Annotated in this window: 52 protein-coding genes and 9 tRNA genes; 38 read left to right on the top strand and 23 right to left on the bottom strand. The window is 46.3% G+C overall.

What is annotated here, in order from left to right:
- Positions 1-70: 70 nt before the first annotated feature.
- The 12 genes from ybeD to leuS form a co-directional block, all read right to left on the bottom strand.
- Positions 71-337 carry a DUF493 family protein YbeD gene (gene ybeD, locus NE536_RS11065; RefSeq protein WP_006082758.1) on the bottom strand — a complete coding sequence of 89 codons (267 nt, stop codon included), beginning with the start codon at positions 335-337 and terminating at the stop codon, positions 71-73.
- A 121-nt stretch (positions 338-458) separates the two neighbouring features.
- Positions 459-1,634, bottom strand: a complete 1,176-nt coding sequence (locus NE536_RS11060; protein WP_012089944.1) for a serine hydrolase — start codon at positions 1,632-1,634, stop codon at positions 459-461.
- Between the two features lie 141 nt (positions 1,635-1,775).
- Positions 1,776-2,609: a septal ring lytic transglycosylase RlpA family protein gene (locus tag NE536_RS11055; protein ID WP_261272708.1), complete on the bottom strand. Its 834-nt coding sequence runs from the start codon at positions 2,607-2,609 to the stop codon at positions 1,776-1,778.
- A complete protein-coding gene (mltB, locus tag NE536_RS11050) occupies positions 2,593-3,663 on the bottom strand; it encodes a lytic murein transglycosylase B (protein WP_220590934.1) in 1,071 nt (356 codons plus the stop codon). The genes NE536_RS11055 and mltB overlap by 17 nt, the downstream gene beginning before the upstream one ends.
- A 16-nt stretch (positions 3,664-3,679) precedes the next feature.
- Positions 3,680-4,786, bottom strand: coding sequence for a rod shape-determining protein RodA (rodA, locus tag NE536_RS11045; RefSeq protein WP_261272707.1), 1,107 nt, complete (start codon positions 4,784-4,786; stop codon positions 3,680-3,682).
- Entirely contained in the window at positions 4,783-6,639 is a 1,857-nt protein-coding gene (gene mrdA, locus NE536_RS11040; protein ID WP_106651372.1) for a penicillin-binding protein 2, read from the bottom strand. Before mrdA ends, rodA begins: the two co-directional genes overlap by 4 nt.
- Before the next feature lie 61 nt (positions 6,640-6,700).
- The gene (rlmH, locus tag NE536_RS11035; RefSeq protein WP_006082752.1) at positions 6,701-7,171 is read right to left on the bottom strand and encodes a 23S rRNA (pseudouridine(1915)-N(3))-methyltransferase RlmH; all 471 of its coding nucleotides are present in this window, start codon (positions 7,169-7,171) and stop codon (positions 6,701-6,703) included.
- Positions 7,171-7,500 (bottom strand): ribosome silencing factor, encoded by a 330-nt coding sequence (rsfS, locus tag NE536_RS11030; protein ID WP_106651371.1) that lies wholly within the window; start codon positions 7,498-7,500, stop codon positions 7,171-7,173. Before rsfS ends, rlmH begins: the two co-directional genes overlap by 1 nt.
- A gap of 107 nt (positions 7,501-7,607) precedes the next feature.
- Positions 7,608-8,255, bottom strand: a complete 648-nt coding sequence (nadD, locus tag NE536_RS11025) for a nicotinate-nucleotide adenylyltransferase (protein ID WP_261272706.1) — start codon at positions 8,253-8,255, stop codon at positions 7,608-7,610.
- A 24-nt stretch (positions 8,256-8,279) separates the two neighbouring features.
- Positions 8,280-9,311 (bottom strand): DNA polymerase III subunit delta, encoded by a 1,032-nt coding sequence (gene holA / locus NE536_RS11020; protein WP_261272705.1) that lies wholly within the window; start codon positions 9,309-9,311, stop codon positions 8,280-8,282.
- 53 nt (positions 9,312-9,364) lie between these two features.
- Positions 9,365-9,859, bottom strand: coding sequence for an LPS-assembly lipoprotein LptE (locus tag NE536_RS11015; protein ID WP_006086960.1), 495 nt, complete (start codon positions 9,857-9,859; stop codon positions 9,365-9,367).
- A 169-nt stretch (positions 9,860-10,028) separates the two neighbouring features.
- Positions 10,029-12,608 (bottom strand): leucine--tRNA ligase, encoded by a 2,580-nt coding sequence (gene leuS / locus NE536_RS11010; protein WP_261272704.1) that lies wholly within the window; start codon positions 12,606-12,608, stop codon positions 10,029-10,031.
- 121 nt (positions 12,609-12,729) lie between these two features.
- Here leuS and NE536_RS11005 point away from each other — a divergent pair, with 121 nt between their 5' ends.
- Positions 12,730-13,230: a zinc ribbon-containing protein gene (locus tag NE536_RS11005; protein WP_028761474.1), complete on the top strand. Its 501-nt coding sequence runs from the start codon at positions 12,730-12,732 to the stop codon at positions 13,228-13,230.
- 103 nt (positions 13,231-13,333) lie between these two features.
- Here the strand turns inward: NE536_RS11005 and NE536_RS11000 are convergent, their stop codons facing one another.
- The 8 genes from NE536_RS11000 to NE536_RS10965 all read right to left on the bottom strand — a co-directional run bounded on the left by NE536_RS11000 (position 13,334) and on the right by NE536_RS10965 (position 20,838).
- Entirely contained in the window at positions 13,334-13,993 is a 660-nt protein-coding gene (locus tag NE536_RS11000; RefSeq protein ID WP_261272703.1) for a class I SAM-dependent methyltransferase, read from the bottom strand.
- Between the two features lie 186 nt (positions 13,994-14,179).
- Entirely contained in the window at positions 14,180-14,683 is a 504-nt protein-coding gene (locus NE536_RS10995; RefSeq protein WP_261272702.1) for a pilus assembly FimT family protein, read from the bottom strand.
- A gap of 10 nt (positions 14,684-14,693) precedes the next feature.
- On the bottom strand, positions 14,694-16,268 hold the full coding sequence (gene lnt, locus NE536_RS10990; protein ID WP_261272701.1) for an apolipoprotein N-acyltransferase: 1,575 nt from the start codon (positions 16,266-16,268) through the stop codon (positions 14,694-14,696).
- Positions 16,269-16,274: 6 nt separating this feature from the next.
- A complete protein-coding gene (gene corC / locus NE536_RS10985) occupies positions 16,275-17,150 on the bottom strand; it encodes a CNNM family magnesium/cobalt transport protein CorC (protein ID WP_006082742.1) in 876 nt (291 codons plus the stop codon).
- A gap of 40 nt (positions 17,151-17,190) precedes the next feature.
- Positions 17,191-17,652 carry an rRNA maturation RNase YbeY gene (gene ybeY, locus NE536_RS10980; protein WP_107948754.1) on the bottom strand — a complete coding sequence of 154 codons (462 nt, stop codon included), beginning with the start codon at positions 17,650-17,652 and terminating at the stop codon, positions 17,191-17,193.
- On the bottom strand, positions 17,642-18,688 hold the full coding sequence (locus NE536_RS10975; RefSeq protein ID WP_006082740.1) for a PhoH family protein: 1,047 nt from the start codon (positions 18,686-18,688) through the stop codon (positions 17,642-17,644). Before NE536_RS10975 ends, ybeY begins: the two co-directional genes overlap by 11 nt.
- 214 nt (positions 18,689-18,902) lie before the next feature.
- Positions 18,903-20,327: a tRNA (N6-isopentenyl adenosine(37)-C2)-methylthiotransferase MiaB gene (gene miaB / locus NE536_RS10970; protein WP_261272700.1), complete on the bottom strand. Its 1,425-nt coding sequence runs from the start codon at positions 20,325-20,327 to the stop codon at positions 18,903-18,905.
- Positions 20,328-20,412: 85 nt separating this feature from the next.
- Positions 20,413-20,838 carry a hypothetical protein gene (locus NE536_RS10965; protein ID WP_261272699.1) on the bottom strand — a complete coding sequence of 142 codons (426 nt, stop codon included), beginning with the start codon at positions 20,836-20,838 and terminating at the stop codon, positions 20,413-20,415.
- Between the two features lie 406 nt (positions 20,839-21,244).
- Between NE536_RS10965 and NE536_RS10960 the strand changes: the two genes are divergently transcribed.
- The 10 genes from NE536_RS10960 (at position 21,245) to NE536_RS10915 (ending at position 25,536) form a co-directional block, all read left to right on the top strand.
- Positions 21,245-22,522, top strand: coding sequence for an FAD-dependent monooxygenase (locus tag NE536_RS10960; protein WP_261272698.1), 1,278 nt, complete (start codon positions 21,245-21,247; stop codon positions 22,520-22,522).
- Between the two features lie 152 nt (positions 22,523-22,674).
- Positions 22,675-23,262, top strand: a complete 588-nt coding sequence (gene pth, locus NE536_RS10955) for an aminoacyl-tRNA hydrolase (RefSeq protein WP_261272697.1) — start codon at positions 22,675-22,677, stop codon at positions 23,260-23,262.
- 129 nt (positions 23,263-23,391) lie between these two features.
- The gene (gene ychF, locus NE536_RS10950) at positions 23,392-24,483 is read left to right on the top strand and encodes a redox-regulated ATPase YchF (RefSeq protein WP_106651360.1); all 1,092 of its coding nucleotides are present in this window, start codon (positions 23,392-23,394) and stop codon (positions 24,481-24,483) included.
- A 208-nt stretch (positions 24,484-24,691) separates the two neighbouring features.
- Positions 24,692-24,768 (top strand) — tRNA-Met (locus tag NE536_RS10945).
- A gap of 95 nt (positions 24,769-24,863) precedes the next feature.
- Positions 24,864-24,948 (top strand) — tRNA-Leu (locus tag NE536_RS10940).
- A gap of 60 nt (positions 24,949-25,008) precedes the next feature.
- Positions 25,009-25,083, top strand: a tRNA-Gln gene (locus NE536_RS10935).
- A gap of 24 nt (positions 25,084-25,107) precedes the next feature.
- Positions 25,108-25,182 (top strand) — tRNA-Gln (locus NE536_RS10930).
- A gap of 1 nt (position 25,183) precedes the next feature.
- Positions 25,184-25,260 (top strand) — tRNA-Met (locus tag NE536_RS10925).
- 75 nt (positions 25,261-25,335) lie between these two features.
- Positions 25,336-25,420: transfer RNA gene (locus NE536_RS10920), tRNA-Leu, on the top strand.
- Positions 25,421-25,461: 41 nt separating this feature from the next.
- Positions 25,462-25,536: transfer RNA gene (locus NE536_RS10915), tRNA-Gln, on the top strand.
- A gap of 496 nt (positions 25,537-26,032) precedes the next feature.
- Here NE536_RS10915 and NE536_RS10910 read toward each other — a convergent pair.
- Positions 26,033-26,722: a hypothetical protein gene (locus NE536_RS10910; RefSeq protein ID WP_261272742.1), complete on the bottom strand. Its 690-nt coding sequence runs from the start codon at positions 26,720-26,722 to the stop codon at positions 26,033-26,035.
- Between the two features lie 471 nt (positions 26,723-27,193).
- Here NE536_RS10910 and NE536_RS10905 point away from each other — a divergent pair, with 471 nt between their 5' ends.
- From NE536_RS10905 to secF, 7 genes are all read left to right on the top strand, one after another.
- Complete coding sequence (locus NE536_RS10905) at positions 27,194-27,790, top strand: PepSY-associated TM helix domain-containing protein (RefSeq protein ID WP_261272696.1); 597 nt, start codon at positions 27,194-27,196, stop codon at positions 27,788-27,790.
- A gap of 16 nt (positions 27,791-27,806) precedes the next feature.
- Positions 27,807-28,319, top strand: coding sequence for a DUF2271 domain-containing protein (locus NE536_RS10900; protein ID WP_261272695.1), 513 nt, complete (start codon positions 27,807-27,809; stop codon positions 28,317-28,319).
- A gap of 54 nt (positions 28,320-28,373) precedes the next feature.
- Positions 28,374-29,192, top strand: coding sequence for a DUF4198 domain-containing protein (locus NE536_RS10895; RefSeq protein ID WP_261272694.1), 819 nt, complete (start codon positions 28,374-28,376; stop codon positions 29,190-29,192).
- A 367-nt stretch (positions 29,193-29,559) separates the two neighbouring features.
- Positions 29,560-30,036 (top strand): transcription elongation factor GreA, encoded by a 477-nt coding sequence (gene greA, locus NE536_RS10890; protein WP_006082729.1) that lies wholly within the window; start codon positions 29,560-29,562, stop codon positions 30,034-30,036.
- A 431-nt stretch (positions 30,037-30,467) separates the two neighbouring features.
- Positions 30,468-31,076 (top strand): hypothetical protein, encoded by a 609-nt coding sequence (locus NE536_RS10885; protein WP_261272741.1) that lies wholly within the window; start codon positions 30,468-30,470, stop codon positions 31,074-31,076.
- Between the two features lie 227 nt (positions 31,077-31,303).
- The gene (gene secD, locus NE536_RS10880; protein ID WP_261272693.1) at positions 31,304-33,118 is read left to right on the top strand and encodes a protein translocase subunit SecD; all 1,815 of its coding nucleotides are present in this window, start codon (positions 31,304-31,306) and stop codon (positions 33,116-33,118) included.
- Between the two features lie 2 nt (positions 33,119-33,120).
- The gene (secF, locus tag NE536_RS10875) at positions 33,121-34,023 is read left to right on the top strand and encodes a protein translocase subunit SecF (protein ID WP_259483290.1); all 903 of its coding nucleotides are present in this window, start codon (positions 33,121-33,123) and stop codon (positions 34,021-34,023) included.
- An 83-nt stretch (positions 34,024-34,106) separates the two neighbouring features.
- Here secF and yhbY read toward each other — a convergent pair whose 3' ends face one another.
- Complete coding sequence (yhbY, locus tag NE536_RS10870) at positions 34,107-34,406, bottom strand: ribosome assembly RNA-binding protein YhbY (RefSeq protein WP_006082725.1); 300 nt, start codon at positions 34,404-34,406, stop codon at positions 34,107-34,109.
- A 90-nt stretch (positions 34,407-34,496) separates the two neighbouring features.
- On the opposite strand from yhbY, the gene rlmE reads away from it, so the two are divergent.
- The 14 genes from rlmE (at position 34,497) to rpsO (ending at position 47,884) form a co-directional block, all read left to right on the top strand.
- Positions 34,497-35,126, top strand: coding sequence for a 23S rRNA (uridine(2552)-2'-O)-methyltransferase RlmE (gene rlmE / locus NE536_RS10865; protein WP_006082724.1), 630 nt, complete (start codon positions 34,497-34,499; stop codon positions 35,124-35,126).
- 29 nt (positions 35,127-35,155) lie between these two features.
- Positions 35,156-37,129, top strand: coding sequence for an ATP-dependent zinc metalloprotease FtsH (ftsH, locus tag NE536_RS10860; protein WP_261272692.1), 1,974 nt, complete (start codon positions 35,156-35,158; stop codon positions 37,127-37,129).
- A gap of 209 nt (positions 37,130-37,338) precedes the next feature.
- Positions 37,339-38,172 carry a dihydropteroate synthase gene (gene folP / locus NE536_RS10855; protein WP_261272691.1) on the top strand — a complete coding sequence of 278 codons (834 nt, stop codon included), beginning with the start codon at positions 37,339-37,341 and terminating at the stop codon, positions 38,170-38,172.
- 80 nt (positions 38,173-38,252) lie between these two features.
- The gene (gene glmM, locus NE536_RS10850; protein WP_106651350.1) at positions 38,253-39,590 is read left to right on the top strand and encodes a phosphoglucosamine mutase; all 1,338 of its coding nucleotides are present in this window, start codon (positions 38,253-38,255) and stop codon (positions 39,588-39,590) included.
- 194 nt (positions 39,591-39,784) lie between these two features.
- Positions 39,785-40,567, top strand: coding sequence for a triose-phosphate isomerase (gene tpiA, locus NE536_RS10845; RefSeq protein ID WP_006082720.1), 783 nt, complete (start codon positions 39,785-39,787; stop codon positions 40,565-40,567).
- Position 40,568: 1 nt separating this feature from the next.
- The gene (secG, locus tag NE536_RS10840) at positions 40,569-40,904 is read left to right on the top strand and encodes a preprotein translocase subunit SecG (RefSeq protein ID WP_006082719.1); all 336 of its coding nucleotides are present in this window, start codon (positions 40,569-40,571) and stop codon (positions 40,902-40,904) included.
- Between the two features lie 11 nt (positions 40,905-40,915).
- Positions 40,916-41,002 (top strand) — tRNA-Leu (locus NE536_RS10835).
- Between the two features lie 82 nt (positions 41,003-41,084).
- Positions 41,085-41,161 (top strand) — tRNA-Met (locus tag NE536_RS10830).
- A gap of 173 nt (positions 41,162-41,334) precedes the next feature.
- On the top strand, positions 41,335-41,790 hold the full coding sequence (rimP, locus tag NE536_RS10825; RefSeq protein ID WP_006082718.1) for a ribosome maturation factor RimP: 456 nt from the start codon (positions 41,335-41,337) through the stop codon (positions 41,788-41,790).
- Between the two features lie 29 nt (positions 41,791-41,819).
- Positions 41,820-43,319: a transcription termination factor NusA gene (gene nusA / locus NE536_RS10820; RefSeq protein WP_220590918.1), complete on the top strand. Its 1,500-nt coding sequence runs from the start codon at positions 41,820-41,822 to the stop codon at positions 43,317-43,319.
- A gap of 25 nt (positions 43,320-43,344) precedes the next feature.
- Positions 43,345-45,984 (top strand): translation initiation factor IF-2, encoded by a 2,640-nt coding sequence (gene infB, locus NE536_RS10815; RefSeq protein WP_220590917.1) that lies wholly within the window; start codon positions 43,345-43,347, stop codon positions 45,982-45,984.
- A gap of 57 nt (positions 45,985-46,041) precedes the next feature.
- Positions 46,042-46,500: a 30S ribosome-binding factor RbfA gene (gene rbfA, locus NE536_RS10810; RefSeq protein ID WP_261272690.1), complete on the top strand. Its 459-nt coding sequence runs from the start codon at positions 46,042-46,044 to the stop codon at positions 46,498-46,500.
- Positions 46,500-47,465, top strand: coding sequence for a tRNA pseudouridine(55) synthase TruB (truB, locus tag NE536_RS10805; RefSeq protein ID WP_261272689.1), 966 nt, complete (start codon positions 46,500-46,502; stop codon positions 47,463-47,465). The genes rbfA and truB overlap by 1 nt, the downstream gene beginning before the upstream one ends.
- Positions 47,466-47,614: 149 nt before the next feature.
- Complete coding sequence (gene rpsO / locus NE536_RS10800) at positions 47,615-47,884, top strand: 30S ribosomal protein S15 (protein WP_106651344.1); 270 nt, start codon at positions 47,615-47,617, stop codon at positions 47,882-47,884.
- A 167-nt stretch (positions 47,885-48,051) separates the two neighbouring features.
- Here rpsO and NE536_RS10795 read toward each other — a convergent pair whose 3' ends face one another.
- Positions 48,052-50,106, bottom strand: a complete 2,055-nt coding sequence (locus tag NE536_RS10795; RefSeq protein ID WP_261272688.1) for a putative bifunctional diguanylate cyclase/phosphodiesterase — start codon at positions 50,104-50,106, stop codon at positions 48,052-48,054.
- 195 nt (positions 50,107-50,301) lie between these two features.
- On the opposite strand from NE536_RS10795, the gene pnp reads away from it, so the two are divergent.
- The 6 genes from pnp to NE536_RS10765 form a co-directional block, all read left to right on the top strand.
- Positions 50,302-52,404 carry a polyribonucleotide nucleotidyltransferase gene (gene pnp, locus NE536_RS10790; protein ID WP_261272687.1) on the top strand — a complete coding sequence of 701 codons (2,103 nt, stop codon included), beginning with the start codon at positions 50,302-50,304 and terminating at the stop codon, positions 52,402-52,404.
- A gap of 192 nt (positions 52,405-52,596) precedes the next feature.
- The gene (gene nlpI, locus NE536_RS10785; RefSeq protein ID WP_220775720.1) at positions 52,597-53,499 is read left to right on the top strand and encodes a lipoprotein NlpI; all 903 of its coding nucleotides are present in this window, start codon (positions 52,597-52,599) and stop codon (positions 53,497-53,499) included.
- Between the two features lie 99 nt (positions 53,500-53,598).
- Complete coding sequence (gene prfC, locus NE536_RS10780; protein WP_261272686.1) at positions 53,599-55,179, top strand: peptide chain release factor 3; 1,581 nt, start codon at positions 53,599-53,601, stop codon at positions 55,177-55,179.
- Positions 55,180-55,269: 90 nt separating this feature from the next.
- Positions 55,270-55,473, top strand: coding sequence for a hypothetical protein (locus NE536_RS10775; RefSeq protein ID WP_320126546.1), 204 nt, complete (start codon positions 55,270-55,272; stop codon positions 55,471-55,473).
- A gap of 10 nt (positions 55,474-55,483) precedes the next feature.
- Positions 55,484-56,248 (top strand): TatD family hydrolase, encoded by a 765-nt coding sequence (locus NE536_RS10770; protein WP_259483352.1) that lies wholly within the window; start codon positions 55,484-55,486, stop codon positions 56,246-56,248.
- A gap of 176 nt (positions 56,249-56,424) precedes the next feature.
- A partial coding sequence (locus NE536_RS10765; RefSeq protein WP_261272684.1) for a NupC/NupG family nucleoside CNT transporter occupies positions 56,425-57,671 on the top strand: 1,247 nt, incomplete at its 3' end.

Raw genomic sequence — 57,671 nt, 5'->3', positions numbered from 1 at the left:
TGAGTGGGCTATTATACGCTTATTGGCCATAAATGTAAGACAGATCACATTTCATGGCCTTGAGGAATATTTATAGTACGCGGCGTACACCTTCGATGGCGGCAAGTTCAGTGTACAATATCTCGATATGATCTTTGCTGGTGACTGTCACGCGAATCGTGATGGAGTGATAGCTGCCTTTGCTCGACGTTTTGGTCGACGGTGAGTAATCACCTGGTGCATGTTTCTGTACCACAGCCACAACTTTGTCAGTTAACGTTTCATGGGCTTCACCGACGACCTTAAAAGGAAATGCGCAGGGGAAATCCATCAGTTCATCAAATTTAGTGTCTAACATACTCAGTACTCTTAGCGGCTATATTGGGATATATATGGTGACGATTATACCCGATTCAAGGGCGATGCACTCCCCAAAAAAATAAAGCCACCCGAAGGTGGCTTTATTTATGTGACTTAGCTTAGCTAAACCACCCAGAAAACATCTGCTTAAAGTAATCTACTAATTTACTAAACCAGCTGCCTTCGTTGACTTCTTGCAACGTCACCAGTGGGAACTGGGCGATGTCTTTACCATCAAGTTGGAAGAATAGACGGCCAACAGTTTCACCTTTTTTCAACGGTGCATCTAATGGCTTAGTCAGCTCGAAGTTAGCTTTCAAGTCTTTACCACGGCCACGGCTGATGGTGATAGGTGTGTCAGTTGCCACGCCTAAATCAACCGTGCTCTTGTCGCCGTACCAAATTTGCTGAGTGATAAAGCTATCGCCCGCCTTGTATGGTGTTACGGTTTCGAAGAAACGGAAGCCATAGGTCAGTAATTTCTTACTTTCAGCTTTACGGGCTGATTCACTTTGAGTGCCCATCACCACTGAAATTAAACGCATGCCGTCTTTGGTTGCCGATGCCACTAAGTTGTAGCCCGCACCTGAGGTGTGACCGGTTTTGATACCGTCCACGTTCATGCTGTTATCCCACAATAAACCATTACGGTTGTATTGTTTGATACCATTGAATGTATAGAATTTTTCGCTATAGATGTGGTATTCATCTGGCACGTCGCGGATTAACGCTGCGCCCAGTAATGCCATATCATAGGCGGTGGATTTGTGGTTTTCTGCATCTAAACCGTGGGCGTTTTCGAAGTAGCTATCACGCATCCCCAGTTGCTTCGCCCATGAGTTCATCATGTCAACGAAGGCGCCTTCTGTACCGGCAATGTGCTCGGCCATCGCCACACACGCATCGTTACCCGATTGAATGATGATACCGCGGTTTAGATCGCCCACTTTAACCGTAGTGCCCACTTCAATGAACATCTTAGAAGAGTCTGAGAAGTTTTTAGACCAAGCATTTTTACTGATAGTCACATCATCATCAACGGAGACATTGCCCGCTTTGATTTCTTGACCGATCACGTAACTGGTCATCATCTTAGTTAAACTTGCTGGGTTAAGGCTTTCATAAGCGTTACTTTCAGCGATAATCTGACCCGAATTATAATCCATCAATACGAACGCCTTGGCGGCTACTGAAGGTGCATCAGGTGTAATAATAGGCTGCGCAGCATAAACGGGGAGAGAGGCACTGGAAATTAGCAGCAATGTTTTAATGGGACTTTTTACAAAATTCATCATTAACTTGGCACGTCTTTTAGTTGTATGAAATGGAAAGGATTCGAGAAGATCTTCAACAGTGTACCACTTTCCGACAGTGGGTTTTAGTGAAGGTTCCTTCATCTCTATTTTTAAATCAATTCTGATCAGAGCAAACGGCCATTATTCATGGACGATATAGCCCTCAGGAAAACCGTTTTGCTTGACGTTATTGAGTAGCTTGTCGGCTAACTCTGGCTGACCTATGGGGCCGAGCTGTAGTCTAAACATATTGTTTGCCGCTTGTACACGGGTCTTGACCTGATATTTCTGTTCAAGATTCTTCGCCATGGCATTGAGTTTGGCTTTATCTTTGGAGGCCACTAACTGAATGTAATGATTGCCCGTATCTTGAGCGCTGGCTACGGCCGAATTAGTGGCCGCAACACTGCCAATATAAACCACATCCAGTTTGATCCGCGCCGTACCTTTGCCGAGCATGCCGAGTTTATAGGCGGCGGCGTAGGAGACATCGAGAATGCGATCTGAGTGGAATGGCCCACGGTCGTTGATGCGAATGATCACTTGCTTATTGTTCTCTAAGTTAGTGATCCGAGCGTAACTCGGCAGTGGCAGTGTCTTATGGGCGCCAGACATAGAATACATGTCATAGGGCTCGCCATTAGAGGTTTCGTAGCCATGGAATTTTTCACCATACCAAGAGGCGCGGCCAGTTTCACTAAAGCCTTGGCCCGTGTTCATCACAGTATAAGACTCACCGTAAACCGTATAGGGTTTGTTGCCACGGCGGCTATAGGGCTCGTACTTAGGCGTCGCGTTCGGCACATTATCCACATTCGGTGGATTCAGTGGCAGCTTGTCATTCTTCAGCGAATAACGGCCCTTGTTCGGGTCCATATTTTTCTTGCTGGCGTTGTTTGGGCTCGAAGAACACGCCGCAAGGGCGAAGCACATAACTAAGGCGGCAAGCTGTAAAAAATTATTTTTTAGAGGCATGCTGTTCCTTTAATTGCTGGCTAAATTGATAAACGGCCATTGAATACAAAGGGCTACGATTATAGCGAGTGATCACGTAAAAGTTATTTAAGCCAAGCCAGTAGTCACTGTGATCGGCTTGTTCTAGCTCAATCAATAAGGCTTTTTGCGAAACATCTAAGTCCCGCGCATCGGCGAGGGCTAAGGTCGGCGTTAAAATATCTGCAACTTTATAGTTCAGCTTTTCACCTGCCCACACTTTCGCTTTAGGTGCTGCTTTGCTGTTATTGACTAACGGTAAAGCGACCGGCGCATTGGCTTGCCAACCGTGTTCATGGAAATAATTGGCCACACTGCCGATAGCATCCTCTGGACTTTGTAATAGATCGCGATTGCCGCTGCCATCGAAATCAACCGCGTAATGGCGGTAACTAGAGGGAATAAACTGCCCATAACCCATAGCGCCCGCGTAGGAGCCCTTGAGGGTATCGATATCTAAATGTTCTTCTTTCACTAATTTCATCAGCTCGCCAAATTCCTTACGGAAAAAGGTGGCGCGCGGCGGATAGTGAAAACCTAAGGTATAGAGGGCATCAATCACTGGATAATTGCCCGTGTATTGGCCGTAGAAGGTTTCAATGCCGATGATGGCGACAATAATCTGTGGATCAACTTGGTACTTGGCCGCCGCTTTTGCGATGGTTTTCTCGTGTTTTTTCCAAAAGGCGAGACCAGCGTCGAGGCGTTTCTCGGTTAAGAAGATGGGATAATACACATGCCAAGGTTTTGCTTCCCATGGGCGGGTCATTGCATCGATAACCCCTTGGTTGTATGTTGCTTTATCGAGAAAAGCGAGCACTTCTGCTCGAGTAAAACCTTGTTTTACTTGAGTTTGGATAAACTCTTCTTTAAGTTCAGCGGGAATTGTGGGCGCGATTTCAGCGGCCGGCGCCACTGGCGTGCTTGGAGCGGGTGCCTGCGCGGGTGTCGGTTCGTTCGCCGTGGTACAGGCGACTAAGCATGAGCTTAAACACAGTAAGCCGAGTGGAGCTAAAAAAGCTCGGAGAGTAGGCATGAAAAGTCCCTAAAAATTATCTATCTACGAAACGTCTATGGGTATGAATGCTCATAAGAATGCCAAACCCTGTCATCAATGTCAGCATGGAGGTTCCACCGTAACTGACAAGGGGCAGTGGTACACCGACCACGGGCAGGATACCTGAAACCATGCCAATATTCACAAAAACATAAACGAAAAAGGTCAGCGTGATACTACCTGCGAGTAGTCGAGCGAAACTGGTTTGGGCGCGCGAAGCAATGACTAAGCCGCGGCCAATAATATAAAGGTACATAATTAACAGTAAGATACTGCCAATTAAGCCAAATTCTTCACCGATCACCGCAAAGATAAAATCGGTATGGCGCTCGGGGATAAATTCAAGTTGCGATTGTGTACCGTCGAGCCAGCCTTTGCCCCAAAGTCCGCCGGAGCCAATCGCGATTTTCGACTGAATAATGTGATAACCCGCCCCCAATGGATCTTGCTCAGGATCGAGTAAGGTTAATACCCGCGTTCTTTGGTAATCGTGCATCAAGAAATACCAAAGAATAGGTAGGAAGGCGAGTACTGCCGCGATAAAACCGCCGACAATGATCCAACTCATGCCCGATAAAAACAACACGAAAATCCCCGATGCGGCCACCAGAATCGAGGTACCGAGGTCGGGTTGTTTCGCGATAAGCAGAGTCGGCACCAGTAAGATTACAGCAGCACCAGCAAGATAGCGTTTCTTCGGCGGCAGAGGGAACTTACTTATATACCAAGCCATTGTGATGGGGAAGGCAAGCTTAATCAGTTCTGAGGGTTGAAACTCCATAAAGCCTAAGTTCAACCAGCGTTGTGCGCCTTTGTTAATTTCACCGAAAAAATGTACCCCGAGCAGCAAGACAATCCCCGCCAGATAAATGGGTAGGACCCAGCGTTTAAGCGCCTCAGGATTGATCTGAGCCATAGTGAACATAATGCCGAGCGACAACACCATACGGAATAGCTGCCGCTCCATCATCTCTAAATCTTCGCCGCTGGCAGAATAGATGACGAACAGGCCAAAGCCCATGACAGCCAATAGGCCGAGCAATAATGGCAAGTCTATGTGCAAGCGTTGCCAGATGTTTTGATATTGGCTATGGCTACTCATGGCTGCGGTTTCCAAGTATCTCTAAGCATATATTCATCGAGCATGGCGCGGGCGACTGGGCCAGCATTTGCGCCACCCCATCCTGCGTTTTCCATCACGACGGCGAGGACGATTTTAGGATCTTCGAAGGGCGCATAGGCCACAACTAAGGCATTATCGCGGAAATGTTCGGCAATTTTATTTGCATCATATTTGGTATTTTCGGCCACGCCAATGACCTGCGCCGTGCCGGTTTTCATTGCGGCGGTGTAAGTGGCATCAGTGAAACGTGACTTATGTGCCGTCTGGCGCATCGCTTCGTTAATGATATTCCAGTTACGGGGGTTTTTAAGTTCGATTGGTGGTAACTCATTAATCGGAGAGTCAATTTTGGCAGTATTGTCTTTAATCGATCTCAGCAGATGCGGCGGGAAACGACGGCCCTTATTCGCCATAATGCCTACTGCATTCGCCAATTGTAATGGGGTTGCCGTCCAATAACCTTGGCCGATGCCGACGGAAATGGTGTCACCTATATACCAAGCTTGATTGTATTTCAAGCGTTTCCATTCTTTGGATGGCATGTTGCCAGCCGATTCTTCAAAGATATCGATACCAGTATTTTGACCAAAACCAAATTGTTCCATAAAGCGGGCAATATGGTCGACACCGACTTTATAGGCGAGTTCGTAGAAGAAGGTATCACAGGATTCAGTAATGGCACTGTAGACGTTAACCCAGCCGTGTCCCCAGCGTTTCCAGTCGCGGTACTTACGTTCAACACCAGGAATCTGCCAAAAACCTGGGTCCCATACGCGGGTGCTCTCGGTAATGACTTTTTCATCAAGCCCTAAAAGTCCGAGATGTGGCTTAATGGTTGATGCTGGCGCATATTGGCCTTGGGTTGCACGGTTGATCAAAGGTCGTGATTTATCATTGAGCAAGGCGCTGTAATCTTTGTTATTAATCCCTTGCACAAATTGGTTTGGATCATAGCTTGGACTCGATACCATAGCTAAAACCCCACCATCACGGGGATCGATTGCGACAATAGAACCACGCAAACCTGTGAGTAGCTCAACCGCTTTTTGTTGCAGCTTGAGATCTAAGGTCAGGTAAATATCTTGTCCCGGCTCTGGCGGTACTATTTTTAAGGTACGAATTGCGCGGCCGCGGTTGTTCACTTCTTCTTCTAAGTGACCCGGTTTGCCATGCAGTAGGGATTCATAAAACTTTTCAATGCCTTGCTTACCAATGTCCTTGGTGGCCGCATAGTTTTTCCACAGATCGCTGCGCTCTAACTGGGCTCTGTCTCGGGTGTTAATCTTGCCAACATAACCCAGCACATGGGTGATTTGCGCGCCGTAGGGATAATTACGCTTCAGACCCGCTTCGACGGAAATGCCTGGGAATTTATGTTGGTTAACACTGAAAATCGCCACTTGCTCTTCGGTGAGCTGGTTTTTGAGCGTCAGTGGTTTGAAGCGGCGATGAAATTTCAGCGCTTCGGTAAAGGTTTCGCGTTCATCTTCACTGATCTCAATTAACTTGCCGAGCTCATCTAAGGTCTCTGACATGTTACTGATTTTTTCAGGAACCAGATCGAGGGAATAGAAGGGTAAGTTTTCGGCTAACAGCACGCCGTTACGATCGTAAATGAGGCCGCGACTAGGAGCAATGGGAACAACACGAATGCGATTATCATTCGAGCGAGTTGCATAATCCTTATAGGATTCAACCTGTAAATGATAAAGGTTGGTGACTAATACGCTTAATAGGGCGAAAACGCAAAAAAAAGTGAATAGCGCTCGGCGCTTAAAAAGAGACGCCTCGGCGGCGTGATCATGCATTGTTATCCGCTTTTTTGGCGACACTTATGCTATCTCCGGCTGATCCCATGACGGGTGGTTGACACTCGTTAACATCAAGATCCCGCTATTCTCTATGGTAGGGGTGATTCGTGTTCACGCTCCACGCGCGGTACAAACTTTCGGCGACTACAACCCTAACTAAGGGATGAGGTAAGGTTAATGCCGATAGGCACCAACTTTGGTTTGCCGCTTCTTTGCAAGCTGGCGCTAATCCTTCAGGTCCGCCGATCAGTAAACTGACGTCGCGACCATCGAGTTGCCATTTAGTCAACGCGGTTGCAAGCTCGGGGGTCGTCCAGTTTTTTCCGGGGAGATCTAAGCTAACAATATGATTGCCTTTGGGAATGGCCGCCAACATTTGTTCGCCTTCTTTTTGAAGGATCCGGACAATGTCGGCATTTTTCCCCCGCTTTCCAGCGGGTATTTCGATAAGCTCCAGCGCCATATCACGGGGAAAACGGCGCTGGTATTCTTCGAAACCACGGGTAACCCAATCGGGCATCCGTGTTCCTACTGCGATGAGCTGTAACTTCATCAGTCTTGCTTTTCTGACCAGAGCTTTTCAAGCTGGTAGAAATCACGGGTTTGATCTTGCATAACGTGCAGGATCACATCGCCCATGTCCACAAGAACCCATTCGCTGCTTTCACGGCCTTCAACACCTAAAGGTGGAATACCGGCTTGCTTCGCTTCAACCACAAGGTTTTCAGCGATAGCTTTAACGTGAGTCTTTGATGTACCTGAACATATGACCATGTAGTCAGTGATGTTAGATTGCTTGCTGACATCCAGAACAACAACGTCTCTGGCTTTTAAGTCGTCGATCTTGTCGACAACAAACTGTTTTAATTCCGCGCTCTGCACGCTGGCGTACCTCATTAATTTTAAATAGCGCGGTAGTATACCAGTGTTGCTTGCCGGAATACATTGCCATTGGCAGTTGAGTGGGCGATATCTGCTTACGTTTCGAGCTAAGGTAAGTAAAGTCGTTGATTTTGGATGTAATCTAGCGTGACGGGCATGAGTAAATCGGCGGGGATTTCGCTTTTTGCCAGTTGCTCACGAATGTGCGTCGAGGAAATATCCTGTGGCGTAATTGTCACAGGGAAAATCTGCCCACCATTTCTATGGGCGGGGTTAGCAGCATGCTCTGCGAGTGCTTGGGCTTGACTGCGGGCCGTTAATATTTGCTGCATAGGATGCTCGGCATCGAGCTGCCAGCCCGGACGCTGGCAGACAACGAGGTGGGCAAAGTCGAACAAGCGTTGCCACTCATGCCAGCTTTGTAATTGGATGAAAGAGTCCATCCCCATGATAAAAAACAGTTCGTCTTTAGGATGTAAGGCTTTCAGTTGCTCAAGGGTGATAACTGTGTAGGAAGGCGTGTCGCGCTTTGCCTCGATATCGCACAGCTCAAAGCCATCAAGCTGCGAGCAGACATCGGCAACCATCTTGAGGCGCTGCGCTGTGGTTAAGTTAGGCTGCTGTTTATGGGGCGGAATATGGTTCGGCATCAGCAGGATTTTATCCAAGGCTAATGCGTGTTTCACTTCCATCGCCGGACGGATATGACCATAGTGTATCGGGTCGAAGGTGCCGCCTAAAATGCCAATGCGCATATCAACTCTTTGGTTAACTTATGATTAGTCTATGGCTATATGTGCCAGATGCCGATGGGCTCTAGGATCAAATAACAGACACAGGTGGCTCAGCCCAGTCCAATCCTCTTTACCCTGCTGCTTTAAATTGAGCTCAAGCTTCGAAGCGAGGGCGAGCATATGTTCAAGTTGTTCAAGGTTAAGTCGTTGCAGCGCCGCTTGATACAGTGGCTTACGCTTATCCCAAATACGATGCTTACCCCAGAGTGCACTCAGCGCGACGCCTTGGGCTTGCTCGCATTTCAAATTGAATAATAAGCCGAGCTCTTTAAACAAGGCCCACAGCAGGATAGGTAAGGCTGTGCCTTCGCCATTGAGCTGGGCCAGCATGTGCTGCGCGCTATCCTGTTTATTATTCAGTAATGCATCCGTGAGTTGGAATACGGTGAAGCGCGACTGATCCTCAAAATAGTGGCTCAGTTCATCGGCACTGACGGGATTTGTTGGACTCAGGAGTTGCAGCAACTGCATGGCTTGATCGGCAGCCAGTAAATTGCCTTCATAAAGCGAATGCAACATAGCGCGGGCATCCGGCTGCAGATTGAGCTTAAAGTGCTTGATGCGGCCATCGAGCCAGCGCATAAACTGATCGCCCTCTGGTGTAGCGCAGGGTAGATATATGCCATGGGCATCTAAGGTCTTAAACCATTTGCTGTTGGTTTGCTCGTTGGCGAGCTTTGGCCCTTCGATAATCAACAGCATATCGGGATTGGGCGTCTGCAATAGGGCTTGCAGTGTGCTTGAGCCTTCGGCACCGGGCTTAGCTTGGGGAAGCGTTAGCTCAATTAAGCGTTTACTGGAAAACAGGCTCATGGCCTGCCATTCCTGAGTCAGGTCGTTCCAATTAAAGCCCGTCTCTTGAATGAGTTGGACTTTTTCATCGAATCCCTGACGCTTGGCGAATTGGCGGATCTGATCTTTGGTGGTTTCAATCAACCAAGGATCATCACCAAAAATCAGATAACAAGGAAATAATTGGTTAAGGTGGCGGGAGAGTTGATCGGGATAGACTCTCATTTAGTAGATTGTCCGCATTTAGTAGATTATCCGCATTGAATTGATGGCCCGCATTAATTCACCTCAGTACTGGCCATCGCTTGCAGAATACGATCCGCAGCTTGGATACGCATTTCCTTCGTCAGCAATTCCATTTCACGACTCTTTGCCAATGCGGTACGTGGATCGTCTAAGTAGTCGCGGCGAATTTCAACCTTGAAAGGCTGCGCTTCTTTGCCCGGCAATGCCACAGCAAATTCGACTAAATAAATCAGCTCATACTCGGCGACGTTACCTGTGGGGTATAAAGATAAGGTCGAGCGTTCTAGGGAGTCGGTGATTAACCTTAATACTGGAACGTCATCGGCGGCGTCGACAACTTGGATATTGTTCAAGCGCAGGCGTTCACGCACCAAACGGGTGAGTTCGCTGTATTCATCCGCGCTGCTCAAACTCAAATGATTGAGAACATCGGGGATCTGATAACTGCGTTGAAGCTTAAAACCGCAACCGGCGCTGGTCATAATCACTAGCGCCATGATTGCGAAGCATATGCGTTTGATTAGCATAGATTTCGCGGTTTCCTATTCGTTGTATACCTGCTGGCTTGAAGCGGCAGCTTTGTTGGCGGCTTTCAAGTAACCCAATCACTTAGAAAACTTAAGCTCATGGGCTGTTGTTAATTGCCGCCTTGCTGCCACTTCAATAACTTAGGGTATAGCTAGTTATTAGCAGCGGTTAATTGGCCACTATGCTAAGCAGTTTGCCCGGCACATAGATCACTTTACGCACAGTCAGGCCGTCTAGGTATTTGATCACGTGCTCATCACTCATGCCTAAGGCTTCTACTGATTCTTTATCAGCATCGGCAGCCACTGTGATTTTTGCGCGAACTTTACCGTTAACTTGCACAACGATGAGTTTGCTGTCTTCAACTAGCGCAGCTTCATCAACGACTGGCCATTGGCTGTCTTCGATGTTGCTAGCATTGCCTAACTCGTTCCACAGGTTAAAGCTCACATGCGGAATGATAGGGTACAGCAAACGCACTATGGCTGATAAGGCTTCGCCGATAATGGCGTTGTCTTGACCTGTGGTTTGTGGCGCTTTTTGCAGATGGTTCATCAGTTCCATCACGGCGGCAACCGCAGTGTTGAACATCTGACGGCGGCCGATATCGTCGGTCACTTTAGCAATCGTCTTGTGGACTTCACGGCGCAGCGCTTTTTGGTCACTTGTTAACGTGCTGACATCTAAGGCTTCGCTGTTAGCTTGGTTCACATGCTCGTTTGCCAGTTTCCACAGACGTTTAATGAAGCGGTGTGCGCCTTCAACGCCAGACTCTTGCCATTCCAGAGTTAATTCTGGTGGTGAGGCGAACATCATAAATAGGCGAACGGTATCGGCGCCGTATTTTTCAACCATGACTTGAGGATCGATACCGTTGTTTTTCGACTTAGACATCTTGCTCATGCCGGTATAAACCAGCTCGTTGCCGTCTTTGTCGATAGCCTTAGTAATACGGCCCTTGTCGTCTTTTTCTGTGGTCGCTACATCTAGTGGAGAAACCCAAACACGGGCGCCTTTTTCGTTGATGTAGTAGAAGGCATCTGCCAGCACCATACCTTGAGTCAGCAGTTGTTTGGCAGGCTCGTTAGAGTTAACCAGACCTGCATCACGCAGTAACTTGTGGAAGAAGCGGAAATATAACAAATGCATACACGCGTGTTCGATACCGCCAATGTATTGATCCACGGGTAGCCAGTAGTTGGCTTTAGCAGGATCTAACATTTCCTCTGCATGCGGACTGCAGTAACGGGCGTAATACCAAGACGATTCCATAAAGGTATCGAAGGTATCGGTTTCGCGCAGCGCATCTTGACCGTTGACTTGGGTTTTCGCCCATTCTTTATCGGCCTTGATTGGGCTTTGAATACCGTCCATTACGACATCTTCTGGCAGTAATACTGGCAGTTGATCTGCTGGCGTTGGGATCACAGTGCCGTCGGCTAAGGTCACCATAGGGATGGGTGCGCCCCAATAACGCTGACGTGAAACACCCCAATCGCGTAGGCGATAGTTGACTTGGCGCTTGCCTTTACCTTCGGCGACTAACTTATTAGCGATGGCATTAAAGCCTGCTTCAAAGTCTAAACCGTCAAACTCTCCCGAGTTAAACAGTACGCCTTTTTCGGTATATGCGGCTTCGCTGATATCAACGTCGCCATCAACTGGCTTGATCACAGCTTCAATCGCCAGACCGTATTTTTTCGCAAATTCGAAGTCACGTTGATCGTGGCCTGGAACTGACATCACAGCGCCGGTACCATAGTTCATCAACACAAAGTTAGCTGCCCAAATCGGCACTTGCTTGCCAGTGATAGGATGAATGGCGAAAAGCCCTGTGGCGACACCGCGTTTTTCCATGGTCGCGAGTTCGGCTTCTGATGTTGTGCTGTTTTTGCACTCATCGATAAAGGCGGCAAGCTCAGGATTCGTTTGCGCGGCGATTTCAGCTAATGGATGACCTGCGGCAATCGCCACATAGGTCACGCCCATAAAGGTATCAGGACGCGTGGTATAGATATCGAAGCTTTTATCGTGGCCTGCGACGCCGAAGGCCATTTCTACACCTTCGCTGCGACCAATCCAGTTACGTTGCATGGTTTTGACCTGATCAGGCCAACCATCTAAGGTATCGATATCGTTTAATAATTCTTCTGCATAGGCAGTGATCTTAATGAACCACTGTGGAATTTCTTTTTGTTCCACAGGGGTATCACAGCGCCAGCAGCAACCGTCTTGAACTTGCTCGTTCGCCAGTACAGTTTCATCGTTTGGACACCAGTTGACCGAGGCTGTCTTTTTGTAGACTAGGCCTTTCTCGTACAACTTAGTGAAGAACCATTGTTCCCAGCGATAATATTCAGGGGTACAAGTGGCGATTTCACGGCTCCAATCGTAACCAAAACCCAGCAATTTAAGCTGGTTCTTCATGTATTCTATGTTTTCATAGGTCCATGGCGCAGGCGCAGTCTTGTTGTTAATCGCGGCATTTTCTGCGGGTAAACCAAAGGAGTCCCAACCAATAGGCTGGAGCACGTTTTTGCCTTGAAGACGTTGAAAGCGTGCAACTACGTCACCTATGGTATAGTTGCGTACGTGTCCCATGTGGAGTCTGCCAGAAGGGTACGGAAACATCGAAAGGCAATAAAACTTTTCTTTGTTTGCGTCTTCAGTGACTTCGAAGGTTTTGTTGTCATGCCAGTGCTTTTGCACTAAGGCTTCAATTTCTGAGGGATTATATTGCTCTTGCATCACTCTATTTCCGGCAGTGCCGCCTATTATTGGATCTAACGCCATATCAGCGCGAGTAAGATCTGCATAGAATAAACTAGAAGCGATGCATTAAAAAGGTTCGTATGAAGGAGTATTGGTTATGAATGATAGAAGTAACGCGTTACTAGGACTGTATCAAGCCTTAATTACCGAAGTGAAATCTCAATTTGCAGAAGATAACACTATGACTGTAAAGAACTTATTCAATTCTGTCACTCAAGGTAAGGAGTATTTACGTCTTAAAGAACAGGCCGGGGAAGATGAACTCGCTTTAGTCGAACAATTCTTAAAGCGTGATATTACGAGTTTTCTCCGTGAGCAGAACGCGGATAGTTTGAGTCATAGCCCAACCGTGATTACTTTAGAGAATACGCTTTGGCATTGGCTCAGTGAAATCACCGACCGCAGCCAAGTCGAATGGCATGAGTTAACGCAAGATTTTAAGCACCAAGGCTACTACAAGAGTGGTGACATAGTGAATCAGGGCATCATGGTGTGCACTAACTGTGGCAATGAAATGAGTATTGAATTTCCAAGTCCCATCCCAGATTGCCCTGAGTGTGATCACGAAGAATTTACCCGCGAGCCGCTAACGCCTTAATCAAGGTGATGATGTTATGCAGCTAAAACGACGCCTCAGCGTCGTTTTTTTTGAGTTCTATTAGACCTAAATGGCTCATATCTGCATTAATTAGGCTGTTGTATCAATTATTGGTACGAGAGTAGTTGAGGATTTGACCGCCAAAGGGCGCCAATAAAAATTCAGTGTGAATGGGTTTATGTTGCGTGTGTTCGTAACCTAAGGTGACCATACGTTTACTGAATTTTGCATGATTACCACGGCCTGGATCGACTAAGACTACATCACAAATTGGTTTAGCATGTTGCTCAATAAATTGTGATAAGAGATCGGCATGTTCTTGTTCGTACAAGAGATCGCTGCCGATAATGAGATCAAATAAACCTAAATTAGTTTGTGCATCTGCCCAGCCAGTGCGCACAAACGGGATCGCCCGACCATGATTTAAATCGACATTCTGCTTAAGGAAATTTCCTGATTCTGGGTGATAGTCTGTTGCCGTGATATCGGCGTGCCTATGGTTGAGCACTAGACTCGCGAGCCCAATACCACAGCCCACTTCAAGAATACGTTTATTGCCAATCTTGTAGTCTGCCATGTGGTGTGAGAGCACTTGGCTCGATGGCCAGACTATGCCAAATAACGGCCAAGTTGCGGAGGAAATACCGAGCTTTTCAGCTTCTCCATCGATGTCTTCAAATTCCTGATTGTCTCTTAGGGTTCTGACATGAATATCGAGATCGCCAAACTCGTGGGTTTGGTAGCGCACGCGAAGCAGTGCCATAGAGTTGCCTTGATGTGTACCTTGGTTAAGGAACGAGGTAATGGTACCAATCTATTGGCTATGCAGACACACTAACTATGATTGGTATAAGGCCACGTCTAATCGTTCACCTTAACGTGTAACGCGCAATCAGCCTAATCTATTCGCAGATAATTGTGGGATAACACAGGTTAACTGAGTGTTAGCCTAACAACCTTGGGAGTTGATATCATATAGCGGCGGGGTGCTGGCGTCGCTAGCTTGGGTGTAGCGGAAATAGCATTGATCGTCATTTACTAAGGTATTGTTGTTAAGATCGTAACCTATGTAAGTGATATCAACGCCTTGATATTGAATGATGAGCTTATCATCTGAGGTGATCCAGTTTTCCACATCGGTATTATCGAGGTAACCCCATTTCAATCTGGTATCGGGCGTGCCATCACCATTGAGGTCGATATCAATAATATCGTCACGGCCTGCAACGGCTTGGCTTCGCAGGCTGGGCATTTGCGTTTTGGAGTAGGCCAGTGTGTTGGCGGTTTTTACGCTGGCCTGTAATTGGCTCAGGGTTTGTACCCGAGCCTCTTTACTCAAACCGATAAATTTAGGCGCGGCAATCACTGCCAAGATCCCAAGTACAATAATCACCACGACCAGTTCAATCAAGGTAAAGCCAGCCGCATCTTGTTTATTGATTGGGTAATGCATGGTCTCGATCCTATTGCGCTTTTACACGTCGGCCAAAGCCGAGTAATACCAGTAAGCCACAGAGCAGCAGCAGGGGTGTTTGACCTAATTTTGCGAACCAAGTTTGGCCTGTCACCAAGGGAATGGTTGCGCTTAGCACACCTGTTTCAAACTGGGGTAAGGATGCAGTGATATTGCCATGCTCATCGACTACCGCTGTCACGCCATTGTTGGTTGCCCGCAATAAAGGGCGCCCCAATTCAACTGCGCGCATTTGGGCGATTTCCATATGTTGTAATGGGCCGTTTGAACTACCAAACCAAGCGTCATTTGAGACAGTTAACAGTATATCTGTCCCTTGATTAATGCTGTCGCGTAATTGCTCAGGGAAGGCAATTTCATAACAAATCGCGGGCGCGATTTTATGGCCTAGGGCACTTAGGTTCGGCTGTTGATATTCGCCTCTGGCAAAGGAGGACATAGGCAAATTAAAGAAAGGCGCAATCGGGCGCAGCAGCGCTTCAAAGGGCACAAACTCGCCAATCGGCAACAGATGATGTTTCTTAAATTGATTGCTACCATCGCCCTCATAGTCAGGGCCTGCTTGTTGTTTCTGATTATGATTACCAAGCACAATCAATGAATTATAAAACTCATTGTTTTGATGGCTAATAATGCCAGTGATAATTGAGGTATGGTTTAGATTGGCGACTTTATTAGCGTTATCTAAAAATTCTTGCACCTTATATTCAGGTGCCGGAATAGCGGCTTCAGGCCAAACAATGATATCGGCATCAAAATGTTCGCGGGATAAATCCATGTATTTTAATAGGGTAGGCCACAGGGCGTCGGGTTCCCACTTCATGCTTTGGGGAATATTGCCTTGCACCAGTGCCACTTTAACATTTTCACCCGTAGGATGAATGTCGGAAACCTTAGGTGCAGCCCAAACGGCCAGAATACAGAGCGGCAGTAAAAGCAGTAAACTCTTATAACGCTTAGTAAAACAAAGGGCTAATGCACCAGCGAGCATGGCCAGCACTAAGCTTAACCCGAGTGCGCCTATGATACTGGCAAGGGGTTTTAGCGGCCCTTGGGTTTGCGAGTAACCTGCCCATAACCAGGGGAAACCTGTCATCACCCAGCCACGAGCCCATTCGGTCAAGGTCCACAGGGCGGGGAAGAGGGCGAGATTACGCCAAAGGCTAAACGTGGTTTCGCCATTTTTACAGAGTGTTTTAGTTAACCAAGCCAGCGCTAAACCTGTTAGTGCCGGATATAAGGCTAAGTACAAAGCCAACAAGGCCATCAAGCCAACAGAGGCGATGAGCGGCATACCACCAAAGGTATCCATACTCACATGTACCCAACTGATCCCTACGGCAAAACAGCCAAACCCAAAGCTTAACCAATAGTAAAAGCTCGCCTTAGCGTCAAGCGCTCGGCTATGCCAGAGGGCAATCGCCATGGCAAACGGATAGATTATCCAAATGGAATAGGGCGCAAATGAAAGCGCCGTACTGGCGCCAAGGGCAAATGCCAGTACGAGTCTCAAAGCACTAGGTCGGGACTTTTGTTGGGCAAAAGCCCGGATTTGTTTTAGCACGAGTGATTATTCTACGTCTTCGCCAGTATTAGGATCGGGGAGTTTAACTCTGAGTTGGATTAAACGCCTTGTGTCAGCATTGATGACTTTAAATTCAATGCCTTCAATGATGATGCTCTCGTTGCGTTCTGGCAGATGGCCAAAGGCGTGTGAGACTAAGCCACCGACGGTATCAAACTCTTCATCGCTGAATTCAGTATTGAATTCTTCGTTGAAATCTTCGATTGGCGTCAAGGCCTTAACCATATAAACCGTGTTGCCGACTTTGCGGATCTCGGTTTCTTCCGTGCTATCGTGGTCGAATTCGTCTTCAATCTCACCGACAATTTCTTCCAAAATATCTTCGATAGTCACCAGACCTGACACACCGCCGTATTCATCGACCACAATCGCCATATGGTAGCGCTGTGAGCGAAATTCTTTTAGCAATACATCTACGCGTTTGCTTTCGGGTACAACCACAGCAGGACGGATCACGCGGTCCAGTGAGAAGGGCTCATCGCTGTTGGAGAAACCGTAAGGGATCAAATCTTTAGCAAGTAATATGCCTTCGATATGGTCTTTATCTTCGTTAACGACGGGGAAGCGCGAGTGACCTGAACCAATCACAGTGGCGAGTAATTCTTCGACCGAGTTGTCTATCTGGAGGGCGACAATTTGAGCTCTTGGGATCATGATATCCCGAACACGCATATCAGAAACGTCTAATACACCTTTTATCATCTCGCGGGTGTCTTGAGTGATCAGATCGCGCTGTTCTGCACCATCAATCACATCGACTAAATCTTCGCGATTTTGAGGTTCGCCCTGAAATAGCTGACTTACTCTATCAAACCAACCTTTCTTGTGGGCGTTCGTACTCGGGGGGATATCGTCACTCATAGTTTTCTCATTAGCTTTTGATAGGGATTATCTTAGCTAACTATTGTTCCTTATATGGGTCAGTAAAGCCTAAGCCTTCAATGAGTTGGGTCTCTAACGACTCCATCTCTTCAGCTTCTTCATCTTCGATGTGATCATACCCTAGCAGATGCAAGCAACCATGTACAACCATGTGTGCCCAGTGCGCTTCTAAGGTTTTTTGTTGCTCACGGGCTTCATTTTCAACGACTGCCGCGCAAATGACAAGATCTCCTAGTAAAGGAAGTTCAATTTCTGGCGGTGCCTCAAAGGGAAATGACAACACATTGGTCGGTTTGTCTTTGCCGCGGTAGGTGCTATTGAGCATCTGACTCTCGCGGCTGTCGACTATACGTATAGTTAATTCAGCTTCATCCATGCTATTGCCAATCGCGGTTGTGACCCAAAGGGCGAATTGCTCGTCCGTTGGCAACCAGTCGCAGGTGGTGGCATGTTGAATATCTAAGGCTAAATCAAGACTCATGTGCTGCGGCTTCCTGTTGTTTCTGGTATTGGCTTTCTTTCTTGGCCTTTAAGGTTTGCTCTTTTAAATCAAAAGCCTCATAGGCTTCGACGATGCGAGCAACCACAGGATGGCGCACGACGTCTTGGGAGACGAAAAAGTTAAAGCTGATTTCTTCTACTTGGCTTAACACTTCAATCGCGTGGCGTAAGCCGGACTTTTGATGTTTAGGCAAGTCGGTTTGCGTAATGTCGCCTGTGATCACCGCGCGGGAATTAAAGCCGATACGGGTAAGGAACATCTTCATTTGCTCGATTGTGGTGTTTTGGCTTTCATCGAGAATAATAAAGGCATCGTTCAAGGTACGACCGCGCATATAGGCAAGCGGCGCCACTTCTATTACATTTTTTTCGATTAAGCGTTCCACTTTTTCAAAGCCGAGCATTTCGAATAGTGCGTCATAAAGTGGACGTAAATAAGGATCGACCTTTTGACTCAAATCACCGGGTAAGAAACCAAGTTTTTCACCCGCTTCTACCGCTGGGCGAGTCAGCAAAATTCGGCGTACTTCTTGGCGTTCTAACGCATCTACTGCCGCTGCTACCGCAAGGTAGGTTTTGCCGGTTCCCGCAGGGCCGATACCAAAGGTAATGTCGTGGCGAACAATATTGGCCACATATAAGCTTTGGTTTGGATTGCGTGGCTTAATAACGCCGCGGCGAGTTTTGATATTAATGCTGCTGTCGTCGCTCGCGTCTTCTTGCTCTAGGGCGATGGCTTCTTGAATGGCGATATGGACTTGTTCAGGCTCAAGATCGGGCGTGCTGCCTTTAACCGTTTGGGTCTCGATGTAGAGTTCTTTTAGTAAGTTGTTGGCGCTTAAACAATTGCGTGGCAGTCCGGTGATCTGGAAATGATTGTTTTTACGGACGATTTCAACGCCAACGCGACGTTCTATCTGCTTGATATTGTCATCGAATGGACCGCACAGTGAAGCCAAACGGCGTGTTTCTGCGGGTTCGAGATACAGATTCATGGTAGTTAATTTACTGGACAAATAGCACTCCCAATAGCGAATAAGAAAGCAAGGTACGAGGTTGGTTAACCATCGCAAGATAATTTTAGTTTACGAGCCATAGCCGATAATTGCTAACGGAAAATAGCAATTGCCTCGGTAGACTTAAATAAAAGTGCGTTAAAGCAAAAGGGCGACTAAGTCGCCCTTCTTTATATAGGTACTGATATCGGTACTGTTTAAGCCGATTTAACGCTTATGGCTTAAATTGAGTCACACCCAGTTCATCATCTTGCTTGCGCTTGGCCAGAATTTCAGCAGGGCGCAGGCTACGACGTAGATCCATTTCATCTTCGCCGCGGATAAAGACACCGCGCAGTGAGTTAGTGTAAACGTCGACGATTTCGACATCTACGAAAGTACCAATGTGTTTTGGTTGACCTTCGAAGTTCACCACTCGGTTGTTCTCAGTACGGCCGCGCAGTTCCATTGGTTTTTTCACCGATGGACCTTCAACCAGAATACGCTGCACTGTGCCCATCATATGGCGGCTGTAGCGCATGGCTTGCTGGGTGATGCGGTCTTGCAGAATCGCGAGACGTTGCTTTTTCTCTTCCATATCAACATCATCAGGTAAATCCGCCGCTGGCGTGCCCGGACGCGCGCTATAAATAAAGCTAAAGCTGTGGTCGAAACCTATGTCTTCAATCAACTTCATGGTGTCGGCAAAATCTTCTTTGGTTTCGCCTGGGAAGCCAATGATAAAGTCTGAGCTGATTTGAATGCCTTCACGGGCTTTACGCAGGCGGCGGATGATTGACTTATATTCAATCGCCATGTGACCGCGTTTCATCGCCGTGAGAATACGATCAGAACCCGATTGTACTGGCAAGTGTAAGAAGCTCACTAGCTCAGGGGTATCTTCATAAACGTCGATAATATCCTGTGTAAATTCAATCGGGTGACTGGTCGTAAAGCGGATACGATCGATACCGTCGATAGCTGCCACAAAACGCAGTAATTCAGCAAAGGTACAGATGCCGTCATCGTGGGTTGCGCCGCGATAGGCATTGACGTTTTGGCCAAGCAGGTTCACTTCACGCACACCTTGCTCCGCCAATTGGGCGATCTCAAGGATGATGTCGTCCGATGGACGGCTGACTTCTTCGCCGCGCGTATAAGGAACCACACAGAATGAACAGTATTTGCTGCAACCTTCCATGATAGACACGAACGCCGTTGGGCCTTCGGCGCGTGGCTCTGGCAGGCGATCGAATTTTTCGATTTCAGGGAAGCTGATATCGATAACCGCTTTGTCACCACGGCGTACTTGCTCGATCATATCGGGCAGACGGTGTAATGTCTGTGGTCCAAAAATAATGTCGACACATTGGGCTCTGTCTTTAATGGCTTTGCCTTCTTGCGAAGCAACACAGCCGCCCACGCCAATAATCAAATTGGGATTTTTATCTTTAAGCGTCTTCCAGCGTCCTAGCTGATGGAACACTTTTTCCTGCGCTTTTTCACGGATTGAACAAGTGTTCAGCAGGAGAATGTCTGCCTCAGACGCTTCTTCAGTCAAGGTATAACCTTGGTATTCGCCTAACAGATCAGCCATCTTGGATGAGTCATACTCATTCATTTGACAGCCCCAAGTCTTGATATGGAGTTTCTTACTCATCAGTTGTGTCGCCCTAAGATGACCAATAAAAATAGCGCGACATTTTACCTGCTGTTATGGCTGCTGACCAGCTTTGTCCACACTTTTACCGATTGGCTTTTGCTGAGGGCGATACCCATACAAATGCTAGGTTTTTATTACTCGCTGGCACTTGGGCGAGGTTAAGATGATTAACATGCTGAGCTTTAGCCATTTCCATCAAGCTATTGCGTGCCTGAATGCCGATGTCTTCACGGATTTCGAGTCGAAATAAGCTCAACATTTCCGTGGTATGTTGATATAAGGCATAATCGAGCGGGTCGCGATAGGTCACTGTGATGGTTTCAATGTTTGGGCTCGCGACTGAGTTAGCTGTTGAGTTAGCCGCCATGGCTTGGCCTAGCGGTGCAATACCTAATGTGAGTGCTGTGCCTAACGTAAGTGCAGTGCCTAATCTAAGCGGAGTGCTCATCTTAAGAGTGCTGCTAATTGATAGGCGACTGACTATGGGTAAATGAGTTAGTGTTTTCATGACATCCTCGCTAATCGATACGGTGGATTCACTTGTTAACTCGTCCAATACGACTTAGGGCTAGGCGCTAGCTAAGTGAAAGTATTTAACACCCATAACGCTAACCGAATCACAATCTTTGGATTAAGTGATATTGGCTATGATGCAGGTGTGACTTGAGTGTAGTCAGTGTTGTAATGGGGCAATTTTGTCTTTGTAAGCAACTGTGAGCAGGTGGGGGGATAGCAACATTTGCTCACGTTTGAGTGCTAAGAGACATACTTTTGATACAAAGTGAGTGGCTTTTTCCTGCATAGGTTTGGTCAATGCTGTCGGTGTAAAATAGCTGGTGCATAGATAGTGTAAAGACATCGTTTGGGCATTAATAAACAAGGCAATAAAGGTGGTAACTAAGGTGGTAAGTAAGATGAGCCAAATTGATGAAACAAGTGCACTGATGACATCCGATACAACTCATTCTGACGTGACTCATTTAGACGTCACTCGTGTTGAATGCAATCATGCTGCAGGCACTGAGTTCGATGTCATTCTTGTCGGCGGCGGTATGGTCGGTGCGGCGACAGCAATTGGATTAGCTCAGCAAGGTTTAAAAGTGGCGGTGATTGAATCCTTTGCGCCAGAGGCTTATCAAGCCGAGCAGCCGTTAGATGTGCGAGTCTCGGCCATCAGTGTTGCTTCTGAAACGCTGCTTGAACGTCTTGGCGCCTTGGACTCATTGCTCAAGATGCGCAATGTGCCTTACCTTGGTTTAGAAACCTGGGAGCTCGATGGCTGTATCACTCAATTCCACAGTTCACAAATTGGCGCCAGCCATTTAGGCCATATAGTTGAAAACCGTTTAATCCAACTTGCCCTGTGGCAACAGATGGCGCAATTGGCCGGCATCACTTTATATTGTCCCGATAAAGTGGCGGCATTTGCCTGTGAGAACGACGGTGTAAGTGTGCACTTACAATCGAATCATAAACTTAACGCTAAGTTATTGGTCGGTGCCGATGGTGCGCACTCGCAGGTACGCCAATGGGCGGGGATTGGTATATCGGGTTGGGATTACGCTCAATCGGCAATGCTGATCAATATCCGCACCGCACAGGGCCAGCAAGATGTCACATGGCAGCAGTTTACACCTAAAGGACCGCGCTCCTTGTTACCTCTGCCCGGTAATAACGCTTCGCTGGTGTGGTACGACGATGCCAATCGAATAAAACAGTTAATGCAGCTGAATAATAAACAGCTCGCAGAGCAGATACGTTTGCATTTCCCTGCGCGCCTAGATGCCGATTTTACCGTTGAGAATAAAGGCAGTTTTGGTCTAACTCGTCGCCATGCGCAGCGCTACTATAGTCAGAACGTGGTGATTTTAGGGGATGCCGCCCACACTATCAATCCGCTCGCCGGTCAAGGGGTAAACCTTGGGTTTAAGGATGTCGAAGCATTTTTGGCGGTCATCAAGGATGCATTGGCCCAAGATAATATCTGGTGGTCAAATGAAGTGCTGGCCCAATATCAGCACAAACGTTATCGCGATAACCAGCTGATGATGACGGCGATGGATGTGTTTTACGCCGGTTTTAGCAACGATATCTTGCCGCTTAAGCTGCTGCGTAATGGCGCGTTAAAGTTGGCAAACATCAATTCCCCGCTCAAAAAGACAGTCCTTAAATATGCTATGGGACTTAATTAACGCTGAGTTGTTCTGTGTTCTGCTCCTGTGCGATGACGTGGCATTTGTTGACTTGGGGTTTGAGTGCTAAAATGCCGCGTTTTTAGCAGGTATGGTCAGTTCAGTCGGCACTTTGCGCGGCTGTCATCGACGAAATAACAATATTGAGTGTCATGAGCGAAATAAAATTAATAGTTGGTCTGGCTAATCCAGGTGCTGAATATGCACACACTCGCCATAATGCGGGGGCTTGGTACGTACTTGAGTTAGCGAGAATTTGCGGCGTGACTTTAGTGGCTGACAGTAAGTATTTTGGCTTGACTGCCAGAGCCGTATTGCACGGTAAAGATGTCCGCTTATTGATCCCAACGACTTATATGAATTTAAGCGGTAAAGCGGTTGGCGCTTTGGCGAATTTTTTTCGTATCACGCCGGAAGAGATTCTGGTCGCTCACGATGAACTCGATCTGCCGCCCGGTGTGGCTAAGTTTAAGCTCGGTGGCGGTCATGGCGGCCACAATGGTTTGAAAGATATTATTGCTAAACTGGCTAACGATAAAAATTTCTACCGTTTACGCTTAGGTATCGGTCATCCCGGCGATAAAAACCAAGTCAGTGGTTACGTACTAGGTAAAGCGCCTGCCAAAGAGCAAGAGCTTATTAATGCGGCGATAGATGAAGCTGTGCGTTGTACTGAGATTTTGTTTAAGCAAGACATGGTGAAAGCCATGAACAGATTACACTCCTTTAAAGCGGAGTAGGTTTTGCTTTGGCGAGACCCAAGTATAAAGTGATTTAATTATTCAGTAATGTGCTGCCATAGGGCAGGACGACTAAACCTCGCTGATGAGTGTGACTCGTTAGCCAATAATCGAGAGAAAGGTAAGCATATGGGTTTTAAATGCGGCATTGTTGGTCTTCCTAACGTTGGTAAATCAACGCTTTTTAATGCGTTAACTAAGGCTGGCATCGAAGCGGCTAACTTCCCGTTTTGTACCATTGAACCTAACACGGGTGTTGTACCTGTGCCGGATCCACGTCTGGATGCGTTAGCTGCGATTGTGAATCCACAACGTATATTACCGACCACTATGGAATTCGTGGATATCGCGGGTCTTGTGGCTGGTGCATCTAAAGGCGAAGGTTTAGGTAACAAGTTCCTTGCTAACATCCGTGAAACCGATGCCATTGGTCACGTAGTACGCTGTTTCGATGATGACAATATTGTTCACGTTGCTAACAAGGTTGATCCCGCTGGCGATATCGAAGTGATTAACACTGAATTAGCCTTAGCGGACTTAGACAGCTTAGAGCGCGCGGTTCAACGCCAGCAAAAACGTGCTAAAGGCGGTGATAAAGACGCTAAGTTTGAAGTGGAAGTATTAGAAAAAATGCGTCCAATTTTAGACGAAGCGAAAATGCTGCGTTCAATGGAATTATCTAAAGAAGAACTGGAAGCCGTTGCTTACCTTAACTTCTTAACCTTAAAGCCGACCATGTATATTGCTAACGTGGCGGAAGATGGTTTTGAGAATAACCCACACTTAGACGCTGTTCGCGCTATTGCTGCCACAGAAAACGCTATCGTTGTTGCTGTGTGCGCCGCGATTGAATCTGAATTAGCTGAAATGGACATCTCAGATCGCGATGAGTTTATGGCTGATCTGGGTATCGAAGAGCCCGGTTTAGATCGCGTTATCCGTGCTGGTTATCAATTACTGAATTTGCAAACCTATTTCACCGCAGGCGTGAAAGAAGTGCGTGCTTGGACTGTGCCAGTCGGTGCGAGTGCTCCGCAAGCGGCAGGCGTGATCCACACCGATTTTGAACGTGGTTTTATCCGTGCTCAAGTGATGGCATTTGATGACTTTATCGCTCACAAAGGTGAAGCGGGCGCGAAAGAAGCCGGTAAGTTACGTGTGGAAGGCAAAACCTATATCGTTAAAGATGGCGATGTGATGCATTTCTTGTTTAACGTATAACTAGGATTAGACAAGCCCTAAACCTTGATAAATTAAGCTAAGTACGAGTAACAGTGTGTTATTTAGCACATCTGTTGCTCAGTTTGGTGAAGTAATAGCCGAACAGCTTAACCTAAGGGAAATAGCGAAAAAAAGCTGTTGACCTCGATACCTCGAATAAGCATAATACGCCCCGTTCCTCGCTGAGAGGGGCGCGTAATATCGAAGTGGCAATGTAGCTCAGCTGGTTAGAGCACAGCACTCATAATGCTGGGGTCGCAGGTTCAAGTCCCGCCATTGCTACCATTTTATTTAAGAAGCATATTCTTATATAAAATAGACAGCGATTTTACTCTAGCATTGATTGCTAGCATCTCTTCAAGATGTAAACACGAAGCTGTGCGGGAATGGTGAAATTGGTAGACACGCCAGATTTAGGTTCTGGTGCCGCAAGGTGTGAGAGTTCAAGTCTCTCTTCCCGTACCATTTTTTAGATATATGAATTTAGAAACATCGGCGATAGCGGATGTTTGAAACAGAGTTAGTTGGGGTATCGCCAAGTGGTAAGGCACCGGGTTTTGATCTCGGCATTCCAAGGTTCGAATCCTTGTACCCCAGCCATTTTTTCTCAGTTTCCAAGTTGATTGGGGTATCGCCAAGTGGTAAGGCACCGGGTTTTGATCTCGGCATTCCAAGGTTCGAATCCTTGTACCCCAGCCATGGCAATGTAGCTCAGCTGGTTAGAGCACAGCACTCATAATGCTGGGGTCGCAGGTTCAAGTCCCGCCATTGCTACCATATTTAACTCTGTTAAAGTGATTTATCAGAGAAAAATCCAAAGCTGTTGAACAAACAATTTTGGTACATTTTGATGCGGGAATGGTGAAATTGGTAGACACGCCAGATTTAGGTTCTGGTGCCGCGAGGTGTGAGAGTTCAAGTCTCTCTTCCCGTACCATCAAAATGCAATCTTCAGAAAGAAGATTAAACACAGTTTATTGGGGTATCGCCAAGTGGTAAGGCACCGGGTTTTGATCTCGGCATTCCAAGGTTCGAATCCTTGTACCCCAGCCAAAAGTTAAAAAGCCTGTCTTCGGACAGGCTTTTTGCTTTCTGGTTTTTCACTATATCCTTACTAATCGTTTTCACTCTCTATCTGCTTTCGCATTATTCGCAGTTTGGTTTCTTTCGCTTTCTTCGTTTAGCATTTCCCTTTTCCCTTTTCCCTTTTCTATCAATGTCCTTGCTATAGCTGGCTTGAATTCCTGTCGTTTTTTTATCTAGCCGTTTATAGGTTGGGTAACTCAATAATGATGTATTGGATTTTAAGTCGTCAGCAAGCTGAATAAGCCTTATCTGTTTAGTTCTGGGATTCAGAGAGTGGAGTGAAGCTTAGAGTTAGCAAGCACAACTAATCTTTGAGTGAGTATAAGAGCCAACATAAGCACTAGCATAATAGCAGGCATAAGAAGCTGGGCTTGGATCAGAATGTCGAACTGGGGAATTGGCACTTTATAAGACGACAGTGAATACCACAGTGCCAGTGGATTAGGCACTGTGGTGATCTGTGTTATTGCTTTTTGACTTCTGGCACGACAGGCAGCGATTTTATTTCTGCTGGAACCGCTGGAATTGCAGGTGTGACCATTTTTACTGCCGTTTCAGTAATTGCAGTCGGTAATACTGTATTCTCAATGATGGCACTTTGAGCCGCGTTAACCTCACCGGTGGCGACTGCTTTAATGGGATTAGGTAACTGCTGCTGCACTTGATTTGCGCCCGCTTCTAAGGCTTTTTGTTGTAACTTCTGCGGATCGGTATAGTCGGCTAATTCCTTCGGCCAACTTGGGACCAGCTTTTGCGCTTGATTACTAAATTGCTCAGAGAACACTGAGGGCGCGCCGCCTTTCATTAGCATGACTGCCATTTGGTTGGTGTCAGAGTTCCAAACCAGACCGGCTTTTTCTGCCATTTCAGGTACAGGAGTATAAGTTGACACTAAATAAATAAGTGGACCTTCCTGCTGGATCTTATCGGCCGTTTTGAGTAGCGATAGAGTGGTATCGTAATTTTTACCCAGCAATTCCTGCATACGGTTCTTAATGAGTGGCTGTTCGAATAAGCCGACATCATTTGGATCTAAACCGACAAGGGGCTTGAGCAAGGCCCACATTAGTTGACCTTGGGGTGACATTAATAAGAGTGGAGCAACACAGGCGTTGAGCATTAACGCGAGCCACAGAATATGCAGGCAGCGCATTTTTTTGAGCAGAGATTTACTCAAGATAATATTTCCTTGGGAGTACCAGCAAGTCGCCGGCGGCGGATTGTAGCCGATTGGCATGAGGTAAACGAGTGGGGGCGTAAAGTAAATTTTATGCCAAAAAGTTAGCGTGAATGTTGGATTTTATCTCTATGAATCTAATGAATATTTACAGATGATACCGTAAATAACTTGCTGCTAATTTAATCAAAGATAATGGCTTTTGAGTGTTAAATGCAGATTTGCCTGTAAGCGGTTTATTTTTCAGTCTTATTCTTCAATCCTATATTTCAGCTTCTTTTTCAGTATTGAATATGTAAAGTTTGTAAACTTTGTTCTATTTGATAATCGATCTCATTTAATCTCGCACATTAAATTAGTTTAATGCAGCTCATTTCAGTCTTAGGCTGCATAGGGAAAGCCGATTCTGGAGGCATTTCTCTTCGGGTTGCTTTTGAGAGTGCACCATTGAAATTAAGAGTCAGTAAGTCGTCTTTGTCCTTTGCTCGAATTATCCATGTATATGTATCTATGGCCTTGTTGCTGCTGATGCTGTTTTTTGCGGTGACAGGCATAACGTTAAATCACCCAAATTGGTTTTCTCAAACAGATCAGGAACCTAAACGGGAGCAAGTGCCCATTCCTGCCTATTTATTACCCGTCGATACTCAAGATGCGCAGTGGCGTTTGGCAACGGGCCATTGGCTGAAAAGTGAATGGGCTATGGATATGGCTACTGCCGATATAGATGAAGACGAAATTAGCTTAGTCAGCAAAGGGCCCGGCACTTACCTAAGCCTGACGTTGGACTTACTCGACGGCCAAGCCTATGTCGAAACCTTAGATTATGGTGTCGTAGCCGTAGTGAATGATTTGCATAAGGGCCGCAACACAGGCATTGCTTGGGCTTGGATACTCGACCTTAGCGCCATACTGATTATTTTATTTTCGCTTACTGGGGCTTACTTATTATTGCCTCAAACCAAGCGTCTCAAAAAGTCATTGTTATACATGGTACTTGTCAGCGGTAGTTGCGGACTTGTGTATGTTTATTTCGTTCCCTAAGGAGTGTAGACCGAGTATGCGTCATCTTATTCGTACTGTTGCGGTGAGTGCTTTGTTTGTGAGTTCAGCTGCGTTTGCTGTGCCACAAATGACAGTCGATTTAACCTTGCCGGAAATTACCGAAGGCCAATATCACAGACCTTATGTGGCGGTATGGGTTGAGGATGCCCAAGGACAACCGGTAAAAACCTTAAGCCTTTGGGTTTGGGATGAAGGCCATAAATGGCTTAAAGACATCCGCCGTTGGTGGCGTAAAGCAGGTCGTGACGATATGAGTTTTGTTGATGGAATTGCATCTGCCACACGCCCTGCGGGTCATTACAAAATCGATTGGGATTTAAAAGATGAGGCGGGTAAAGCACTTGAGCCCGCTCGTTATACTGTGTTTATTGAAGTGGTGCGTGAGCATGGTGGTCGCGATCTCGTGCGACAAAATATCGATTTAACCACGGGGGACTTCTCTGTGCAGTTACCCGCCACCACCGAAACCGGCGTTATCGACATACGCTTAAGCGGCATGGCTCGCTGAGCCTTCAAATGAACATATTGCCCGTACATTACTCGTTAAACTTAAGGAAAAGGCATGAAATTACGTCTTATTGCATTACTTAGCACACTTTGTATTAGCCCGTTGGCAAGCAGCCACGACAGATGGATCTTACCTAGCCACTTTAACGTTTCGGCCGAAAGCCTAGAGGCCGTGTGGATCACTTCAGATGTGTCTGCTAGTAATCAAGTGTTTATGATGGATAAACCTTTCAGCGCCAGTGACGTACGTGTGTTACTGCCTAATGGCGACTCAAGCTCTCCAAGCTCAAGTTATACCGGCGGCCGTAAATCGGTATTTGATGTGCAGTTAATGCAAGATGGCACCTATAAGTTCGAGAAAGAAGTCACGCCGCGTTATTTCTCCCGCTATAAAGTGAAAGGCAAAGAAGGCTTTGTCCGCAGTCGTTTAGATAAAAAAGCGACCGCCGCTGTCATGCCAAAGGGCGCCTCTGAATTAGAAGGTTCTTTAAATGTGTCGCGGGTGGAAACCTACGTAACCCGAAATAAGCCGACGGATAAGGTTTTGGCTCCTAAGGGTGAGTACTTGGAACTAGTCCCAGTGACCCATCCTGCCGATATCGTTGAAAACGAACCTGCAACACTGCAGTTTGTTTATGACGGCAAACCCGTTGCAGGTGTGAGTGTTGCGATTATGAAAGACGGCAGCCTATACCGAAACAAGCCTGAAGAAATCGCTTTAACCTCAGATAAAGACGGTAAAGTGGCCATGACCTTGCCTGCGGCGGGACGTTATCTTTTACATGCATCTATTGAGCGTCCGAATGCAGACACATCCCTTGCCGATAAAACCGTCAGTGAGATTTTCCTTACGTTTGAAGCTGGACTTGAATAGGATTCACTCTTCCGCTCAAGTGAGTAAGCGTTATAAGTGACTCGTTATAAATGATTTAGCGTTATAAATGACGTAACGTTCACCGTTAAATGCCCACAACCTAAACGGCGAGTGGGCATTTTTGTATTCAAAACCCTTTATCTATACGGCTATTAATCAATGCAGTAACTATGATTCTATCTGGCTCGCGGATTTAGATTTCATTGCTGGTAACTCTGCTTAAGGTTGGGTAAGCTGCGTCAATGCATTGTTCTTGATGCATCAAAGGCGCATAACGATTAGAATAGCGCAATTCCACCCTCATTTGACTGTGTTGACCTTAGCGTTGACACGGGTTGCTTTTGTTTTAAAGGAGACGAAAGAAGTTATGACTAAGGTTCCTATGACAGTTGTCGGTGCAGAACAGCTGCGTAAAGAGTTAGATATTCTCAAGTTTGACCGTCGCCCTAAGATCACTGAAGCGATTGCCTCTGCGAGAGAGCTAGGCGACCTGAAAGAAAACGCGGAATACCATGCGGCTCGTGAAGACCAAGGTATTTGTGAAGCACGTATCCGTGATATTGAAGGTAAGTTATCTAACGCGCAAATTATCGACGTCACTAAGATGGTGAACAACGGTCGTATTATTTTTGGCGCCACTGTGACTATTTTAAATCTCGATACTGACGTTGAAGTGACTTATCGCATAGTCGGCGATGATGAAGCGAATATTAAAGAAAACCTGATTTCAGTGAACTCACCGATAGCCCGTGGCTTAGTGGGTAAAAATGAAGGTGATGAAGTGTCGATTACCACACCTGGTGGCATGACAGATTACGAAATCATCTCAGTACAGTATTTATAATCAGCGAATCGATTTAGCTACAGAGTCTGCTAAGTCTTGCCGAGAGTATGATTTGTGCTCGTTCTAAAACCGCCCTAGGGCGGTTTTTTTGTCATCTGTAAATCCAGTTGGCATGCATGTTTAGAGATTGAGTTTTGCATGTGAATTTAAGATGTAGCTATGGATTTAAGATTTAGCTATGGATAGAGACCGCGTTTCAGAGGGGAACTCGAAAGATGGATAAAGATTAATTTGCCTCTTGCTGCACTTTTACTTAAGCTGCAAATCTAGCTTCATCAGCAAGCTTAACCAGTAATTACTCAGTGTTGTTTGATTTAGCGCGATTTTTATTTTAGACCCTAACGTAAAATAGCAAATGCTAAGCATGAATGGGGTTATTTTTCGTTTTAATAAGAGGGCACGCTTTGGTAAAACACTGGCGTACGGGATTGATGTTAGTTTGCGTGGCGATCATGCTGATTGCGCACTCGGCTAGCTATACGCCAAAAACCTCAGAACAACGCAGTGATGCCGCTCGCCATTATGCTCAGAAACACACAGCTCTGAAGCAAACGGCTCTAAAACAAACGGCCCAGATGCACACTGTGAGTCCTGATAGTTCAACTCCCGATGCAGAGCCAAGCGCTGAATCTCAAAGTTTGCCCGATGCTATTGCTCAATCGCATTCACATTCTGATGCGCAAACCGTTGAAAGTTGCGGCTCATTGCATACTCATGATGCCAATCGCATCAATTCAGACTCAGCATCCCAGCCAGCACCTTGTCCAAGCTCAGATTACGTGAGTCATTCGGACGACTTAAATTTTGCCCCAATAAATTCGCCGCGCTTTATCAGTCTTGCCCAGCACGATGTGCGTGAGGTGAAACCGGTATATGTACTCGCGTTAGACTTCACCGCCGAACCGACACCGAATGTCGTTGAACCGAACGATCTGGATATCGCATCAGATTGGACGCTTTCAGCTGTATCTTCCCCCGCTCGAATTTCGGGTTGGAAAGTCTCAAATCTTCAATATCGATTTAGCCAACAAGCCGCTTAACCCGCCTATTTAGGTGTGCTATCTACTGGAGTCTGCTCCCGTTGAACTTGCATGCCATTGCATTTTTGTTCTTACCGAAACCATCTCTATCGCGGCTACATTCGCTGTGATGACTTGAGTCTAACTGGCTAGATTTGCTGGTGCTCAATGATAGGTTTCGGACTGATATCAATATGTTCGCTTAGCTTTTGACTTAAAAGTTAGGTGATAAATAGCGAGTTAATCCCATGGAAAGAAAACCCAATAAACGGCTGCTAAATCACTATTCAGCTTGGAAATATATAGTCCTTATCGTCACCATCATAGTGATGTTATTCAGTGCCTTGCCTACATTTTATGGTGAGGATGCCGCGGTACAAGTGGGCGCGAAGGCGGGGTTAACACTCACACCTATTGCCCTTAGAGATAAGCTGCAAGCTGAAGGCGTGACGGTAAAACGCATCGACCAAAAGAATGGCGAAACCTTAATTGTCCTCAATGCGGATAACCAACAAACCTTAGTCAAAACCTTGGTTTCTTCTATGGTGACAGAGCCCAAAGAGTTGACCTTATCCCTTGCCAGTGCCGCGCCGAGTTGGTTGCAAAACTTAGGTTTTCAGCCGATTAAACTAGGGCTCGACTTACGTGGTGGTGTGCAGTTTCTACTCGATGTGGATGTTGACCCTGTGTATCAAACTCAGGGTGAGGCGTTAGTTGATTCGCTACGCCAATTCATCCGTGAGCAAAAGATCCGTGGCGCCAGCGTCTATTTGGATCAAACTAACCAGTTAAACCTGACGCTGCCCGATAATGGCGCCCGCGCCGCCGTGCGTCAGATGATGAAACAGTCCTATCCAAATTGGCAATTATCCAATACCGATGGTGCGGGTTTACAGATTAAGTTGAGCCAAGAGGAACAAACTAAACTGCGTAATTTAACTGTGCAGCAAAACCTGCAAGTAATGCGCAGTCGTATTGAAGAACTTGGCATCACAGAAGCCTTAGTGCAGCGCCAAGGCGATCATCGAATTCGGATTGAGTTGCCCGGCGTGCAAGATCCTGCAGCGGCGAAAAACGTCATTGGTGCTACAGCGAGTCTGGCTTTTTTCGAGGTGAAAGAGTCAGGCTCTGTGAATGCCATGGTGCTTAACGACAAGTCGGGTAAGCCTATTTATGTGAGCCGCACGCCTGTACTGGGCGGCGATCACATTGTCGATGCCAGAGCGAGTTTAGGTGAGATGGGCATGGCCGAGGTGAACATTAACCTCGACCGTGTCGGCGGGCAGAAAATGTCTGAGTTTTCCCGTACCAATATTGGCAAACCTATGGCTACGTCTTACAGCGAATACAGCCGTGATGAACAAGGTAAGGCTAAGCAAACTCAAGAGATTATCAGCGTCGCGACCATTCAATCCCAGCTTGGAGACCGCTTCCGCATCACTGGCGCTGGCACCTATCAAGAAGCGCAGCAATTAGCCCTGTTACTAAGAGCGGGTTCTATGACGGCGCCAGTGACGATTGTGGAAGAGCGTACCATTGGCCCGACGTTAGGCGCTGAAAACATTGAAAACGGTTTTGCTGCGCTTGGTCTAGGTATGGGCATTACCTTGTTGTTCATGGCGCTTTGGTATCGTCGTCTCGGTTGGGTGGCGAATATCGCGTTGATTTCCAACATGGTGATCTTGTTTGGCCTACTGGCGCTTATCCCTGGTGCTGTGCTGACCTTACCCGGTATTGCTGGCTTAGTGTTAACCGTGGGTATGGCTGTCGATACCAACGTGCTGATTTTTGAGCGAATAAAAGACAAATTAAAAGAAGGTCGCAGTTTTTCGCTGGCAATTGATACGGGGTTTGATAGTGCGTTTTCGACCATTTTCGACGCTAACTTCACCACTATGATCACGGCTGTCGTGCTGTATTCCATCGGTAATGGCCCAATTCAAGGTTTCGCCTTGACCTTAGGTCTAGGTCTGTTGACCAGCATGTTTACCGGTATCTTTGCTTCAAGAGCCTTGATTAACTTAGTTTACGGACGTGATGCTAGTCGTCATGTGAGGGTATAACCATGAAAAATATCAATCTAACAAAATGGCGTTATGTTTCCAGTGCTATCTCAATTTTATTAATGATAACGTCATTAGCCATCATAGGTGTAAAGGGTTTTAACTGGGGATTAGACTTTACCGGTGGTGTGGTGACTGAAGTTCAGCTCGATAGAAAAATCACCAGCAGTGAGTTACAACCTTTGCTTAACGCTGCCTATCAGCAGGAAGTCTCTGTGATCTCGGCCAGTGAGCCGGGCCGTTGGGTATTACGCTATGGTGATATAAAGAGTGCTGATACTGAGCAAAGCAATGTCGATATTCAACAGGTGTTAGCGCCACTTAACTCTGAAGTGCAAGTCCTTAACAGCAGCGTTGTTGGGCCGCAGATTGGTCAAGAACTGGCGGAGCAGGGTGGGTTAGCGCTGTTAGTCGCTATGCTGTGTATTTTAGGCTATTTAAGTTATCGCTTCGAGTGGCGACTCGCATCGGGCGCTTTGTTTGCGCTAGTACACGACGTTGTGTTTGTACTGGCTTTTTTCGCGCTGACGCAGATGGAGTTTAATTTAACGGTACTGGCGGCTGTGCTGGCGATTTTAGGCTATTCGTTAAATGACTCGATTATCATTGCTGACCGTATCCGTGAATTATTGATTGCTAAGCCAAAGCTTGCGATTCAAGAAATTAATAACCAAGCGATTGTGGCGACATTCTCCCGTACTATGGTGACGTCAGGGACAACCTTAATGACGGTCGGTGCGCTGTGGATCATGGGTGGCGGACCGCTGGAAGGATTCTCGATAGCGATGTTTATCGGTATTTTAACCGGCACATTCTCATCGATTTCTGTTGGCACCTCATTGCCTGAGTTGTTAGGTTTAACGCCTGAGCATTATAAGGAACAAGTGATTTCTGATACGCCTTAGTGTTTTATTCTAATTTGTAGTAAAAACAAAGAGGCCACTCAATTGAGTGGCCTCTTTGTTAACACAATAAAAATCAAGAAAAATTACTTTGCCTTTGGCAAAGCAATCTTCATTTCTGGTGATTGACGATAAATCACCAGAATATGACCAATAAGTTGCACTTTTGCGGATTGAGTTTCACGTACTATGGCATCAACGATGGCATTTTTTAGCTCTCTGTCGGCAGAGGCTACTTTCACTTTAATCAATTCATGATAAGCGAGTGCGCTTTCAATTTCAGCGAGTACACCTTCAGTCAATCCATTGGCACCAAGCAGCACCACTGGCTTTAGCGGATGCGCTAGACCTTTTAAATGCTGTTTTTGTTTGGTTGTTAAGTTCATTTCTACCAACTTTTGCTGAGTTACTGTTGAAAAACGGCTATTCTACCCTTATATAGCCTTTGTGTAACTCTCAATTGTTGCGGATTTTAAATGTCAGGTATAAAACGTACGGCCAGTTCTAATCGCTGGATGCTAGAACACTTTGATGATCACTATGTCAAACTCGCCCAAAAAATGGGCTTGCGATCTCGCGCTGCGTTTAAGCTTGAGGAGATCCAGCAAAAGGATCAACTGATTCGCCCAGGCATGACTGTGGTTGATCTCGGTGCTGCTCCGGGAGGTTGGTCTCAAGTGGCAGTTAAATTAGCGGGAGATAGAGGTAAAGTCATCGCCTGTGACATTTTGCCTATGGATCCCATCGTCGGGGTAGATTTTTTGCAAGGGGATTTTCGTGAAGATAAAGTCCTTCAAGCATTACTTACTCGCGTCGGTGATGCTAAGGTTGACGTTGTGTTGTCTGATATGGCGCCCAACATGAGTGGTTCAGATAGTGTTGATCAACCCCGTGCCATGTATTTAGTGGAGTTGGCGTTAGATATGTGCCATCAAGTATTGGCTCCTAATGGCTGTTTTGCGGTAAAAGTCTTTCAGGGGGAGGGCTTTGACGAATACATGAAAGCGGTAAAAGCAGTGTTTAAAGTCGTTAAAACACGTAAACCAGACTCTTCACGAGCGCGTTCCCGTGAAGTCTATCTTGTGGCGACTGGGTACAAGTTGTAGTAACCTAGCGTTAATAATCGCAAGACTTAATGAGGTCTAGTAATTTGAGTGACATGGCAAAAAATCTAATACTCTGGGTTGTCATCGCCGTTGTGCTGATGTCAGTGTTTCAGGGTTACTCCCCCTCTTCTTCGTCATCGCAGAAGATGGATTATTCTACCTTCTTAGATAATGTCCGTGATGGGCAGGTCGCAACTGTTGAAGTTAAAAGCGACCAACGTACTATTGAAGGTGCTAAGCGAACGGGTGAAAAGTTCACAACTATCATGCCGTTATATGACCAAGATTTAATTAATGATCTTGATCGTAAAGGCATCACCATGAAGGGCCAAGAAGCCGAAGAATCTGGGTTCCTAACCCAAATCTTCATCTCTTGGTTCCCTATGTTATTGCTTATCGGGGTATGGATTTTCTTCATGCGCCAGATGCAAGGCGGCGGTGGCAAAGGCGCTATGTCCTTTGGTAAGAGCAAAGCCAAGCTGATGAGCGAAGATCAGATTAAAACGACGTTTGCCGATGTTGCTGGTTGTGACGAAGCGAAAGAAGAAGTCAAAGAGTTAGTTGATTATCTGCGTGACCCAACTAAATTCCAAAAATTGGGCGGCCGTATTCCAACGGGCGTGCTGATGGTGGGTCCTCCAGGTACAGGTAAAACCTTGCTGGCGAAAGCCATTGCGGGAGAATCTAAAGTACCTTTCTTCACTATCTCGGGTTCTGATTTCGTTGAAATGTTTGTTGGTGTTGGTGCATCCCGTGTGCGTGACATGTTCGAACAGGCGAAAAAGTCTGCACCTTGTATCATCTTTATCGATGAAATCGATGCGGTCGGTCGTCAACGCGGCGCGGGTTTAGGTGGTGGTCATGATGAACGTGAGCAAACACTGAACCAAATGCTGGTTGAGATGGACGGCTTCGAAGGTAATGAAGGCGTTATCGTTATCGCGGCAACTAACCGTCCAGACGTACTCGATTCTGCACTGCTGCGTCCAGGTCGTTTTGACCGTCAAGTGGTCGTTGGCTTACCGGACGTTCGTGGTCGTGAGCAGATTTTGAAAGTGCATATGCGTAAAGTACCGCTTTCTGAAGATGTGAAGGCGAGTGTAATTGCCCGTGGTACACCAGGTTTCTCTGGTGCTGACTTAGCTAACTTAGTGAACGAAGCGGCCCTGTTTGCGGCTCGTGGAAATCGCCGAGTTGTGGGCATGGAAGAATTTGAGCGTGCTAAAGATAAAATCATGATGGGTGCTGAGCGCCGTTCTATGGTGATGTCTGAAGCTGAAAAAGAAATGACTGCATACCACGAAGCGGGCCATGCAATTGTAGGTTGTTTAGTACCAGAGCACGATCCTGTGCACAAGGTCACTATCATTCCTCGCGGCCGTGCGCTGGGTGTCACTTTCTTCTTACCCGAAGCTGACTCAGTGAGTCAGAGCCGTCGTAAGTTAGAAAGCCAAATTTCAGTCGCCTACGGCGGTCGTTTAGCAGAAGAGCTTATCTACGGCAGCGAAAAAGTGTCGACTGGCGCATCACAGGACATCAAATACGCGACCTCTATTGCGCGTAACATGGTGACTCAGTGGGGCTTCTCGGACAAGCTAGGTCCATTACTGTATGCCGAAGAAGACGGTGAAGTGTTCTTAGGTCGCAGCATGGGTAAAGCCAAAGCCATGTCCGATGAAACTGCAACTATCATCGACGCTGAAGTGAAAGTCTTTATCGACAAGAACTACGCGAGAGCGAGACAGATATTGACCGATAACCTCGATATTCTGCACTCGATGAAAGAAGCCCTAATGAAGTATGAAACCATTGATTCACTTCAAATTGACGATTTAATGAAGCGTCGTGAAGTGCGTCAACCTGCCGATTGGCAAGTGGATGACCATGGTTCTAACGACAAAGGCAGCGGTCATGGTGAACCAGCTGAGAAAGCTGAAGATACAGTGACTACAACGTCTGCTGAACCAGACTTGAAAGAGCCTGATGAATCACCTGCTAAGTAATTTGTTGTGAGATAAAAGAAAACCCCGTAAAGGGGTTTTCTTGTTTTATCTTGTTAGCAATTTGACTGCGCTGTCATTTATCCACTTTGCCATTACTAATATTTATCCTCTGACATCATTACCTTGGATAGAAAGTGAAGGCTAAAACTAATGACGCAAGTTATGCCTATTGGTAAAATCGTAAGTGTTCGTATTACTGGAGTAAATGCGTGTTTGAACTGATTGCTGGCACTAAACGCCTCGCGTTATCTTCGCCCATTGTGATGGGCATTTTGAATGTCACTCCCGATTCCTTTTCCGACGGTGGTCAATATTCTTCCTATGAACTTGCCTGTCAGCATGCCGATGATATGGTGGCTCAAGGCGCGGGAGTGATCGACATTGGTGGAGAGTCGACAAGGCCAGGCGCCGCCGAAGTGAGTTTAGCCGATGAACTTGCGCGGGTGATCCCGTTAGTAAAATATGTGGCGGCGCACCATGATGTATGGATTTCTGTCGATACCAGTAAAGCTGAAGTCATGCGTCAAGCCGTTGCCGCGGGTGCACACCTAATTAATGATGTCCGTGCTTTGATGGAACCCGGTGCGCTCCAAGCCGCCGTGGAGTTGCACGTTCCTATCTGTTTAATGCATATGCAGGGCGAGCCGAAGAATATGCAGTCTTCGCCGACGTATTATGATGTTATTGAAGAAGTGTCTACCTTTTTAACCGAGCGGGTTAACGCTTGCTTACAAGCCGGGATCCCCCGTGAATTACTTATACTCGATCCGGGCTTTGGCTTTGGCAAAAGCTTAGAACATAACTATGAATTACTGGCAAAACTCGACTCTTTTGCCAAGTTTGATTTGCCCTTATTGATAGGATTGTCCCGTAAGAGCATGATAGGGAACCTCTTAGCAAAACCGACCTCAGAGCGTCTTGCTGGGAGCCTTGCTGGCGCAATGATAGCGGCCCAAAAGGGCGCTCATATCATTCGCGTGCATGATGTTGCTGAAACTGTGGATATGCTCAAGGTGTTACAAGCGACACAAGCGTATTTTTAAGCATCGTTATGCTCTCGTTAAGCATTTAATTAATATTATGATCCCAAATCATTGGGACACATTTGAGTTTGTGGGGCGATATGAAAGAACGTAAATTTTTTGGAACTGACGGTATTCGGGGAAAGGTCGGTTCAGGTCAAATGACGCCTGAGCTTGCGTTAAAATTAGGTTGGGCAGCGGGTCGCGTATTATCCCGCAGTGGTACCAAAAAGGTGATCATAGGTAAAGATACCCGTATTTCGGGTTATATGTTTGAGTCTGCATTAGAAGCGGGTCTTTCTGCCGCAGGTCTTAATGTGATGTTAATGGGGCCTATGCCCACGCCCGCAGTCGCCTATTTGACGCGTACGTTTCGCGCCGAAGCAGGGGTGGTGATCAGCGCATCACACAATCCTTATTACGATAACGGCATTAAATTTTTCTCGACCGACGGCAGTAAGTTAGACGATAACTTAGAGCTAGAAATCGAAGCCGAACTTGAAAAGCCCCTCGTTTGCGTTGAATCACATCTGCTTGGCAAAGTGTCGCGCATTGAAGATGCTCGTGGTCGTTATATCGAGTATTGCAAAGGTAATTTCCCCGCAGAACACACGTTAACTGGGTTAAAAATTGTGGTCGATTGTGCTCATGGTGCAACCTATCACATAGCCCCCGCAGTATTTCGTGAGTTAGGTGCCGAGGTGATTGCCATTGGTGATAAACCTAATGGGGTTAACATCAATGACAAAGTGGGCGCTACGTCCATGGGTAAGATTTGTGAAACTGTGCTCGCCGAAAGTGCCGATTTAGGTATTGCGCTCGACGGCGATGGCGATCGTATTATGATGGTCAATAGTAAAGGCGAAGTCATTGACGGCGACCAGATTTTATATATTTTGGCCTGTGATGCGAAATCCCGCGGCGTATTACGCGGTGGTGTAGTTGGTACGTTAATGTCAAATCTTGGGCTTGATTTAGCTTTGCAAGCCTTAGATATTCCCTTTGCGCGTTCAAAAGTGGGTGACCGCTATGTGATGGAATTGCTGAAGGAACTCGATTGGCGCATTGGCGGTGAAAACTCTGGGCATATCCTTAATCTTGACCACGGCACAACCGGTGATGGTATTGTCGCTGGGATTTTAGTGTTAGCGGCCATGCGCCGCCAAAATGCCACGCTAGAACAATTGACTTCTGCGATGGAAATGTTGCCACAGGTATTAGTCAATGTGCGCTTTGAGGGCGAGCATGACCCGCTTCAATCAGATAAAGTAAAAGCGGCACAGGCACAGGTTGAGTCAGAGCTTGGTGTTCGTGGTCGAGTGCTATTACGTAAGTCAGGTACTGAACCTTTGATCCGTGTCATGGTAGAAGGTGACGATCATAGTACAGTATTGGCGCACGCAAATTTGATTGCGGATGCGGTAAAATCGGCAAGCTAATCTTTGCCTATTTAATAATGAGTGCGGCTGATACCAATTTAAAATTAAGGTGTTAGCTGCACAAATGAACAGAAATCAGCTTTTGAGTCTAAAAAATAAGCACTCCAACCTGATATCTGAAAAAATTCGAATTTAGCTATTGTAACTTAATAAGTGGTTCGCTATTATTCACGCCGCTTTCAGAGGAGACAGTGATGGCACTCAGACGTCCTATGGTAGCTGGCAATTGGAAGATGAACGGCAGTGCGGCATTAGCCCAAGAGTTGTTCAAGAAATTTGCCTCTAAGCTCCAAAATGATTCAGCTGAAGTGGTTTTATGCCCGCCTTCTATCTATCTAGAGAGCGTCAGGCAACTGCTAGAAGCAAACAAGGAAGCGTTAGACGGTTCACTTGTTAGGATGGGCGCACAAAACCTAAGTCAACATGACTTTGGCGCTTATACCGGAGAAGTTTCAGGTCAGATGCTCAAAGATTCAGGATGTCGATATGTTATTATCGGGCATTCAGAACGTCGCCGTATGTACGGAGAGACGAGTAATATAGTAGCGGAGAAGTTCGCCGCTGCACAAAAGCATGGCTTAACTCCAATTTTATGTGTGGGTGAGTCGGGTCCAGCGCGTGAAGCAAGACGTACCTTTGAGGTGATTGCTGAAGAGTTGGACATAGTGATCCAGAAAAATGGAACTATGGCTTTTGATAACGCCATTATCGCCTACGAGCCACTTTGGGCTGTAGGAACAGGTAAAAGCGCTACACCAGAGCAGGCACAAGAAGTTCATGCGTTTATTCGCAAACGCCTCTCTGAAGTATCTCCGTTTATCGGAGAAAATATCAGGATTCTCTACGGTGGTAGTGTCACACCGAGTAATGCTGCAGATTTATTTGCCCAACCTGATGTTGATGGTGGACTGATTGGCGGTGCTAGCTTAAACTCTAGCGAGTTTTTAAGTCTATGTACCATAGCGATGAGCGCATAATATGTATGAAGTTCTAGTAGTTATTTACTTGTTGGTTGCATTAGGTCTGATTGGCCTAGTATTAATTCAGCAAGGTAAGGGAGCTGACATGGGGGCCTCTTTTGGCGCCGGTGCATCAGGTACTCTGTTTGGTTCAAGCGGTTCAGGTAACTTCCTGACACGCACTACTGCGATTCTTGCCATTGCGTTTTTCACTCTAAGTCTGCTGATTGGCAACTTAAGTGCAAACCACGCAAAAAATGAAGATTCATGGAAAAATTTAGGTTCAGACACTGAACAGGTCACCCAACCTGTTGAGCAAGGAACCCAAAAGTCAGAAACGAAAATTCCTGACTAGTAAAAGGTGTCGCCGAGGTGGCGAAATTGGTAGACGCGCAGCCTTGAGGTGGCTGTGACCTAACGGTCGTGCGGGTTCAAGTCCCGCTCTCGGCACCAAATATAACTAAGATAGGCGAGATAAGTTCTCTCTTAGTTATTGCAAGCAAAGACGATAGTCAATATACTTGCACACAGTTGACGCGGGGTGGAGCAGCATGGTAGCTCGTCGGGCTCATAACCCGAAGGTCGTCGGTTCAAATCCGGCCCCCGCAACCAGCTCCTAGTAACGAATAGTGTTTGAATTCGTTATGGTTTACAGGTTCTTGAAATTAATGACCTCGTGATTACGGGGTTTTTTGTTATCTGGGACTTTTAAATTTGTCGCATGTTTCGTATGTGGCGTTGTACTAGGGCTATTAAGCCCTTTTTTGTTTTTTCGGGGGTCAATCTTGGCAACGTTAGAATTCAGACTGGCAGAAATGCTCAAAGTACCTGTGGAAGCATTAGGCTTTCAGCTATGGGGCATTGAATATGTTCAAGCGGGTAAGCATTCCACACTGCGAGTGTTCATTGATGGTGAGAATGGTATCAATATTGAAGATTGTGCCAATGCAAGTCGCCAAGTCAGTGCTGTACTCGATGTTGAAGATCCTATTTCTACAGAATATACCCTAGAGGTTTCTTCGCCAGGTGTTGATAGACCCTTATTTACTGCTGAGCAGTATGCGGGCTATGTGGGCGAGGATGTAAAGCTTCAATTGACTATGCCGGTTGACGGCAGTCGTAATTTAAAAGGCGCCATCACTGCGGTCGACGGGCAAATGCTCTCGCTGAAAGTGAATGGTAAAGAGTTAGTTGTCGCATTGGATAATATCCGCAAAGGCAACTTAATCGCTAAGTTTTGATGGTTTCAAGGTGAACGAGGCAAGACGAGATGAATAAAGAGATTCTGCTAGTCGCTGAGGCGGTTTCAAATGAAAAGGCCGTTCCACGCGAGAAAATTTTTGAAGCGCTAGAGATTGCTCTGGCCACAGCAACCAAGAAAAAATACGAAGGTGATATTGACGTTCGTGTTGCTATCGACCGTAAAACCGGTGGTTATGATACTTTCCGTCGTTGGATGGTGGTTGATGACAACGGTGCCGCGTTAGAAAATCCTTACCGCGAAATCACGTTAGAAGCGGCACGATACGAAAATCCAGATATCCAACCTGGCGAGTTTATCGAAGACGATATCGAGTCAGTGGTGTTTGACCGTATTACCACTCAAACCGCTAAGCAAGTGATCGTACAGAAAGTACGTGAAGCTGAACGTGCTCAAGTGGTTGAACAGTTCCAAGACCAAGAAGGTGAGTTAATCACTGGTATAGTCAAAAAAGCAACTCGCGAAAGCGTAGTGGTTGACTTAGGTAATAACGCTGACGGCGTGTTGTTCCGTGAAGATTTAATTTCACGTGAATCTTTCCGTCCTGGTGACCGTGTGCGTGCATTATTGTACTCAGTACGTCCAGAAGCTCGTGGTGCACAGTTATTCTTAAGCCGTACTAAGCCTGAAATGCTGATCGAGCTTTTCCGTGTTGAAGTGCCTGAAATCGCTGACGAACTGATTGAAATCATGGGCGCTGCTCGTGATCCAGGCGCTCGCGCTAAGATCGCCGTTAAGTCGAATGATCGCCGTATCGATCCTATCGGTGCGTGTGTGGGTATGCGTGGTGCGCGTGTACAAGCCGTTTCGAATGAACTGGGTGGCGAACGTGTTGATATCGTGTTGTGGGATGATAATCCAGCACAATACGTGATCAATGCCATGGCGCCAGCTGATGTGGCCTCTATCATAGTTGACGAAGATAACCATTCAATGGATATCGCTGTTGAAGCAGATAGTTTGGCACAAGCCATTGGACGTAATGGCCAGAACGTACGTTTAGCAACACAGCTGACAGGTTGGGTTCTGAACGTTATGACAGTGGACGATATGAATAAGAAACACCAGGCAGAAAGTGCCAAGGTGGTTGATTTATTCGTTAACTCACTGGATGTCGATGAAGATTTTGCACAAGTACTGGCGGACGAGGGCTTTACGTCGCTCGAAGAAGTTGCCTATGTGCCTGTGTCTGAACTATTGGCGATTGACGGTTTTGACGAAGATCTCGTTGAAGCCTTACGTGAACGTGCAAAAGCGGCGATCTCAACTCGAGCTCTCGCTACTGAAGAAGCACTGGATGGTGTGGAGCCAAGTGAAGAGTTGCTAGCACTTGAAGGTGTTGACAGACACTTAGCCTATGTTTTCGCTAGCAAAGGTATTGTGACTCTAGAAGACTTGGCTGAACAAGGCATTGATGATTTGATCGAAATTGAAGAATTGACAGAAGAAAAAGCAGGTGAGCTCATCATGGCAGCCCGCAATATCTGTTGGTTTGGCGAAGAAGCATAAGTCGATCAACAGGGGGATTTAACTGATGGCAGATACTACCGTAGAGAAATTGGCCACGGAAGTGGGTAAAAGTGTTGAACGTCTGATTGAGCAATTCTCTCAGGCTGGAATTAAGAAAGGCCAAGCTGATAACGTGACTGAAGCTGAAAAGCAGCAGTTACTGGATTATCTGAAAAAGCAGCACGGTGGCGAAAATGCGCCAACGAAAATGACGCTGCAGCGTAAAACCGTATCGACCCTAAGTGTGGCTGGTAATGGTGGTCAATCTAAAGATGTAAAAGTTGAAGTTCGTAAAACACGAACTTTCGTCAAGCGTGATGCTAATGAGGCTACTCTGAAGGCTGAAGAAGAAGCGAAGGCCGAAGCAGAAGCTTTGGCAAAAGCAAAGGCTGAAGCAGATGCTGCTGCGGCAAAAGCGAAAGCAGAAGCTGATGCGAAGGCAAAAGCGGATGCAGAAGCCAAGGCGAAAGCCAAAGCAGCAGCCGAAGTGAAAGTGACCAAAGATACTTCACCAGAAGCTGAAGCGGCACGTTTAGAAGCTGAGCGTTTAAAAGCGGCACAAGAAGCGGCAACTAAGCGTAAGCAAGATGAAGAAGCTGCAAAAGCCGCTGAAAAAGCGCGTTTACTTGCAGAAGAAAACTCTAAGCGTTGGGCTGAAGAAGAACGTCAACGTTTAGAAGCTGAGAAAAACGGCGATCACCACATCACCACCTCTAAAGTAGCGCGTGCTGCTGAAGATACCTCTGATCTGGATGAAGAAAAACGCGGACGTCGTGCTCGTAACAAGAGTAATGCCAAAAAACGTGGTGGCAAAGATGCCCGTGACGGCCGTGAAAAACACATGCGTAACCGCAGTACTGCACCTGAGTCTATGGCGCACGGCTTTAATAAGCCAGTTGCAGCGGTAAGCCGTGATGTGCGTATCGGTGAAACTGTGACTGTTTCTGAACTTGCGCATTTAATGGCAGTGAAAGCGACTGAAATCATCAAGCAAATGATGAAAATGGGTTCTATGGTTACGATCAACCAAGTGTTAGATCAAGAGACCGCCCAGTTAGTTGCTGAAGAAATGGGTCACAAAGTTGTGCTTATCCGTGAAAACGAACTTGAGCACCAAGTGATGCAAGACCGTGACGATGAAGATGGCATCAAGCTAGAATCTCGTGCACCAGTTGTGACTATCATGGGTCACGTTGACCACGGTAAGACGTCACTACTCGACTATATTCGCCGCGCTAAAGTGGCTGCTGGCGAAGCCGGTGGTATTACTCAGCATATCGGTGCATACCATGTTGAAACTGAAAACGGCATGATCACTTTCCTTGATACTCCTGGTCACGCCGCGTTTACTGCAATGCGTGCCCGTGGTGCCAAGGCAACGGATATCGTTGTATTAGTTGTTGCTGCCGATGACGGTGTAATGCCGCAAACTATCGAAGCTATTCAACATGCTAAAGCCGGTAACGTGCCATTAATCGTGGCTGTGAACAAGATGGATAAGCCGGAAGCGGATATCGATCGCGTTAAGAGCGAATTGTCACAACACGGCGTCATGTCTGAAGATTGGGGTGGAGACAACATGTTTGCCTTCGTTTCAGCTAAGACAGGTGAAGGCGTAGATGAACTGTTAGAAGGCATTTTGTTGCAAGCTGAAGTTCTCGAACTGAAAGCGGTACGTGATGGTATGGCTGCCGGTGTGGTCATTGAATCACAATTGGACAAAGGTCGCGGCCCAGTGGCAACGATTCTGGTTCAAGAAGGTACTTTGCGCCAAGGTGATATCGTTCTGTGTGGTCTTGAGTACGGTAAAATCCGTGCAATGAAAGACGAGAACGGTCGTTCAATTACTGAAGCGGGTCCATCTATTCCTGTTGAAATTCTGGGTCTGTCAGGCGTTCCGTCTGCAGGTGATGAGGCAACAGTAGTACGTGACGAGCGTAAAGCGCGTGAAGTTGCCCTGTATCGTCAAGGTAAGTTCCGTGATGTGAAACTGGCACGCCAGCAAAAATCTAAGCTAGAAAACATGTTCGCGAACATGACAGACGGCGAAGTGAAAGAACTGAACATCGTTCTTAAAGCAGACGTACAAGGTTCACTCGAAGCGATTACTGACTCGTTAACAGGTCTGTCTACCGACGAAGTGAAAGTGAACATCATCGCTCGCGGTGTGGGTGCACTGACTGAAACGGATGCAACCTTAGCGGCAGCATCTAACGCTATCCTCGTTGGCTTTAACGTGCGTGCCGATGCACAAGCGCGTAAGACAATCGACAGCGAAAGTGTTGATTTACGTTACTACAGCGTTATCTATAATTTGATTGATGAAGTTCGTGCAGCGATGACAGGTATGCTGTCTCCTGAATTCAAGCAACAAATTATCGGTCTGGCTGAAGTTCGTGACGTATTCAAATCACCTAAGCTGGGTGCAATTGCTGGCTGTATGGTTACCGAAGGTACCATCAAGCGTAGCGCACCAATTCGCGTACTACGTGATAACGTTGTTATCTACGAAGGTGAACTTGAATCGCTACGTCGCTTTAAAGACGACGTTGCTGAAGTTCGCAATGGTATGGAATGTGGTATTGGCGTTAAGAACTACAACGATGTTCGCGTAGGCGACCAAATCGAAGTATTCGAAACCGTCGAGATTGCTCGTACTCTGTAACGATAATAAGGGCGGCTTTAGCCGCCCTTATCAATTTAAGCTATGGTAAGAAATATTATGGCAAAAGAATTCAGTCGTACTCGTCGAATCGCTCAGCAGCTTCAGCAAGAACTTGCTCAAGTGCTACAGCGCGACATGAAAGATCCTCGTATTGGCTTTGTAACCGTGAATGACGTCGATGTCTCACGCGACCTTAGCTATGCCAAAGTCTTCGTTACTTTCTTTGAGGAAGACAAAGCCGTTGTTCAAGAAAAGCTAAACGCTTTGATCAGCGCCGCTCCTTATATCCGCACTTTAGTGGCGGGCCGTATGAAGCTGCGTGTGATGCCTGAACTGCGTTTTATCTATGATAGCTCGCTCGTTGAAGGTATGCGCATGTCTAACTTAGTTAGCCAAGTGATCAACCAAGACAAAGCAAAGCAGCAGCAATTTGGCAGCGAAGACGCATCGGTTGAAGATGAAGTCTTAGGTGATGATGTTGCCGATGATGTAGATGAAACGGAAGGTAAAGATTAATGGCTCGTCGTCCAAAAGGTCGTTTTATTGATGGGATAGTGCTGCTGGATAAATCCACTGGCATGAGTTCCAACTTTGCATTGCAAAGGGTAAAGCGCTTTTTTAATGCGAACAAAGCAGGGCACACGGGCGCACTCGATCCGTTAGCAACAGGTATGTTACCTGTGTGCTTAGGCGAAGGGACTAAGTTTTCCCAGCATCTGCTAGATGCCGATAAACGTTATTTAGTCACCGCAAAGCTGGGCGAGCGAACGGATACCAGTGATTCCGATGGCGAAGTGGTGCAAACCCGCGCCATTGATTTTACTGAAGCGCAGTTATTAACCGCGCTTGATTTCTTCCGTGGTGAGACTCAGCAAGTGCCTTCTATGTATTCCGCGCTTAAATATCAGGGCCAGCCCCTGTATAAATATGCCCGTGAAGGCATTGAAGTGCCGCGCGAATCTCGCCCTATTACGGTATTTGAGCTTAATTTCATCGGTCTTGAAGGCGATGAGCTGACCTTAGACATTCATTGTTCTAAGGGCACTTATATTCGCACTATCATAGACGACCTCGGCGAAATGCTCGGATGTGGCGCCCATGTGATCATGTTGCGTCGCACTCAAGTTGCACAATATCCCTATGCAAGAATGGTTACCTTAGAACAACTTGAAGCGCTTGTTGCCCAAGCACATGAACAACAGATAGATCCGAGTGTTTTACTCGATCCGCTGTTGTTACCTATGGACACGGCCGTGGCCGATTTTCCTGAGGTGAATGTGCCAGATGCAATCGCCCCTTACTTAATGCAAGGTCAGGCTGTTCGGGTGCCCGTTAATGCAGACTTGAAAACCGATGAACTGGTGCGTATCACTTTAGGTGACATCCGCAGATTTGTGGGGATTGGTACTATGAACGAAGACGGCTTACTTGCGCCGAAACGACTCATAGTAATCCATGATGAGCCTGTAGAATCGCAATAGTCTGCTATCCATGAACAAATTAATTAGTTTGTTCATGGATTAGTCTCCACCTTTTATTGCGCTAGGGTGGGTTTCTGGGTAGAATAGCGCGCCCTCTGGCTGAGTTAGTGATCGGCTAGAGATTCATAATTATTTATTTGGAGATATACATGTCACTAAGTACTGAAGCAAAAGCAAAAATTTTGGCTGAATTTGGCCGTGGCGAAAACGACACTGGTTCAACTGAAGTTCAAGTTGCTTTGTTAACTGCGCAAATCAACCATTTGCAAGATCACTTCAAAGAGCACATTCACGATCACCACTCACGTCGTGGTCTGTTACGTATGGTTAGCTCACGTCGTAAGTTAACTGCTTACCTGAAACGTACTGATTTAGCACGTTACACTGCACTGATCCAAAAGTTAGGTCTACGTCGTTAATCTCGCGTTGACTAACGTGAAAAAGGAGGCTTAAGCCTCCTTTTTTATTGTCTAAAATTCAGTAGATGATTAAATCAAGCTGTGTAGGATTTAGGCCAGAGCATGTCGATATTATGTCTTTACGCTTGCCTTAACGCCGCCTAAATCATGGGTCTGATTAAAGAACTCTAAGCACCACGTAGTCCATCTAAAGTGCTTATCGTTGCTGTCTGTGTCGCTATATACAGGGCTTCAAATTCCGCTTGGGGCAAGGGTTGGCTAAAATAGAAACCTTGGCCGACTTGGCACTGATTCTCCTTCAACCAATCCAATTGCTGCTCGTTTTCAATTCCTTCGGCCACAATGGTCAAATTAAGCTGCTTACCCAACATCAAAATGGTCGATGCGATTGCGCTATCCCCTGGTAAATCGGACACGAAACAGCGGTCAATTTTCATAGTGGTGATGGGTAAATGGCGTAGGTAAGAAAGTGATGAATACCCAGTGCCGAAGTCATCGACGGCAATACCAAATCCTGCAGATTTTAGTTGCTCAAGTTTAGCGATAGCCAGTTCAATGTCGTTCATCAACGAGGTTTCAGTGATTTCAATTTCCAGCAACTCGGGTTGGATTTGATAGCGTAATGCCATCTGTTTGATATCGGGCACTAAACTAGCATCGGCAAATTGCTGTGAGGCAACATTAATCGCAATTGGGATGGCATAGTTATATTTTTTCTGCCACTCCCTCAAGACCTTGCAGCTTTGTTCTATTACCCAGCGTCCAATTGGAATGATGATCCCTGTTTCTTCCGCGACGGGAATAAAAGAAACCGGACTGATGAGTCGGCCGTCTTTTTGCCAGCGGATCAGGGCTTCACAGGCGATCACTTTGCCCGTTTGTAGGTCGAGTTTTGGCTGAAAATACAGTAAAAATTCGTTGTTTTTTAACGCATCATGCAAAGATGCTTCGGTGCGTAAACGCACAGCTGCGCGCTCTGTCATCTGCTGTTTAAAGAAGGCCCATTGATTCGAGCCTGCAGCTTTCGCGCTGTACATGGCAATGTCAGCGTGACGGATTAAATCTTCAGCACTGTTACCGTCTTCGGGATAAATAGAAATCCCAATTGATGCCGCAGGATGAATTGCATGTTCATTTAATTGAATCGGGACATTGAGCTGGATCAGTAGCTTATCTACAAAATCAGCCGCTTGATCAGGGGTGTGAACTGTATCAGCCAGAATAACAAATTCATCGCCACCTAAGCGGGAAACTGTGCCTTTATCGCCAACGAAGCGTTCAAGGATGCGGGCAATACGGGCAAGAAATTGATCGCCTAATGCGTGGCCAAGGGAATCGTTGATGTTCTTAAAGCGGTCTAAGTCGATAAACATCAAGGCAAAGCTGCGTTTGTGTACTCGCGAACGTTGGATTGTGACTGCGATGGTTTCAAGCAATAGCGTGCGGTTGGGTAAGCCTGTTAGCGGATCTCGGGTCGCCATCTTGCGCAGTTTGGATTGGGTCTGGCTAAATTGGATAAGAATTTGGTTGAATTTAGAGGTCACTAGACCGAGTTCATCATCCTTGTGCGCATTGGACATAGGTAAGAGGTTTTCGTCCGGAGAGTCGGGCTCAATCTTATCTATGGCCTCGCTGATGCGTGCTATAGGCTGAGTTAAGAAGCGATGGAAGACGACAGATAATACTAAGGTGAGCAAGAGAGCGCGGGCAAGTGTGGCGAAAAAACTAAATCTTAACTGTGAGAAAAGGGTATTTGTCAGCTCTTGGGTGTCGTAGAAAACTGTTAATGTGCCAATAAGTTGTTGCTGTTGGGTGCCTTCAAAATAAAAAGGGCGGTACAGCGGGCGAGATATTTCCTTGAGATCATCAAATAATTTGTTACTTAAGCTGATAAAAGTCTGCGAGTTGTTCTTTTTATTATTGCTGACTGAAACAAACATGGAACCATCGTCGAGCTCAATCACTGCTGAGCCGACATGTTCAACCTTAATGGCCCCTTCTAATGTTTGGCGGGCTAAATTATCATCCAAAGCCCAGACGGCATTTGCTGCTGGTTGTTCAACTGAATCAAGGAGTTCTTGCTGGGTAGTTGTGAGCTGTTGTTTGGTTGATACGACGACTAAAGCGATTTCAACAATAAAAATTGCAATGGCAAAAAAGAGGGCGGTAAATACGACTAGATTAGTTTGTTTCCACGTCAGTGACTTAAAATGGCCTGTCATCGGGCGCATCCTTTATGATAATTATTCACCATCTGCGAGAATTTCCGTATCAATGTAAACCGCAACTCTTTGTTGATTTAACCACTTTAGTGAAAAGTTACGTATTTGTCATCATTATCTGCTCTTTATCTATTGATCCGATTTGCAGTATACTTACGCGCGTAATTCAAGGTCATTAATTAAGGAATGGGTCACGTGAATCCTATTGTAAAGAGTTTTGAGTATGGTCAACATACAGTCACCCTGGAAACAGGTGTTATAGCGCGTCAAGCAGATGCAGCCGTTTTAGCGAGTATGGGTGACACGACTGTGTTGGTCACTGTTGTCGGTAAAAAAGAAGCAGAAGCTGGTCGTGACTTTTTCCCTCTGACTGTTAACTATCAAGAAAAAACCTACGCAGCGGGTAAAATTCCTGGTGGTTTCTTTAAGCGTGAAGGCCGTCCTTCAGAAGATGAGACATTAATCGCTCGTCTGATCGACCGTCCAATTCGCCCTCTTTTCCCTAATGGTTTCAAAAACGAAGTTCAAGTTATCATTACTGTAGTATCTGTCGATCCACAAATCGAGCCAGATATCATCTCTATGATCGGTACTTCTGCGGCACTGGCTATTTCTGGTATTCCATTCAGCGGTCCTTTAGGGGCTGCACGTGTGGGTTACATTGATGGCGAATACGTGTTGAACCCAAGTGTTGCGCAACTTGCAACCAGCCAACTGAACTTAGTGGTTGCTGGTACTGCTGGTGCAGTATTAATGGTGGAATCAGAAGCCCAAGCATTACCAGAAGAAGTGATGTTAGGTTCTGTTGTTTACGGTCACGATCAACAACAAGTGGTTATCAAAGCGATTGCTGAATTTAAAGCAGAAGCCGGTAAACCAACTTGGGATTGGACTGCACCAACGCAAGATGCCGATTTAGTTGCCCAAATCAAAGAGCTTGCTGAAGCTGGTTTAGGTGATGCGTATAAAATCCAAGTTAAACAAGATCGTTATGCTCAAGTTTCTGTTGTTAAAGCAGCAACAAAAGAAGCCTTGTTAGCTAGCAATCCAAGCATTGATTTACGTGAAGTAGACAACTTGCTGGGTAGCTTAGAGAAGAAAGTGGTTCGTGGTCGCATCATCCGTGGTGAGCCACGTATCGATGGTCGTGAACCAGACATGATCCGTGCATTAAGCGTGTTAGCGGGCGTATTGCCACGTACTCACGGTAGTGCATTGTTCACTCGCGGCGAAACTCAAGCGTTAGTGACTTGTACTTTAGGTACTGAACGTGATGCACAGAAGATTGACAGCATCATGGGCGAGCGTACTAACCGTTTCATGTTGCACTATAACTTCCCTCCATACTCTGTTGGTGAAACAGGCATGGTGGGTTCACCTAAGCGCCGCGAAATCGGTCATGGTAAGTTAGCATGGCGCGGTATCAATGCTGTTATGCCTTCAGCTGCTGAATTCCCATACAGCGTGCGCGTTGTATCTGAAATCACTGAATCTAACGGTTCAAGCTCTATGGCGTCAGTATGTGGTACTTCATTAGCTCTGATGGATGCTGGTGTGCCTATCAAGACTTCTGTCGCGGGTATCGCTATGGGTCTAGTGAAAGAAGGCGATGATTTCGTTGTTCTTTCTGATATCTTAGGTGATGAAGATCATTTAGGTGACATGGACTTTAAAGTTGCGGGTACGCGTGATGGTATTACTGCACTGCAGATGGATATCAAGATCGAAGGTATCACTAAAGAAATCATGGATATCGCACTGCAACAAGCCTATGGCGCACGTGTACATATCCTGAACGTGATGGATCAAGCGATTGGTTCACACCGTGATGATATTTCTGATCACGCTCCACGTATCACTGTTATCAAGATCAACCCAGAAAAAATCCGTGACGTTATCGGTAAAGGCGGCGCAGTTATCCGTGCTCTTACTGAAGAAACCGGCACTACGATTGAACTGGAAGATGACGGTACTGTGAAGATCGCTTCTTCAAACGGCGAAGCAACCAAAGAAGCTATCCGTCGTATCGAAGAAATCACTTCAGAAGTTGAAGTGGGTCGTATCTACAACGGTAAAGTTATCCGTATCGTTGATTTCGGTGCGTTCGTGAACATTCTGCCGGGCAAAGACGGTTTAGTACATATTTCACAAATCAGTGATGAGCGTGTTGCTAACGTGTCTGATCACCTTGAACTGAACCAAGAAGTTGCTGTTAAAGTAATGGAAGTGGATCGTCAAGGCCGCGTACGTCTGTCAATTAAAGAAGCACAAACTAAAGAAACTGCCGCTGCTGAATAATGAGTCTTTGACTTATTATTGGCACACACTTTCTAAGTGATTGCATCAAAAGGAGATCAAATGATCTCCTTTTTTGTTTTTGGCATTAAGAAAGTCAGTATTAATCTTAATTCCCCAATAGCAGTCCTGTGGTGGGATTGCTATCATGAAGATTCTTCTGCGTATGTTGGGAATCTAAAAAGGTAGAAATGGATGAGTCTTAAAATTAGAACCGCTGTCGTTGCTGTGCTGGCGGGCGCCAGTCTGTTGTTAGCCGGATGCGCTACCACCCAGTCTCCTTTAGATAACCATAATGATGTTGAAGGTAAATTGGTTATCGCACCTGTCATGCCTGATTATAAAGTGGAAGTGACGTTAGCGAAGCTCAACGAGATTTTGGCTACGGTTGAATTAACTAATGAGCAGAGAGCCAGATTTCATTACGATCGTGGTGTGATATACGACAGTGTGGGCTTAAGACTGCTTGCTCGCATCGATTTTATGCAAGCGCTGAAGCTGCAACCCGATCTAGCCGATGCTTATAATTTCCTTGGGATTTATTACACCCAAGAAGGCGAATACGCTAGCGCCTATGAAGCATTCGATGGCGTGTTAGAACTCGCCCCTAATTACGATTATGCCTATTTGAATCGCGGTATTGCCTTGTACTATGGCGACCGTAACGATTTAGCCACTAAAGATATGCAGGCATTTTATGCCGGCGATAATAAAGACGGTTATCGCGCATTATGGCTGTATTTGATTGATTTTAAAGATGATGCTGTCGCAGCTAAAAAACAGTTAGCTGAAAACCGTAAGAATTTGGACAATGATGCATGGGCGACCGTTATCGTTGATTATTATTTAGGTACTAAGAGCCATGATGAGGTGTTTGCTGCCGCCAAAGTCGGCTTAACTCATCCTAAAGAATATGCAGAACGTTTATGTGAGGCTTATTTTTACTTGGCGAAAATGGCTATTGAAAACAAGCAATATCAAGATGCTGCTAACTATTTCCGCTTAGCACTGGCCACTAATATTTATGATTTTGTTGAACATAGATATGCGCGGATTGAGCTCGCTAAAGTTAAAGGTTTGCTCGAAGCCACAAAATAACCCCCCTCTGCCCGAGCTCATCTCGGGCTTTGCCTAGCCAAGCTCGAACTGAGGCGCTATAATTTGCGCCTTTTTAGCGATACTAGTGCATAGGTTAACATGTCAGGCAATAAAGTAGAGGTCGATAAACGTCGCACCTTCGCGATCATATCGCACCCCGACGCGGGTAAAACAACCATTACCGAAAAAGTGCTGTTATTCGGAAACGCTTTGCAAAAAGCGGGTACGGTTAAAGGCAAAAAATCGGGTCAGCATGCTAAGTCTGACTGGATGGAAATGGAGAAGGACCGTGGTATTTCGATTACTACGTCTGTTATGCAGTTCCCCTATGGTGGCGCCCTCGTTAACCTACTCGACACGCCTGGTCACGAAGACTTCTCCGAAGATACCTATCGTACGCTAACGGCTGTAGACTCCTGTCTGATGGTCATTGACTCTGCAAAGGGTGTAGAAGACCGTACCATTAAGTTGATGGAAGTGACCCGTCTGCGTGATACGCCGATCGTGACCTTTATGAACAAACTCGACCGTGATATCCGTGATCCTATCGATTTGATGGATGAAGTCGAAAACGTACTCAATATTGCCTGCGCACCTATTACTTGGCCTATTGGCAGCGGTAAAGAATTCAAAGGTATTTACCACATACTGCGTGATGAAGTCGTGCTGTATCAAAGTGGTATGGGGCATACTATCCAAGAGCGTCGCGTGGTGAAGGGTATCAATAATCCTGATCTTGATAAAGCGATAGGCAGTTATGCCGCTGATTTACGTGATGAGATGGAATTAGTGCGTGGCGCATCGAATGAATTTGACCATGCGGCTTTCTTGAAAGGTGAGCTGACGCCAGTGTTCTTTGGTACCGCGTTAGGTAACTTTGGTGTGGATCATATTCTTGACGGTATCGTTGAGTGGGCACCTAAGCCATTACCGCGCGAAAGCGATGCACGCGTAGTTATGCCTGAAGAAGAGAAATTCACTGGTTTTGTGTTTAAAATCCAAGCAAATATGGATCCAAAACACCGTGACCGTGTCGCCTTTATGCGTGTTTGTTCTGGCCGTTACGAGCAGGGCATGAAAATGCACCATGTGCGTATCGGTAAAGATGTTAACGTCAGCGATGCATTGACCTTTATGGCGGGCGATCGTGAGCGTGCTGAAGAAGCTTACCCAGGCGATATCATTGGTTTGCATAACCATGGCACTATTCGTATTGGCGATACTTTTACCCAAGGTGAAAAGTTCCGCTTCACTGGCGTGCCTAACTTTGCGCCTGAAATGTTCCGCCGTATCCGTCTGCGCGATCCACTCAAGCAAAAGCAACTGTTAAAAGGCTTAGTACAGTTGTCTGAAGAAGGTGCTGTGCAAGTATTCCGCCCAATCGATACTAACGATTTAATTGTTGGCGCCGTGGGTGTACTGCAGTTTGAAGTGGTTGTTGGACGTCTTAAGAGCGAATACAACGTTGAAGCCATTTACGAAGGTATCAGCGTTTCGACCGCTCGCTGGGTTTATTGCAAGGATGAGCGTAAGCTTGAAGAGTTCCGCCGCAAGTGTAGCCAAAACTTAGCACTCGATGGTGGTGACAACTTAACCTATATTGCGCCAACTATGGTTAACCTGAATCTTGCAATGGAAAGATATCCTGATATTGAGTTTGCGAAAACCCGCGAGCACTAATTAGGTCAGGTTCAAAATAGTGGTTGAAATGGCGGTGAGTTCACCGCCTTTTTTGTATCTAATGAAATCTAAAAACGGTTATGGATGTGAATGATGGCGAATTGGATCACAAAAACATGGCAGGTTTATATCGATTGGTGCGACCGTATGGGGCTGACACCCGAAAATCGTCGTTGTTGTATGCCACGCCTTGAAGATCCGCCATTAGCGATAAAATGCGCTAAAACGACAGCAGCTGATGAAACGGCATTGCCGCCTGAAGCGCATTCAAACGGTCAATCGACCGCAGAGTGAGGTATTTGCAGTGATTGATACCCACGCACATCTAGATTTTGCCGAGTTTGATCTTGACCGCGATACTGTAGTGCAGCGAATGCACAGTGTTGGGGTTAATAATCTGATTATTCCTGGCGTGTCCCCGCAACACTGGCACAAACAGCTCGCTGTTGCCGCACAATATCAAACCTATTTTGCCCTTGGTATCCATCCTTGGTTTTGCCCAGAGAATGTTGATGCAGGGATCTTAGCATTAACATCTAAAGTTGCCGCGTTGCTCGAATGTCCTCGTTTTGTTGCTATTGGTGAATGTGGCTTAGATAAACTTTACTCCGCTACTTGGCCGCAGCAGTTAGCGTTTTTTGAGGCGCAATTGACGTTAGCTAAATCCGTTAATCTGCCGGTGATTATTCATAGTGTTAAAGCGCATCCCGAGGTTTTGGCCTGTTTAAAAAAGTATCAATTGCCTAGAGGCGGTGTGATACATGCTTTTTCTGGCAGTGTTGAGATTGCACAGGAATATATCAAGTTAGGTTTTAAGCTGGGAATTGGTGGTTTGATTATGAATCCTAATGCCAAAAAATTACTCAAAACTGTCACCGAACTTCCGCTCGAACACCTCATACTTGAGACTGATTCCCCGGCGATGACGCCGATAAATGTTGCAGAAAAACGTAACCAACCCGCTAACCTTGTTCTTTTTATAGACAAAATCGCCGCTTTGCAAAAAAAATCAAGTGTTCTAATATCAGAACACTTGATGAAGAATGCTATGCAACTGTTTGACCTTTAGCTGTTTTTAAATAAACAGGTGTAGGTCGCACTAGCATTCTCCACTAAGCGATTGAAATTAAACTCCAAAAATATGATCAAAACGACGATTTTCGACTTAGGCTCGGGTATAATCTGACTCGGAAATAGGTTGATTAACAACATAATTAAAAAGTGTTAACAATAGGGTGATGGTTAATGAATATATTGATGAGTTTAGTAGGGGTGGTCACCCTACTTGCGATAGGTTTCCTCCTATCGAATAACAAAAAAGCAATTAATTTGCGTACAGTGGGTGGCGCGTTAGCTATCCAAGCTGCTTTCGGTGGTTTTGTACTGTACGTTCCTGTTGGTAAAGACATTCTAAAAGGTATGTCTGATGCGGTTTCTAGCGTTATTGGTTACGCACAAAACGGTATCGGTTTCCTGTTTGGTGATTTAGCTAACTTCAAACTTGGCTTCATCTTCGCAGTGAACGTGTTACCCGTTATCGTGTTCTTCTCTTCTCTGATCGCGGTTCTATATTACTTAGGCGTTATGCAGTGGATCATCCGTATCATCGGTGGTGGTTTACAAAAAGCATTGGGCACAAGCCGTACAGAATCAATGTCAGCAACAGCTAACATCTTCGTGGGTCAAACTGAAGCTCCTCTGGTTGTTCGTCCATTCATCCCAACTATGACGCAGTCTGAACTGTTTGCGATCATGGTCGGTGGTTTGGCGTCAATCGCGGGTTCAGTATTGGCTGGTTACGCGCAGATGGGTGTACCTATCGAGTACTTAGTGGCCGCATCATTCATGGCAGCACCAGGTGGTCTATTAATGGCTAAACTGATGCACCCTGAAACTGAAGTTGCTAAAAATGACATGAGCGATTTGCCAGAAGATCCTGACAAACCAGCTAACGTGTTAGACGCAGCTGCAGCAGGTGCTTCATCTGGTATGCATTTAGCGTTAAACGTTGGCGCTATGTTGTTAGCCTTCGTTGGTTTGATCGCTATGATCAACGGTATCATCGGTGGTATCGGTGGTTGGGTGGGCATGCCTCAGTTAACACTTGAACTGATCCTCGGTTATGTGTTCATGCCTTTAGCATTCCTTATCGGTGTACCTTGGAATGAAGCATTAGTCGCTGGTTCTTTCATTGGTCAAAAGATCATTGTTAACGAATTCGTTGCTTATTTAAACTTTGCTCCATACCTGAAAGACATCGCTGATGGCGGTATGGTTGTGGCAGAAACAGGTTTAGCAATGACAGACAGAACAAAAGCGATTATCTCGTTTGCTCTGTGTGGTTTCGCTAACTTGTCTTCAATCGCGATTCTGCTTGGTGGTTTAGGTGCAATGGCTCCTAACCGTCGTCATGATTTAGCTACAATGGGTATTCGTGCGGTTATCGCCGGCTCTTTAGCTAACTTAATGAGTGCGACACTTGCTGGTTTGTT

It is taken from the genome of Shewanella septentrionalis (genome assembly GCF_025370265.1).
In the GTDB taxonomy this organism is placed as follows: Bacteria; Pseudomonadota; Gammaproteobacteria; order Enterobacterales; family Shewanellaceae; genus Shewanella; species Shewanella hafniensis.
Note: the sequence above shows the minus strand (reverse complement) of the source record. Positions and strands in the feature narration are given on the sequence as shown.

What these genes read in the sequence shown, in the direction of transcription:
- rodA (WP_261272707.1), bottom strand. Translation starts at nt 4,786, where the DNA reads ATGAGTAGCCATAGCCAATATCAAAACATCTGGCAACGCTTGCACATA.
- corC (WP_006082742.1), bottom strand. Translation starts at nt 17,150, where the DNA reads ATGAGTGACGATATCCCCCCGAGTACGAACGCCCACAAGAAAGGTTGG.
- NE536_RS11055 (WP_261272708.1), bottom strand. Translation starts at nt 2,609, where the DNA reads ATGCCTCTAAAAAATAATTTTTTACAGCTTGCCGCCTTAGTTATGTGC.
- infB (WP_220590917.1), top strand. Translation starts at nt 43,345, where the DNA reads ATGGCAGATACTACCGTAGAGAAATTGGCCACGGAAGTGGGTAAAAGT.
- NE536_RS10775 (WP_320126546.1), top strand. Translation starts at nt 55,270, where the DNA reads ATGATGGCGAATTGGATCACAAAAACATGGCAGGTTTATATCGATTGG.
- yhbY (WP_006082725.1), bottom strand. Translation starts at nt 34,406, where the DNA reads ATGAACTTAACAACCAAACAAAAACAGCATTTAAAAGGTCTAGCGCAT.
- holA (WP_261272705.1), bottom strand. Translation starts at nt 9,311, where the DNA reads ATGAGAGTCTATCCCGATCAACTCTCCCGCCACCTTAACCAATTATTT.
- NE536_RS11060 (WP_012089944.1), bottom strand. Translation starts at nt 1,634, where the DNA reads ATGATGAATTTTGTAAAAAGTCCCATTAAAACATTGCTGCTAATTTCC.
- secG (WP_006082719.1), top strand. Translation starts at nt 40,569, where the DNA reads ATGTATGAAGTTCTAGTAGTTATTTACTTGTTGGTTGCATTAGGTCTG.
- nlpI (WP_220775720.1), top strand. Translation starts at nt 52,597, where the DNA reads ATGAGTCTTAAAATTAGAACCGCTGTCGTTGCTGTGCTGGCGGGCGCC.
- miaB (WP_261272700.1), bottom strand. Translation starts at nt 20,327, where the DNA reads ATGAGTAAGAAACTCCATATCAAGACTTGGGGCTGTCAAATGAATGAG.
- greA (WP_006082729.1), top strand. Translation starts at nt 29,560, where the DNA reads ATGACTAAGGTTCCTATGACAGTTGTCGGTGCAGAACAGCTGCGTAAA.
- NE536_RS11000 (WP_261272703.1), bottom strand. Translation starts at nt 13,993, where the DNA reads ATGGCACTGCTTCGCGTGCGCTACCAAACCCACGAGTTTGGCGATCTC.
- rlmH (WP_006082752.1), bottom strand. Translation starts at nt 7,171, where the DNA reads ATGAAGTTACAGCTCATCGCAGTAGGAACACGGATGCCCGATTGGGTT.
- rbfA (WP_261272690.1), top strand. Translation starts at nt 46,042, where the DNA reads ATGGCAAAAGAATTCAGTCGTACTCGTCGAATCGCTCAGCAGCTTCAG.
- NE536_RS10965 (WP_261272699.1), bottom strand. Translation starts at nt 20,838, where the DNA reads ATGAAAACACTAACTCATTTACCCATAGTCAGTCGCCTATCAATTAGC.
- ybeD (WP_006082758.1), bottom strand. Translation starts at nt 337, where the DNA reads ATGTTAGACACTAAATTTGATGAACTGATGGATTTCCCCTGCGCATTT.
- NE536_RS10885 (WP_261272741.1), top strand. Translation starts at nt 30,468, where the DNA reads ATGTTAGTTTGCGTGGCGATCATGCTGATTGCGCACTCGGCTAGCTAT.
- NE536_RS10900 (WP_261272695.1), top strand. Translation starts at nt 27,807, where the DNA reads ATGCGTCATCTTATTCGTACTGTTGCGGTGAGTGCTTTGTTTGTGAGT.
- prfC (WP_261272686.1), top strand. Translation starts at nt 53,599, where the DNA reads ATGTCAGGCAATAAAGTAGAGGTCGATAAACGTCGCACCTTCGCGATC.
- ychF (WP_106651360.1), top strand. Translation starts at nt 23,392, where the DNA reads ATGGGTTTTAAATGCGGCATTGTTGGTCTTCCTAACGTTGGTAAATCA.
- NE536_RS10895 (WP_261272694.1), top strand. Translation starts at nt 28,374, where the DNA reads ATGAAATTACGTCTTATTGCATTACTTAGCACACTTTGTATTAGCCCG.
- mltB (WP_220590934.1), bottom strand. Translation starts at nt 3,663, where the DNA reads ATGCCTACTCTCCGAGCTTTTTTAGCTCCACTCGGCTTACTGTGTTTA.
- rlmE (WP_006082724.1), top strand. Translation starts at nt 34,497, where the DNA reads ATGTCAGGTATAAAACGTACGGCCAGTTCTAATCGCTGGATGCTAGAA.
- NE536_RS10795 (WP_261272688.1), bottom strand. Translation starts at nt 50,106, where the DNA reads ATGACAGGCCATTTTAAGTCACTGACGTGGAAACAAACTAATCTAGTC.
- rpsO (WP_106651344.1), top strand. Translation starts at nt 47,615, where the DNA reads ATGTCACTAAGTACTGAAGCAAAAGCAAAAATTTTGGCTGAATTTGGC.
- NE536_RS11015 (WP_006086960.1), bottom strand. Translation starts at nt 9,859, where the DNA reads ATGCTAATCAAACGCATATGCTTCGCAATCATGGCGCTAGTGATTATG.
- nadD (WP_261272706.1), bottom strand. Translation starts at nt 8,255, where the DNA reads ATGCGCATTGGCATTTTAGGCGGCACCTTCGACCCGATACACTATGGT.
- leuS (WP_261272704.1), bottom strand. Translation starts at nt 12,608, where the DNA reads ATGCAAGAGCAATATAATCCCTCAGAAATTGAAGCCTTAGTGCAAAAG.
- ftsH (WP_261272692.1), top strand. Translation starts at nt 35,156, where the DNA reads ATGAGGTCTAGTAATTTGAGTGACATGGCAAAAAATCTAATACTCTGG.
- pth (WP_261272697.1), top strand. Translation starts at nt 22,675, where the DNA reads ATGAGCGAAATAAAATTAATAGTTGGTCTGGCTAATCCAGGTGCTGAA.
- truB (WP_261272689.1), top strand. Translation starts at nt 46,500, where the DNA reads ATGGCTCGTCGTCCAAAAGGTCGTTTTATTGATGGGATAGTGCTGCTG.
- NE536_RS10910 (WP_261272742.1), bottom strand. Translation starts at nt 26,722, where the DNA reads ATGCGCTGCCTGCATATTCTGTGGCTCGCGTTAATGCTCAACGCCTGT.
- secF (WP_259483290.1), top strand. Translation starts at nt 33,121, where the DNA reads ATGAAAAATATCAATCTAACAAAATGGCGTTATGTTTCCAGTGCTATC.
- ybeY (WP_107948754.1), bottom strand. Translation starts at nt 17,652, where the DNA reads ATGAGTCTTGATTTAGCCTTAGATATTCAACATGCCACCACCTGCGAC.
- glmM (WP_106651350.1), top strand. Translation starts at nt 38,253, where the DNA reads ATGAAAGAACGTAAATTTTTTGGAACTGACGGTATTCGGGGAAAGGTC.
- NE536_RS10960 (WP_261272698.1), top strand. Translation starts at nt 21,245, where the DNA reads ATGAGCCAAATTGATGAAACAAGTGCACTGATGACATCCGATACAACT.
- nusA (WP_220590918.1), top strand. Translation starts at nt 41,820, where the DNA reads ATGAATAAAGAGATTCTGCTAGTCGCTGAGGCGGTTTCAAATGAAAAG.
- tpiA (WP_006082720.1), top strand. Translation starts at nt 39,785, where the DNA reads ATGGCACTCAGACGTCCTATGGTAGCTGGCAATTGGAAGATGAACGGC.
- NE536_RS11005 (WP_028761474.1), top strand. Translation starts at nt 12,730, where the DNA reads ATGAATGATAGAAGTAACGCGTTACTAGGACTGTATCAAGCCTTAATT.
- secD (WP_261272693.1), top strand. Translation starts at nt 31,304, where the DNA reads ATGGAAAGAAAACCCAATAAACGGCTGCTAAATCACTATTCAGCTTGG.
- NE536_RS10995 (WP_261272702.1), bottom strand. Translation starts at nt 14,683, where the DNA reads ATGCATTACCCAATCAATAAACAAGATGCGGCTGGCTTTACCTTGATT.